This window comes from Pseudomonas sp. A014 (assembly GCF_052378495.1).
GTDB lineage: Bacteria > Pseudomonadota > Gammaproteobacteria > Pseudomonadales > Pseudomonadaceae > Aquipseudomonas > Aquipseudomonas machongensis.
This window is the reverse complement of record NZ_CP199001.1, coordinates 3,450,678-3,506,267: the sequence shown is the minus strand read 5'-3', so window position 1 is coordinate 3,506,267 and position 55,590 is coordinate 3,450,678. Positions and strand designations below refer to the sequence as shown.

The window sequence follows — 55,590 nt, the reverse complement described above, 5'->3', positions numbered from 1 at the left end:
AAGATGAGGGCATCTTTGGGTGCTTTTCCTTTCGACGCATCTGCCCAGTTTTGCTCTGCTACGAAGCGATGGTAGATTGCCCTCATCAACAAGGACTGGTCGGAGATTTCAGGGTGAGGGGACTGGGGAAGGTTTTGCTGATGCTGGGAGTGGTCGTGATCGTCTTCGCATTGTCGATGGACGTATCGATATCTACGGGTGTTGGTAGGGTCAATAATATTGGGCTTATGGCTGAGCGACAGAACTACACGGTTCTGGGCGGAATCATGCTCATAGCCGGGCTTCTGGCGATCATATTTGGCTCCCGTGGTCGATCCGTCGAGACGCCTACAACTGACGCTCGGCCGTGCCCTTTCTGCGCCGAGCCAATAAAATTGGCGGCGATTAAATGCAAGCATTGCGGGTCATCGGTAGACCAGGCGTCCGAGCCTCAACTCAAAGAGGGCTGGGTAGCATCTATCCCGTGCGCAGGCGGGGATGATTCGAGGCGAGCTCAAGAGGCAATTCTTTCTATCGGCTACCGCGCGGTACCTATGGCTGGTGTTGATATGGCGGCAGGGCCGTTCAAGACCAAAGAAGAAGCGAAACTAGCGTCTGACCGGCTATCCGAAGAGTGCAAGTTCTTCAGCAGCGTAACCTACAGGGATTCAGTGACCGGGGACTACCCGCCACTGTGAACACAAGCGATCACCAAACCCGGCTCTGATGCCGGGTTTTTTTATGGCGAAAATTCTATGGCGACCATTGCAGAGCTAGGGATACGGATTGCTTCAGACGAAGCGGGGCAGGCCGCGGACAATCTTGATCGCCTTGTCCAGTCAGGGTCGAGGGCCGAAAAAGCTGCAGATGAAGTAGCGGCGAGCTTCGACAAAGCCGCCGACTCAGCAAAACAGTTGGCATCGGCAGAAAGTGGAGCTGGCGAATCGGCCGCAGAAGCAAAAACAAGACTGCTGGAGATGGCCCGGACCTCCCTAGAGGCGAGCGATTACCACAAGTCGCTAGCCGCGAGCGTGACGAACGCTGGCGTGGCGATGTCTTCCGCGAAAAGTGCTGCTACCGACTGGTCGGCTTATCAGGCGGAAATCAATGCTCGGGGGCGAGCACTTATTGATACCGAGAGTCGCCTCGCCGACTCAACCAGGCAGGCTGCCGTTACTACAGGCCTGCACGCCGACAGTTTGAGGGATCTTCTGGGGCGTATTGATCCGGTATCGGAGAAGCTCAGAAAGCTTGATGAGCAGCAAGATCGACTCGTCCAGTTCAGGAATGTGGGGTTAATTGATGAAGCCACGTTCAACAGGTATTCGGCCAGACTTGGGGAGACGTACGCAGAGCTTGAGAGGTTCCAAGGGGGGCTGAACAGGACTGGCGTATCGGCGAAGCAAACTGCAGCGGCCGTGCGCACACTGCCCGCGCAGTTCAGCGACATTTTTGTAAGTTTGCAAGGCGGACAGGCCCCGCTGACGGTTTTTTTGCAGCAAGGCTCGCAAATTAAAGATTCGTTCGGTGGCATTGGTGAGGCCAGCAAGGCTATGGCTGGGTACTTGGCTGGCTTAGTAAACCCTGCCACGGCTGCCGCCGCTGTGGTGCTTGCTCTGGCTGCCGCAGCAAACTCGGCTACAAGTGAACTGAACGCTTACAACAAAGCTCTAGTGTCCACTGGCGGTGCTTCCGGTCGTTCCGCGGCAGAGCTAGTTGAGCTCCAGGCCCAGTTGGCAAATGGCAAGTATTTCAGCCAAGCCAATGATGCACTGATGACCCTGACACAGTCTGGAAAACTGACAGGCAGCACATTTGCGGCCGTAGCGTCCGCTGCTACGCAGTTGTCAGCAGCGACAGGTGAAAGCGCAGGAAAGATCGCTACCCAATTCTCTGATGCAAAGAGCGATGTATCTGCTTTCGCATTGGAATTCAACGCAAAGTACCACGCGATCACTCTTTCGACCTTTGACCAGATCCAGGCCCTTGAGGACCAAGGCCGCCACATGGATGCCTTGAAGCTGCTGGCGGGCGAAGTTTCGGAAGAGATGACCCGTCGCAACAAGGAGATAAGTGATTCTACTCGGGGAATCGCTAAGCTGTGGGATGACGCAGCCAGTGCTGTGCGTGGGTACTGGAATGAGCTGAAGCAGGGTGTAGCGGCCGATCCGGATCAGTTTCGAATGCAGGTTCTGCAGCAGCAGGTCAAGGATATCGATGAACAGTTCTGGTTCAGTAACACGGCAAGGGATGCGCTGAAGAAGCAGTACACCGATGAAATCAGTCTGATACAGAAGCGTATCGAGGCCAGCTCCAAGGAGCGGCAGGACCGCGCAGACGGCGAAGCAGCAATTCAGCGACAGGCAGAGCTTCAGAAAAAGCTCAACGATCAGCTCGACAACGCAAATCCCGAGAAAAAGAGAGGCAAGGCTCTCCAGGACCTTAAGCAGCAATTCATAGATCTGCGAGATGCCGCAAAGGAGACGGGCAAGCAAAGCCCGTTGTTGGCTGGCGTGTCTTTCGATGGTGACAAAATATCGGGAGGCGCTTATGACAGTCTGGCCAAGAGCATTGCGGATCGGAACAAGGACAAGGTCGGAAAGGCTTCCCTAGTCGACCTATCCGGCTTCAACGACCAGAAGAACGCGCTGAGCGCCATCCTGCCTCGAGCAGGCCCGCGACGTGGCGGGGCAGACGCGAAGCCTCTTCACCAATGCCTTCTCCAATATGGAGGATGGCATTGTTCAGTTCGTGAAGACGGGCAAGTTGTCCTTCAAGGACTTCGCCGACCAGGTGGTTTCGGACCTGATCCGTATCCAAGTGCGGCAGGCAGCTGCTGGCTTCCTGGGCTCAGCTTTGGGTTTCCTTGGGGGCGGCAGCCAGGCGCTTGGCCAGGGCACCATGACCGGCTTCAGTGAGTCGATCCCGCCAGGCACCTTCAGCAGTGGCGGGTATACAGGTGACGGCGGCAAGTACCAGCCAATGGGCGTGGTTCATGGCGGTGAGTTCGTACTGCGCAAGGAAGTGGTAGCCCAGCCTGGCATGCGGCACTACTTGGACCGGCTGAACCAGAACGGCTATGCAGAAGGCGGGTTCGCTACGCCTCTCAAGCCACCTATTGCACCGAGCGGGGCCATGCAGTCCTCAAGCGCCCCAGATGCCCCGAAGATCGAGCAGCATTTCCACTTCCAGGGCAACCCTGACCAGAGCATGGTCCAGCAACTGCGACAGGCCGCTGACGACGGAGCCAACCGTGGCGCCAAGGCGGCCTATGACTTGGTTCTGCGGGACCTCAAGCAGAACGGACCGATTCGCCAGCTCATCGCCCGCAACCGATAGATCAAGGAGAACTGCATGGCACTCGCATGGCCGGCATCGCTGCGCCCGTCTGAAATGACGTGGGGCATAGTCAACAACAGCCGGGCCTTCACTTCCTCGCTGTCCAACGCGCAACAGATCGTCGGCCAGCCTGGCGCCTACTGGCAGTGCACCTTGACCTTCGGCCTGCTCACCAGGGCGCAGGAGCGTCAGCTCTCTGCGTTCCTTGGTGATCTGGATGGGATGTTCGGCACCTTCAACATGCCGGCGATCACTCGTCGGCGGTCGAACAGCGTTGGCAGCCTGACTGTGGTCACCGGCGTGGCGCAGTCGCGGTCGATGCTGGTCGCCGGGGCTGCTGCGGGTGTTCAGGTTTTCGCCCCAGGCGACTACCTGACGGTGGCTGGCGAGATGTTCGAGGTGGTGCGCCCGGTTACCGCGAATGCGCAGGGCCAGGCCGTGGTCCCGCTCAACAAACGGATCAGGCGCACGCTGACCGCAGGCGCTGCGATCGAGTACCTCAACCCCTACTCAGAGATGCGGATGACCCAGGACACCTGGGCCATGACCGTGCGCCAGGTCGTGGCCAGCGGCAGCTACCAGTTCAGGGAGGCTTTCTGATGCCCTCATCGTTTCCATTCAGCCAGAGCGTGGTGGACATCATCGCCACCGGCCGCTTCCTGACGGTGTACGCCTGTCAGTTGGACTTCGAGGATGGCCCGGTGTACGCGCATACGGGCACCGGGGATCTGGTGATCGACGGCATCACCTACCTGGGTGTCGGGCAGTTCGGCGAGGTCGGCCAGTCGCAGGAGAGCGACAACTCGAACTCGCCCATGTCCGTGGAGCTGAGCCTTAACGGTCTGGACAGCTACATCATTACCGAGACGAACATCCGCGGTTGCCGGGGGCGCTCGGGAAATTTGCTGTTCGTGGTGTTCGACGAGGCGGGCAACTACGCCGTCGACATCTTGTTCTCCGGGCGCATGGACGCGGCGAGTTTCTCCTACGCCGGCAATGGCGAGGACGGCAACAAGATCATGGTCCCCATCGTAGATCGCATGGCCGAGTGGAGCCGCACGGGCACCGAGCGCTTCACCGATGAGAACCACCGCGCCCGGCACCAGGGTGACCGCTTCTTCTACGCGGTCGCTCAGCTGTCCGAGTGGCCGATCTACTGGGGCTCCAGCAAGGACGCGCCGACCTTCAACTACGAGAAATAGCGATGCGCAATCGAGACTGGACGATACGTCTGACCGAAGTGATCAAGGCCGCCTCTGAGCGGCCTTTTTCATGGGGCGAATTCGACTGCTGCTTGTTCGCAGCTGACTGCTCGGTAGCGGTGTGCGGGGTTGATCCGGCGGAAGCGTACCGGGGCAAGTACAAGACCGAGGCGGGGGCGAAGAGGGCGCTGAAGAAGAACCACGGCAGCCTCGAGGCGGCCTGGGATGCCTGCTTCACCCGGGTGGCGCCGGCGTTCATCCAGCGTGGCGACATCGCCATGTACGACGGCCCGCAAGGCAAGGCCATCGCCGTGTTCTGGGCGGGTGAGTTCTGGGCAGCGACCGAAGAAGGCGCCGCGCGGGTGGTGTGCGAACCGACAGCAGTGTGGAGAGTTGAATGAGCGGCGGGGTCAGGAAGATTGCACAGATCGCCGTAGGTGCGGTCATCGGCTTCGCTCAGGGCGGCCCGATCGGTGCCGCGATCGGCGCGGGCCTGGCGTTCTACGCCTCGGAGCAGCAGGAGAAGCTGAACACCAAGTCGCCGCTGCGCGATAACGAACCTTCAGCACAGACCGTTCGCTCGTCCAAGGCCCCGGCGCGCTTCATCCTGGGAAAAGTCAGTACCGGCGGGGTTCTGGTGTGGGCGCAAGAGGAGGCCGGTGCCCAGCGTGATGGGGAGTGGCTGCACCTGGTGTACGTGCTCTGTGAGGGCGCCGTCGACGCATTGGAGGAGATCTACCTGGGCGAGGAGGTCATCAACACCTACGGAGCCGACGCCACCTATGAACTGGTGGTGAACCCAACCCAAGTGAATGCGTTCCTCAAGGCCAACTGCCCGGACTGGAAGGACGAGCAGATCGGCCGGGGCCTGTCGTTCGTGCGCCTGTCCCTTCGGTACAACGCCGAGAAGTTTCCCTCGGGCATTCCTGATGCGCGGTTCGTCGTGCGCGGGCGCAATGATCTCTACGACCCCCGCACCGGCATGGCCGGATACAGCGAGAATACCGCGCTGCACATCCTGTGGTTCCTGCGCACCCGTTGCGGCGTGCCGGACGATGAGATCGTGTTCGAGACCTTCGCCAGCGGCGCGAACGTGTGCGATGAGTCGGTGGCCAACCCTGACGGCACTACCAGCCCGCGCTACCGCAGCAGCTGCGTCATCGGCGCCGACGAGCAGCGCACCAACGTTCTGCAGAAGCTCGAGGCGGCGTGCGGTGGCAAGGTCATCCGCGTGGGCGGCCGCTGGATGTTCCAGGCTGGCGCCTACTACGGTCCCTGGGACTTCGAGATCACCGAGGACATGGTGATCGGCACCATCACCGGCAGCACTGAGCCGACGAACGACGCGGCCATCAACACGATCCGTGGCACTTTCACCGACACGACCCAGTCCTGGACGGAGACGGACTACCCCGAAGTCAGCGTGGCAGAGTGGGTGGTCGCGGATGGTGGCGAGGCGGCGGAGACGCTGACCTTTTCCTACGTCACCAACCCGTACCAGGCCCAGCGCCTGGCCAACATTGAGCTACGCCGGCGCCGTGCTGGCGGGGTGATAAACGTGCCGCTCAACCTGCTCGGCTACAACTGCCGTCCGGGCCGCGCGGTGCGCGCGAACCTGCCATCGCTGAACATCCTGGGCGAATTCATCGTCACCGGCTGGTCCATGGGTACGAGCGAGGGCTGCACAGCATCCCTGCAGGTCTACGATCCGGCGATCTTCGACGATGCCGTGGGCAAGCCCTACAACCCGATCGGCTTCATCAGCCTGCCGTCTAACGGCCTGGGCAGTCCTACCGGGTTGGTCTGGACCGTGGACGATACCGCCGAGGTAACTCAGGGCGTGCTGAACTGGTCGGCGCCGGTCGGCATCGTGACGGGCTATGCAGTGACCGTGCGCCAGGCCGGTGTGGCCGTGCAGGCCCAGCAAGTGCCGGAGACCACGCTTCAGGTGCCGCTGGCCGGCCTTGCCTCGGGCAACTACACGATGAGCGTTGCTGCGCTCGGGCCGCAGGCACGGTCGGGCGAGGCGAGCATCACGGTCAACATCGATGGCCCGCCTGTGCCAGAAGGCTGCATCGTGCAGGCCTCGTTGGACACCATAACTCTCACGCCAACCAACGTTCAGCACAAGCTCAATGGCGGGACATACGAGTACTTCTACACCCGCGACGGATCCGCCCCGGTAGGGCAGGCAGAGTATCTCGGGCAGGGCTTGAGCCTGACGCATACTGGCCTGGCGTTCTTCGCCAACTACTTCTACTTCATCCGGGCCCGCAACGCATACGGGATTAGCGGCTACTTGAAGGTGCCGGCTTCAACCTCGAACGACGTGAGCAACATGCTCGATGCTCTCGATGGTCAGATCAGAGAGGGTCATTTATATCCCGAGCTCGCGGAGCGTATCGACCTGATCGACGGGAACGGTCCGGGCTCGGTGAATGAACGCATCGGCGAGCTGCGCGATGAGATTGATGACCTCGTGGACGCGCTGGCCTACGACCCGAACAAGGCCTATGCAGACGGCGACAGCGTGCGCCGAGGGCAGCGCCTGTATCAGGCCATCCAGGCCGTTCCTGCGGCTCCAGGTGGGGAGAACGCGCCGCCGAATCCGACCTACTGGCTCGACATTGGCCAGGTTGTCGAAGCAGCAAACGGTCTCGCAGCACAGGTGGAGCGCAACACGGCGTCGATCGAGGAACAAGATGGGCGCATCACGGTGAATGCCGAGCGCCTGGCTGCGGTACGCAGTGAGCTTGATGATCCTGTCACAGGGCTCAGCGCTACGGCAAACGGCCTCAGCTCAATGAAGAGCGAGGTCGAGACGATCGACGGCAAGCTCAACGCTACCGCAGAGAGGCTGGACGGTGTGTACGTCCAGGTAAACCCGGCGTTGGCGGGCACGACTGATGGCTTTGCAGGTTCTGAGCAAACCCTTGTGGGCGTGTGGTCGGAGCAATCCGCCCGAATTGAGGATGGCGTTGCAACTGCGCGCAGGCTCGACGTTGTGCAAGCGCAGCAAGGGGAAACGAACGCTTCAGTGCAGCGTGTAGACCAAGCGGTGGTCGGTCTCGGCGGCAAAGTCTCGGCGATGTCGTCTTGGAAGACCGAGACAAACGTCAACGGCAAGCAAGTTGCCACAGGCATTGTGCAGGGTAGCGATGGCCAGGTCGGTGAAATCCTGCTATCGGCTGATCGAGTCGCGATCATCAATGGCATCAACGGACCCGAGAGCAATCTGTTTGTCTTCCAAAATGGGCAGTTGTTCCTGAACCAGGCGTTGATCAATACGGCTTTTATTCGGGAAATCATCCTGGGCATGACGCTGCGGTCTCAAGCAGTTGATGCCTTCGGTCGTCCATTGATCGAGCTGAACATGGTGAACGGTACGTTCTCGTTCCGGGGAGCAGATGGTAATGGCTCGTTGCTGATCAACAACGGTGGCATCTATGTCTACGACCTCAACTACATCGAGCGTGCGGCGCTGGGGAAACTAACCTGATGGCAGATATCTACGGGCTCAGGACTCGCGATGAGTCCAATCGGGTCACTCTGGATACGAGCGTTATGCCGATACGCTCGTTGAAAATGCTTACTGTCACTGGCGATGGTAACTACAACCAGTATTTCTCAGTGCCAGATATCAAGGCCAATTCCTTCGTTGTTGTGGATTCCCTACTGTGGGCAGCAGGGGGCAACTGGAGCCCGCAGGCCTTCTGGACAGATGGGCAATTGCACTTGCGAGGGGCGGGGTCTCGACAATGGCAGGTGATGATTTTATCTAATGGCACAGAACCGTTCAGCGCGGTAGGTGAGTACGGGTTCCGTTCAAGGAATAACGGAATCCTGAATCAGGTAGACTCTGCTAATAGAGTGCTAGGTGTTAGGTACAGCGGTTCATTTGAGTTTGGGGTCTATTGGCGTCCGGGAATGCAGGCGCAGATTTCTCCAGGGTTTTATTACGCGTTCCCGGAGCCGGTTACGACGTTTGAAAGACCCTTGGTTTTTCTGAATGCCGAGGACTATATGATGGTGTCCGGGTTCTATGTGACAGGACAACCGGGGAACTGGACGGGCTGGGGGATAAGCCATGCTGGTATTTATTATCAATACCATGGTCTCCAAGTCTCCGACTATATGAAGATGAAATGGTTTCTCGCCAGCTATCAGACTCGAACAAGCTCTGCTGGTTTATACGGCGTGCTGTTGCGAGACGCATCAGGTAATCGGGTTTTTGCGTCAACTGACAATCTTGCACTCCTGAATAGCCAGCCTTCAAATAACTCGTTTTATAATGACGGTGAGCCAATTGAGGCTGGTGCTACCTATCATTCATCTTCACGTATGCCATGGACTAGCAGCTTTAGTGATTATGTTTTAGCCAATGCTCTGTTTTCCCATACAAATATTCAGCAAACGCAGAATCCAATAATTATTAATTGGGGCGGTTTTCTACCGGGCAATCGCGGCATAATCAAGATGTATGCTCAGAATTATGCCAACAGCCCGGCAACAGGTATTAGCGCAAACGGAAGAACGCTGTTCGCAGCAAGGCCGATGCGGAACTTATAACTGGAGTAAACATGGCACAGCAGTTAATCAACCTGGGCACCACCCCGACTGGAGCGGGCGGCGACACGCCACGCAGCGCTTTCACGAAGGTGAACTTCAACTTCACAGACCTTTATGCCTTCCTTGCAACGCTCGGATCGGCCTCAACACGCTTTGTCGGCACGAGCGTCGGAAATGTGATGGAAGTAGGTGCGTTCGGCTTGGGTAGCACCAGTGGCGGCCAAAGCATAGCGCCGAACAGTGCATTCACGTCAGGTTTCTACAAGTACAGCGCCTCCGCAGCGGGTGCTCCGAACGGCAGTCAGGGCTCGCTCATCGTTTCTTCGATGGGTGGCAACTACATTCAGCAGCTTTCAATGTCGCTGCCCGCGTCGCTCTCGAATCCATACCTTGGCTACCGTCACTTCAGCGCCGAGGGTGCCCCTGGGCCATGGTGCAAGATTTATCACACCGGCAACACGACGATCGGCTCCGGTGGCGCCCTGTCGGCGGCATCGCCAGTTGTGCGCATCGCTGATGTCGAGAAGAGCGTGCGCCGTGACCTCCTCGAGCAGGAATTCCAGTCGGCCGGACCGTGGGGGGCAGCAAACGGCGAGGCCAGCGGTGTGACCGTTACACGAGTCGATGCGGGTGTTTATCGGATCGCTGGCGCGCTCGGCCTGGCAGTCGAAGGTTGGCGGATACAGGACCCATGTTCACCTGACGGCGGCCGCACGCTCGGCATCACAGAGAGCGAACAGGACGAGCAGGGCGTCGTGACCGTACGCCTGTTCAAGCAGCGCTGGACACTTGATGAGGAAGGCGAGATGCATCTGGGCAAAGGCGCCCCGCTCGATGTGCCCCTCAACAGCTGGATTGATGTGCGACTCCAGATGCCGGCGATCCTGCCCGCTGAGCCGCCAGAAACACCAGTCGCCTAAATCTACACATCCGGAGGAAGACCGCCGCTGGCGGTATTTTTTTGCCTGGAGAACCCGAATGCCGATCACTGAGCAGCAGCTGCTGCAGATCCTCCCCAATGCCCGCCCAGTTGCGGGCATTTTTGTGCCTGCACTGAACCGAGCGATGCTGCGGTGGAAGATCGATAGCCGCCTGCGCATCGCTGCCTTCCTCGCTCAGATCGGGCACGAGTCCGGCCAGCTGCGCAACCTGGTGGAGACCCTCAACTACAGCGCCGAGGCCCTGGTGCGCACCTGGCCAAGTCGGTTCACTCTGCAAACCGCTGGCGCCTACGCAAGGCAGCCGGAGAAGATTGCGAACCGGGTCTACGGTGGGCGGATCGGGAATGGCCCTGAGTCATCGGGCGACGGCTGGCGGTACCGTGGGCGCGGCCTGATCCAGCTGACCGGTCGCGACAACTACCGAGCCGCTGGCCAGGCACTGGGCCTGCCCCTGCTCGAACAACCTGAACTGCTCGAGCAGCCCGAGCACGCCGCTCAGTCTGCCGCCTGGTGGTGGTCACAGCACGGCCTGAATGAGCTGGCGGACGCCGGACGCATTCAGGATATCGGCAGCATCATCAACACTGGCCAGCCCGGACGAGTGCCGCACGGCGCTACTGAGCGGAAAGCGCTGTATGACCTCGCGGTCAAGGTGCTGGCATGAACGCCTGGCTGCTTCGTCTCGCCGGCGCTGGCCTGCTGATACTGCTCGGCATGGCCTTCGGCACATGGGCCACCACCAGCCACTTCCGGCCGCTGCTCGACCGTCAGCAGGACCAAGTCACCCAGTGCACCGCAGCAAGAGACAACCTCGCCGGCCTGGCTCAGGAGCAGGGCAAGGCCCTGGGCGACCTGACCCATGCAGCGGACGAGCGCAAGGCCAGGGCGGAGCAGGCAGTGTCCGGTGCGCAGACTGGCGCCCAGGAAAAATTCACCGCAGCGAACCGGCTGCAGCAGCTGCGCACCGGCGGCGACCAGTGCGTCGCTGCCACATCGATCATCGACAAGGAGCTGGGGTTATGAGAACTGCAGGTCGAATCCTGCGAGGGGTTGGGGTGCTCGCAGGCATCGCGCTGCTGGCCGCCTGCACGGGGAGGGGAGAGCCCCGGGTCCAGTACGTGCGCGTCGAGGTGCCGGTGCAGGTACCATGCCGCGCGCCTGAAGTCGCCACTCCTGCCTGGGCTACGGCTAGCCTGAGGCAGACAGACGACCTTGAGACCAAGGTGCGAGCCTTACTGGCTGAGCGCTTACAGCGAATCGGGTACGAAGGATTGCTCGTGGCGGCAGTGGAGGCCTGCCGATAAATTCTTTTCAAAGGCTCAGACTGAAGCATTACTACATGACGATGGATCATCCCCGATTGCGCCTTGAGGAGTCAGGGCGCTTGCTCGCCACCAAGCGTAGGAATGTCGAATGATTCGTTTGAGTCGCTGATGACTTTGGATGGCGGATAGGTTAGGTGCCATTTCTCAAACGTCAAAGTGCTGTCCTCTTCCTGAGAATATTTGTCAGTATAGAGGCGCTGCGGCGTACTAAGACTCTGTTCGATGCTGGCGCGTAGCCATACTGCGCAGCATATGACAGTGACTGAAATGAGTACTGCGCTAACGATTATGGAGTAGGGCAACGAGAGCTTGATTTTCATGGCTAACTGGGCGAGTGCTATCCATCCTAAATAGGCCCATAGGACCCCGCTTTGCGTTTGGAGTTCAGTGTGACTACTGCGAGAGCCTCTCGGGTTTTGCAAGGTACGATCCCGAAGAGCGATCCTGGTCAGTGAAGCGTCCTATAATGGCCTGACAAAGCCATCGGGGTAGGTCAGTGAAGCGAACGCTTGAAGGAATGGTCGCTGCAGGTGAAGAGTTGCTTCGACAGGCGCTCGACGCCAATCGACGTCTACAGCAGGCCGTGGCTGATGGAGAGCCCTTCGAGGAGGTCGAGCGGCGCCGAGTATTGGCCGATCGTCTCTACCGTCAGGTGACCGAGAATCAGCTCATCGCTACCGGCAAGGCACCTCATATCATTCACTGATCGCCAGGGAGGCGAGCATGAAGGACAAGCGCGAAGTTGTGATGCCAGACCATCAGGTCTACAAGGATGTCGAGGAGGCTATGAAGCGCCATCTTGAGGCTCAAGAGGCTGGATTGCCTGCGCAGGAAGTGGAGCGCTTGCGGCTGATCTTGGAATCGCAGATCAAGGCGGCCCATCAGTACCACTCAGATGCCATGGGGCGAGCGCCGCTGAATCGTCACTGAGGCGCTATCAGCTCAGGCCCCTGGTTCCGCACGTTCCCTACGGCTGTGCTGACTTTGTACCACTCGAATGCCTCGGCTGGTTCCCCCAGATTCAGCACCATCTGTTCTGCGTGATCGCTTGGCATCCCTGCTGCAATCCACTCTCTCGCCAGCTCCGGCTCAAGCACAACTGGCCGGCGGTCGTGCACGTCCACAAGCCCGCCCTGGGCGTCTGCTGTGATGATGACGAAGCCATCGTGCTCGTTGCCGGTGAACTGTCCGATGCTTGCGCATAGCGCCGGCTGACCGTCCCGCCGCCGGATGTAATACGGCTGCTTCTTCGGCCCACCTTCATCAACCCACTCGTACCAGCCGTCGATAGGCGTAATCGCCCGATGCGGCCAGATGGCCCGAAAGAACGGGCCGTGAGCGACCTTCTCGACGCGCGCGTTGATCGGCGCGGCGCGATCTGTCGCCCAGTGCGGCCGCCATCCCCACCTCACCAGGTCCGCACGCAGACCGTCCTCATCCATGCGCAGCACAGCAACGGGCGTAGTAGGCGCAACGTTGTACCGCTGCAGCGCATGCTCCCCGACGTTGTTTCTCCAGACATCCGGCATGCTGAGCACTTCGACGAAGTCGTGAATGCCCCGGTATTGGGTCAGCCGTCCACACATTTCCCGTCCCTCCTGCTCGAGCACAAAGCATAGTCCGCCAGGCGGTACTGGTGCTGGCGGCGCATGCAATGCTCAAATACTGTATCGATATACAGTATTGGTGTCGTATGTACTTCCTCCTTGTTCGCCGCCGAGTGCGCGGCGTTGCGATCCCCAATGGACAACTGACGAAGATCCAGCCGATTCGCGCTGATGTTCACATCGAGTACGGACACAGTACCGTGCTCGGTCGGCAGTGCCTGGGCGCCTGGGTGTTCAACCCAACCCCAGGGCCCGACGTTATCCCGTCGCTACACGACGCGCGCGTGACCGGGATGGCTCAAGGCGGCATGAACATCACCGGCGTGGAGGAGGTGGACGGCGTCCTCTATGCACAGTCTTGGTGGTGTCGTGCGCAGTAGCGCGGCGGGCATCCCGCAGCCCTGGATGGATGAGCTCAATGACCAGATGGCGATGATCACCGATCCAGACGGGCGCTCTGCAGTGATGGCGGAAATGGCCGTTTCCGCTCACCGCAGACAGGACGTTGATGCTGGGGCGCTGGCCGAGATGCTGGAGCTCGCCGAGGCGGCCAGGCTATGGGCTCATGCTGGGCGTGAAGCGGAGTGAGAGTGACGCCAGCCAGGACGGCTGACGGTGTCGGCAGGACGCCGGAGAAGGGATGGCGGGTTGCGCAAAACCCATGCTGTAAGCCGCGCCATTTCGTTTGCGAAAGGCTTGGAAACGCGATAATTTCACCTAGTGAATTCGATTAAAAACCTTTAAATATCAATAGGTTGTATCTGTTTGGTCCGCTGCATGGGGTGCAAGGGGTCGAGTGTTCGAATCACTCCGTCCCGACCATTATATTGAAACGAAAAAGCCCAGTCAGAGATGACTGGGCTTTTTCGTTATAGCGTCGAAGACGCTGGGCATCTATGCAAAAATTTATACCCGAAGAGAGGAGGTATGAAGGCCTATAGGGGTTCTATCTCTCTCAAATATTTTTCAGTAGATCGTTTCGTATTGCCCCGTCCATCCTGTAGTGAATTTCTCGGTGGCACGTAGGGCATACAGCACCAACGTAGCATGGATGGTCTAGCCCGCTGTCTGAGAGTCTATTTACATGATGCGGCTCCAAGTAGGGCGTGCCATCTTTTTTCACGAAGGGTGCTCGTTCTCCACAGCTCTCGCATTTACCTCTTGCGCGCATCATTACATAGTGCGCGACCTTATGGCTGCGCTGGAAGAGCGTGCGCGGTGCAGATTTTTTCGGGTCCTCAATTGCGGGCTTGCATGCTGCTAGTGCGGCTAGTCGTGCCGTTGATAGTGAGTCTGCAAAATTAACAATACTCTCTTCATTATTCTCGCTTCGGGCAGGACCGACTGGCATCAACCGAAAAACTAGTGCTTTACGATCTTTGCCAGTGACGTCAGGTAAAGTTTTTTCAATTATGTCAGCACAGGAAAATTTACCCTCATATCTGTAGCCTTTACTTTTTCCGAGGGACTCAAAGAGATGCAAAGTACGGCCATCCAGTGCGTGCTCAGCAATAGCTTGATTGCCGCCTTTGAGTACCATATCGTCACGTTGTCCCTGGCCGGTATAAAAATATACGCCGCCATTCCAGCCATCGTCGTAGCCGAACTGCTTACCACTTTCGCCAGAGAATATAAAAATCGTAGCGTGGGAGGCTGATACTGATATTCCGTTTTGCAGGCTGCCGCCGAATGGTCCGTTAATCTCGGTGGGGCGGTCGTAAACAGCACCTATCTTGAACTGCAACGCAGGTGTGCGTCCCTCTGGCAACGATTCGATAATTGGCAAGCGTAGCTTCTGTAGAACCCTGTTAAGTGGATGACCGCCTCGAAGGTCGTTCACGGCAACGCCAGTCGCAAGAGAGATGATTTTCTTTACTGGATACAGTGTGCCGTTCACGTTGATGGCATAACGGTGAGTTGGGCCGTTTTGCCAGTTCATCCACTCGAGTGAGTTTTCCTTGAAGGAAGCGGCTTTTTCTTTGTGTGGCAAATATCAGGGTGAGCCAGGACGGCTGAACTGAATTTTCGGAAGCGTCCGACATACTCACGGGCACTGACTCCGTACGTTGCGAGCTTCACGCATCAGCGCGTTTGCGCAATCGGAACAGGATGTCCCATGAGCTCCCCAGATCTCAGTCAGCTAGGCGCCAAGCCTTCGAGCTACTTTTTACGGCAGCGCATTGAGAGTCTTGTCGATCTTCAGAAATTATACGCCGCAATTGATCGTGATCCGGTGATTGTGGGCGCTGCTGTAGTATATATCGACATTGACTACAATAGACTAACTCTACGTGAGTTCCTTCCACTCTGTAGGACGTCTCCTTTAAAGGTCGTGCTTCAAGAACAGAGTGCTCTCATCACCGCCGAAGCCTACGTCGAACAAACTTACGAGAGCGGGCGGCCATCGGAAGTGTTGACCGAAGCTCTGAACATGGGGGTAGCGTGTTCAACTGTAATCATCAGTGGGTTTGTTTTCATCTTGGGTGGTTCTCTGACCCCCTTCTCTGGCGGAACGTCAATGTTTCTCGCGTCCATTGGAGCCGCTGGGGTCATGGCTAGCACAGGTCAGTGTGGTTTCGGTGTGGCTCGGACCTATTGGGAGGTAACGGAACCGTCGAAGAATGACACCCTTGATGATCAACTTTGGTTTACGCTGCTCGGGCAGTTGCTGGATGTTGTGTCGTTGCTATCCGTTGTGGGCTCGTCATTTAACACGATCAAGACCATTTTGGTCAGAAAAGCCGCTACGGGGGCGTCATGGTATCGGTTGCTTAGCCCGCTTAGCAGGCAGCAGCGACGCTCATTGACTATAGAGATTCTTAAGCTTCGGCATCCATCGTTATCAGCCAAGCAGCTAAAGCTTAAACAAAGGAACGGGCAAGTTCGAAAGCGGTATACACCTCGTGAGCTCAATCAAGCCACTAAAGCCATGTTGCTTGAAACGTTGGGCGGTGTTTTGGGCATAGCAGGGAGCGGGTCGGTTCGGGCGCTCGCGGTCAGTGTAATCCAGGTGGGAGAGGACTAATGTTTCCACAATGGCGATTGACTTATCCACGACGGTACTTGCCCTGCTTTTTGTGTGCGGCTGTCTTTGCGGAGATGGCATATGCGACGGCAGTAGTCCAGCTCGAGGTGCTGATATCTCGTGTGGCTACATTAAATATCGGGGCTGTCGTGGCTGCGATTATGGTGGCTTCAGGACTTTTGGGAGGCCTCATTGTGGGCCTCTCTTATGGACGCATTTCTGCGCTTCGTTATTTGGTCGGTGGCCTAATAATTTGTTTGGCTATCGCTGGTATAACCTTGATGACCAGTCAGCATAGGCTTCCGGATCTGATTGCCTCCTTTCCTGTTCTTATGTCCCTTTACCTAGTTAATACTTATCGGTTTCAAGGGTTTTGTCGGAAAATGGTGGTTTTTCGAATTCATCGTGCACACGAGACTCGTGTGCATTCGATATCGGCGAAGCGAGAGTTACGGCGCAGACGAAATAGCGAGCGACGGTAACTTGAAAGGTGGTGGTGTTTCGTTAGATTCGACTATTCAGGCAAACTCTTTCAGCCTTGTGCAGGTAGAGAAAGAATGATCTTCCTTCGATGGCGAACTACCTATGCACGACGTTATTTACCCTGCTTCGTGGTGGTCTTCGGCTTTACGCAAGTGGCAGGAGGTGTGGCTGTAGTTCAGTTATACCAACTGATTTCTGCGTTGTTGGCCATCAGTGTGCTGACCCTGTATTTCTGGATGATCGCTATATCAATCCTGCTGAGTATTGCGACTTTCGCATTGGCATTTGGGCGTCCAGCCGCCGCTCGCTACTTAGCCACTGCGTTATTGCTATTTTTCGCAATAGGATGTGTTACTAGAGTTCGAGACGGTGGTGCGATGTTCGAGCATGCGTTCATGCTTCCGGCCCTAGGGGCTCTCTGGCTTATGAGTACTCGGCACTACAGGGTTTTTTGTCTGAAATTGGCAGTACTACGGCGTCGGCGGATTCAGTACCGGATCACTTCGTTAGGCCACAAGATTAAACGCAAAGCTTCATCGCAACGCATGCGAAAGCACGAACGGCAGTGACTCGAAGGACGGACGCCTTTCGTTAAGGATTCTCCGGTTGAGTCTCAGCATCGGCCGGTCTGACCTGTGCTCAAATAGCCCTCTGTTCAGCTAGCTCAACAAGCCTTGCCCGTGAGTAAGATGAGCTTTTCCCATTTCGAGTACGCCGGTAAGCGCAAGCAAACGCGCTTGGGTTTGCGCTTCATCTTCTCTTAGTCCTTTTTTAGCGCGGTGACCGTGATCCGCATCATGCCGCCGCTCAAGTAGTGCCGCTCGCTTGACGACCACCACGCACGCCTTTAATGTCCCGGCGCGCCCATCCGGATTAACCTCAAAAGGAGTTGTAATGAACACGATGTCACTGTGCACCGGTGCCTTGCTCGGGCTTTTCATGGTCGGTTGCGCGGTGCAGGACAAGCTCGACACCAGTCGCCTGACCCGTTTCGATGAGTACCACGCCAACCTTGAGGCCAATGGTGCGCGCTATACCCTCGATGCCTACATCATTCCGTTCTACCAGCCGTTTTTCATCACCGTCGAACGTGACGATGGCAAGCCGATGGAGCTCGCCGAAGCGGCTGCGGTCGCCCAGCCGTACATCGTACCGCGCGGCTGTACCCAGCCTGCCGTGCGGCGCCCTGATCTGGACCGCAGCAATGCGGCCAAGACCCAATGGATCGTTGGCATCGAATGCTAACGCCAGTGGCAGCGCCACTTCCGAAGCGGCGCAACAAATGGTCAAAGCCTTGCTGATACTAGGGGGCTCCAGGCTTTCATCCAGCGATCCAGATTTCGGGTAGCTATGTTTACGACTGTCCGCGTTGCTGTGCCTGAGGATGCGAGCCTCTTACTCTCAATCGAGCGTTCTGCCGCGCAAGCCTTTCGTGCACTTGAAGGGTTAAGCTGGCTCGCTGATTCTCCTCCTATGCCCGTTGAACGGCATCTTGAGCTCATCGAGCGCTCGACGTGCTGGGTGGCCATCGATGCTGAAAATCGCCCGCAAGGATTTCTCAGTGCCGATATCTACGGTAGAGACCTTCATATCTATGAACTTTCCGTTCGACACACGCTGCAAGGGCAGGGCATAGGGCGACAACTCGTTCAAGCGGCGCAGGCTTATGTTGAGATCAGTGGGCTGCATGCGCTGACTCTCACAACCTTCAAACACGTACCGTGGAATGCTCCATTCTACTCTCGTCTCGGTTTTCAGATTGAATCCGACCAATACGTCGATGAAAGGCTGTCAACACTGTTGAATGAAGAGTATGAACACGGATTTCCCGTGGGAAGCAGGTGTGCGATGGTCTGGAGAGCGGGCGAACGGTGATGCCTCGAAGGCTCAGTCCACCCACCGCCACAACGGCTCATCCAGCAACCCGACCCCGCGCAACTGCGTCTGTCCCTGATCCTTCTCAAGCTCCAGCACATTGCACCCTTCACACGCCGTCAGCGCGTCGATCAGCGGCCTGCTGTGCGACACCACCCACACCTGGCTACGCTGCGACGCGCGGATGATCAAGCGCGCCAGCGCTGGCAGCAGGTCGGCATGCAGGCTGGTTTCCGGTTCGTTAAGCACCATCAGTGACGGTGGTCGGGGCGTCAGCAGGGCGGCCATCAGCAACAGATAACGCAAGGTGCCGTCCGAAAGCTCCGTCCCGCCCAGGGGCCGCAGCAGCCCGTGCTGATAAAGCCTTACGCTGAACAGCCCGCCGGGTGGTGCATCGATCTCCAGGCGGCTGCCGGGAAATGCGTCATCCAGCGCGGCAACCAGATCTTCGACGTCGCCAATTTCGATGATGGTCTGCAGTGCCGAGGCGAGGTTGCGGCCGTCGTGGTGCAGTACGGGCGAGCGGGTGCCGAGCTGCGGCTGGCGGCAGGGGGCGTCGCGATCGATGCGGAAGTGATCGTAGAAACGCCAGCTGTTGATGAACGCGCGCAGCTCGCCGATCTCCGGGGCCTGGCGGGGGCGGCCGACGATGTTGAAGAAGCTTTCGCTGCTGTCGGCATGCTGGTCGAGTACGGACCAGCTGGTGCCTTCGCGGGCACGTACCAGGGCGTTCTTGCGCTCGACCAGCAGGGAGGAGGGGCGGTAGGCGCCGGCGCCCCAGATCGCTTCGCACTTGATCTCGGGGTCGAGCATGAATGCGCTCGGGTAGGGCAACGGGATGGGCAGGCCGAGGGAGATGGCGAAGCCGAAGTCTTCGGTGGCGAAGCCCAGGCGCAGGCGTCTGACGTCGGTCGGGTGCTGGCCTTGGATGGGCACTTCACCGCGCTTCATGCGGGCGCTGGTTTCCGGGCCGGCCCACCAGGTCGAGTCCAGGCCGCCTTCGCGGGCGAGGGCTTCGATCACGCCGCCTTGGGCGGTTTCAGCCAGTAGGCGCAGGGCTTTGTACAGGTTGGATTTGCCGCTGCCGTTTGCGCCGGTCACCAGGTTGAGCTGGCCTAGCGGCATGACGAGGTGCTTGATCGAGCGGTAGTTGCCGATGGCGAGGGTGGTGAGCACGCGGGGCGTCCTGGCTTGGGCATGTGGGGCGATTGTCAACGATGCTGGGTGGGGTTGCCAGCCGCCGGGTGCTCGGGGTTGGTTGGTGATGTGAGTCCGTCTGTATCGGTGATGGGGATGGCACCGGCTTTGCCGGTGATCGCGGGACGAGCCCGCTCCTACAGACATCGTGCATCTGAGGGAGCGGGCAACGCCTGTGCCATTCGTCTCAAGCGCCTGGTTCGTGCGCCAGACGTTTGAGCAACGCGTGCGCCGCCGCCTCGGACGACGCCGGATTCTGGCCGGTAATCAGGTTGCCATCCTCGACCACGTAGCTCGCCCAATCGGCTGCCTTGGAGTACTCACCGCCGTTGACCTTGAGCATGTCCTCCACCAGAAACGGCACCACATCGGTCAACCTGACAGCCTCTTCCTCACTGTTTGTGAAACCGGTGACGCGCTTGCCTTTCACAACCGGCTGGCCATCGGCTGCCTTTACGTGCTTGAACACCCCCGGTGCATGGCAAACCGCACCAATGGGTTTGTTCGAGGCGTACAGGGATTCGAGCAGGGTGATCGAATCCTTGTCCTCGGCCAGGTCCCACAACGGCCCATGACCACCTGGATAGAACACGGCGTCGAAGTTGTAAGGGTCGATCTCTCCCAACGGAATCGTGTCGGCCAGGGCCGTCTGTGCCTTGGTGTCTTGCTGGAAGCGGCGCGTGGCGTCGGTCTGGGCGTCGGGTTCGTCGCTCTTCGGGTCCAGCGGTGGCTGGCCGCCTTTGGGGGAGGCGAGGGTGATCTGGGCGCCGGCGTCGCTGAACACGTAGTAAGGGGCGGCAAACTCTTCCAGCCAGAAGCCGGTTTTCTTGCCGGTGTCACCGAGCTGGTCGTGGGATGTCAGCACCATCAGGATCTTTTTCATACAGGACAAGCCTCCGGATCTTCATGGGCAGCGCGCCTTTCGCCCTGCGTTAGTGTGGGAGGCCCAAGACCGACAGATGTTCCATTGGATGATTTTCACAACGTTTCACAGGCGCGATCCGCCCAATGATCACGGGCGTGCAGCTGCGAAAAGCGGCTGATCGCCAGCACGGCTGTCATCGTTCAGTCATCTCGCTGCTTTTCCCTGCACTCACACACTTCGGGCCCGCCAACCCGGCAGCCACCTTCAGGGAGAACGCGCATGTCAGCTCCGGTCACCAACGCCCCCGATATCAAGACGCTCACCAAAAAGGACGCCAGTGCCGAGTGGGGCGATGCGGTCGATCGTGCCAAGGCCAAGGACGCCGGCATCGAATGGCAGCGCCCGAAGGACGACAACCGTTCGGCCCAGGAAATCATCGACGACAGTCCGCTGTTGAAGAACCTTGGCAACCAGAGTGGGGTGAAGGACAAGCTGCGCGAGCGGGTCGGAGATTTCGAGCACGACGCCGATGCGGCCTACCGCGCCACCCAGGTACTGGACCACATCGAGCGCTTCGACGAGGGCGGCTCGCGGCTGGTCGGAGGTGATATCGACAACGGCAAGGTCGATGGTTTCACCAAGGGCGGTGATGCCAAGCACGGCACCGAGGCCGGGCGCCTGCAGGACTTTGGCAAGTACGGTTGGGAAAACCTCAAGGGTGAGCTCAAGCACATCGAGGCGGCCAACGACGACCCCGAGGCACGCAGCAAGGCCGAGGCGGCGGGTATCCGTTGGGAGCGCCCCGAAGGCGACGAGCGTTCGGCGCAGCAGGTCATCGACGACAGCCCACTGCTCAAGAACCTGGGTAACCAGAGCGGGGTCAAGGACATGCTCAAGGAGCAGGTCGGCGACTTCGAGCACGATGCCGATGCGGCCTACCGCGCGACCCAGGTGCTGGACCACGTGGTGCGCTACGACGAGAACGGCGAGCGCCTGGCCGGCAAGGATGTCGACAACACCAGCATCGACGGTTTCACCAAGGGCGGCGATGCCAGGCATGGCACCGAAGCCGGGCGCCTGCAGGATTTTGGCAAGTACGGGTTCGAAAGCCTCAAGGGCGAGCTGCAGCATGTCGACGACGTCGGCAAGGATGACAAGCGTCGCGAGGCGGCGGAAAAGGCCGGTATCGTCTGGGAGCTGCCCGAGGACGACAAGCGTTCGGCGCAGGACATCATCGATGACAACCCGCTGCTCAAGAATCTTGGCAACCAGAGCGGGGTGAAGTATGCGCTGAAGGAGCAGGTCGGCGATTTCGACAAGGATCCCAACGCCGCCTTCCGGGCCAGCCAGGTGCTCGACCGAGTGGTGGGCTATGACGGGGACGGCAAGGCGCTCACCGGCAAGGATGTGGCCAACAGCAGTGTCGATGGCTTCACCAAGAGCGGCGAGGCGCGTCACGGCACCGAGGCCGGGCGCCTGCAGGACTTCGGCAAGTTCGGCTTCGAGTCGCTGGCCAAGCCGCCGGCCAACGATGAGATCGGCAGCTACAAGGAGTTCCTCAAGACCAACCCGGACGCTGACGCGGGCTCCAGGCAGATCGCCCAATATGGCGCGATCTTCGATGCCAAGTACGACTCGATCCGCGGCAAGACTGGCGCCGACGGTGCGGTCACCGCAGACAACATCAAGGACTACCTCAAGCAGAATCCGCAACTGAGCAAGCAGGAGCAAGAAGCGCTGAACTTCTTCGCCCAGCCAGGTGCGTTCCGCAAGGTCGATACCGCCAGCAACAATATCGGCGACAAGCCCGATGGCAAGGTCAGCCGCGAGGACGTGCAGACCTGGCTGAAGAACTCTGCACCCACCGATGCCCAGGGGCTGGCGAGCCTGGTTACCGATGTGGCTGCCGGCAATGTCACCGGCAAGGTCGACACCAGCAAGCTGGGCGAGGATGTCTTCGTGCATCCGGAAAACTACAGCGCCGAAGAAAAGGCCGCCGTGCTGCTGGATCTGCAGGAGGCGCAGAAACTGGTGGTCGATGGCGCCAATGCCGGGGTGTGGAACAGCGACTACGGCAAGGTCGCCATCGCCAACCGTTCCGGTGCGATCTGGGAGCCGCAAAAGCTGCTGGAAGACATCAACGATCATATGGCCATCCTGCAGAACGACAAGGAAACCGCCGACTATCTCAAGAGCGCGGGCGATGAGGCGGTGAAGACGCTGTTCGAGGAAAACCCTGGGCTCAAGGACGCCGTCAGCAAGACCTACGAAGACGAGGTCAAGTCTGGCAAGGCGCTGGACGTTGCCTGGGACGCCAACACCAAGGATGGCAAGACCGACCAGCACACTGCGCTGGCCAGCTTCTATGCCACCGCCACCAGCCTGCAGTCGATCCTCGGTATCGACGACGCCAAGGCGATCCAGGGCGCGGTCGGCAAGTCGTCGCACAATGAAGATTTCAAGACCTTCTACAAGGATCAGTTGGCCACTGGCGAACGCATGCGCGAACTGCTCAAGGACAACTCGCCCGAGCAGGCCGCCTCGGAGTTCAGCCTTGAGGTGGCGCTCTACAACTCGGCACTCGACCCGCAGTTCACCGCCGAGTATGACAAGCAGCTCAACGACAACTTCTCGACCATCACCCAGGAGAATTTGTTCAAGGACGCCAGCTTCGACGACCTCAAGACTGCGTTCGGCAAGGACGGTGGCGAAGAGCTGGACGAGGACAAGGTGCGCAAGCTGATCGACCAGATGCGCGACGAAAGCCCCGAGCTGTTGCTCAACCAGGACGGCACCGTGGCCACCACCGACCAGGTGCTGGCGGGCTTCCGTGGCAATTGGGACCTGTTCCGCCAGGGCACCAAGGCTCTGGACAAGATGGGCAAGCTGTCGGACTTCGACCCCAACGGCAACGCCAAGGGTGCTTACGGCAGCGGCGTACTGCACGGGGTGAGCGGGCTGTTCCTGGCCGGCGTCACCATCGCCCGTGGCGCGCAGAGCGGCGGCAAGCTCACCGATCGCAACATCGTCGATATCACCACCGGGTCGGTGCAGACCACCACGGTGCTGATTGAGGGCGGTTCCAAGGGTTATCAGGAGCACTTGACCAAGGCGATCAAGAACGGTGAGCAGACGCTGACCGACATGAAAGATGGCAAGGTGATGCTCGATCTGCTCGATGAGGTCAAGGCCAACGTCAAGGATGGCAAGCACGCCAAGGTGGTGGCGAAGAACTTCGAGGAAGCTGCCAAAGGCATCGGCGGGCTGGCCGGTATCGTGGCCGGGGCCTATGGCATCTTCGATGGTGTGAACGCGCTGCGTCGTGGCGACAAGCTGGCCGGTGGCTTCGGCATCACTGCCGGCTCGCTGGGCGTGCTGGCGGGCAGTGCCTCGGCGGTGGAGGGCGGCCTCGGCCTGCTCGGCGCCAACCTGCCACGCTTCCTTCCGGGCCTGGCGGCCACGGCCGGGGTGCTGGGTTTCCTCGGCGCGGGCGTGGCGGTGCTGGCGGCGATCATCCCGGGCCTGGTCAAGGAAGGGCAGGAGCAGGTCAAGTCAGACAAGTTCGGCTCGTTGCTGGGCGATTCGATCGAGCGCTACGGCATCGACGGGATCAAGGATGGCACCTTGGCCGATATCCCCACCGAAGACTGGCCGGGTGGTGAGGAGTGGACTTCCTGATGACGCGCCGTGGTCGGCACATGCCTGCGGGTTGCGACCGACCTAGGGGCTATTTCGCGAACCTTCCTAATACGTCGTAGGGCATTTCCGGGGATACCATTTCCCCGGGTTTTGCCGTTGTGTGGCGCCGTCCGCGCTTCTACTCTCCCGGGGCCGGTCGCACATCGTCACCGCGTTTTCAGCCGACGGGCAGAGACACACGCCAGGTTCGCGTGGGTCGGGCTGGAACACGGGCGAGGGTGTGCGACGGGCGCTTTTCAACCAACGCTGGGGGAGCCATGGACAACGACGACCAATCGAATGAGCGCGGGAGCCTGAAACTGGTCAGCGCACCCGCACGTATCCGCCGCGAGCCACGCATGGCCTGGGTCCAGGCAATACCCGGGCTGCCGCCGAAGGAAACGCTGATGGAAATTTCCACGCTGCTCGGCTGCGTGACCGAACTCACCCGACGAGCCATCGACAAACCACAGGATGCCGAACCGCTCATGCGCGCCACCCATTACCTGTGCGGCATGAGCAAGGCGATGATCGACGGCCAACTGACCATCGTACGCGGTGAGGCGCCGGTCGAGGAGGGGTCCTAGCGATACCGCAAGCCCTTGATGCAGGACGCATCGGCAAGCAGACACCGGGATTCACGCGGGCAAGCGTGATAGATTCCCGGGCCTCGTAGTTGCAGACCATGGACAGGCCTCGAAATGAGCAGGACCTCGCAATCCGCTACACCCCGGGTGCGCCGCGTGCGCCCGACCTTCGCCCAGGTGTTTCGCAAGAACCTCAAGCGGGTGCTGACGCACTGGACGCCGTTCACCGTGACGCTGGTGTTCCTCGGGACCTTCCTCGGCAGCGTGAGCCTGTACATCTACACCCGGGCCATCGGTCGCGCCGACCTGTTCATGTCGGCGCTGGATTCCAAGTCGTCACTCGCCGCCTGGATGTTCGTGGTCGTCGCGGTGATGTTCTCGCACCTGATCATCCTGATGGGCTCGTCGTGGCTCTACGGCACGGCGGTATCGCTGTTCGGCAGGGTGCGCTGGCTCACCCGCCATGTCGCGCTGTGGCTGGTGATTCCGTTGGCGGTGGGCTACGCCGCCTTCATCGTCCTGGGCTTCTTCTACCACCGAATGCTCAGCCCCGGCGTTGCCATGCTGTTGATCTCGGCAGCCACCTTGCTGGCGTTTGCCGCGTTGTTCTTCTCCCGGTCGTTCAGGTCGTTGTTCGTTCTCGCGGCGCCGAAGAACAAGGGCAAGGCCGATCGCTGGTTTCTTGGGATATTCCTGTCGTTCACCCTGGTGTTCGCCGTCATCGCCAGCTCGTTGTCGATGCTGTTGATCATCGACACTTACGTCGGGCGGGATAACGAGGCGGCGGTATCGTTCGTGGCAGGCTTTTCACTGTTCACGCTGCTGATGAGCCTGCTGCCTTCGATGTTGTACTTCGTGTTCAAAGGCGATATCTACCGCAAAGTCGCCGCGGGCATCGGCGGCGCCTTGCTGTTCTTCGTGATCTTCCTCACCACCGCCAAGGGCGCGATGTCGAGCATCACCTATTCGGTGGCCGGCAGCCTGGAAGTGCGCCAGGGCTTCTCCCAGCGCTACGTGTTCGATCGCCAGGTGACACTGGCCGATATCGATCCGCTGCTCTGGCACAGCCGTCTGCGTCACGATGGCAAGGTGCAGGTCAGGGCCTACCAGTTGTTCGCGTTCGGCGACCTGCTGCTGTTGTGCCCACACAGCCTGCTCGGGGCCAAGCTCCACCAACTGCCTGACTACACCCGCCTGTGCATCTTCACCCGCAGCAGCCAGGTGGAGCGCTTGCCGCCGCTGCTGTTGCCAATCGTGCAGCGCGAGCCGCAACGGGCGCAATGGCAAGAGGCGGCGGACCGGCAAATGGGCTGGGAGCAAATACGTGGGCAAATGTTGCAGGACAAGCGCTAGGCATGCGGCCTTTATCGGCCTGTCGCCTGTTCACCCGTTGCCTCGCCAATGCCCTGAGTCATCACCTCCATCTGCGCAGGCGGTTTGGCGACGTTGCGGTTCGCCACCCCGAACGGCACATGCACCATCGGCAGGTTGCCCGCCGCCGAGCTCAGGTGGCTGCGCTGGTCATCGAAGAACATGTGTGGCTTGAGAATGGACAACACTCGGTCCTTCTCCATCCCACCCAGAAAGAACGATTCATCCGGCGAAACGCCCCAGTCTTTCAAGGTGGTCACCACGCGCTCATGGGATGGTGCGTTGCGCGCTGTGACGATGGCAATGCGCAGGATGCGCTTGTAGTCAGGGTCTTGCGCAAGCTTCTGGTCTTCGAGGGTGCGGATGTGCGAGAGCTTGCGGTACAGGTCCGCCAGCGGCCCCGGCTGATGCGGGATGGCTTTGCGCGCGAACTCGTGGGCCTGGAAGTCGTGGAGGTTGTTGTGCTGCTTGTAGACCGTCTCGGCTTCGTCGTCGGCGATCACGCCGTCGAAGTCGAAGGCCACGCGCAGCTCGGTGTCGATCTCGTCGTCGTAGATGCGTGTGGGCAGCACCAGGCCGGCGGGATAGTCGGCGTCGATGGCGCGCTGCACGTCTTCTTCGTTGGCGCTGAGGAACAGCGAAGCATTGAAGGCCGGGATGTATTCGTAGGGCGAGCGGCCAGACATGAAGGCCGCGCGGGTGATGTCCAGGCCGTAATGCGTGATAGAGCGAAACACCCGCAGCCCGGTTTCCGGCGAGTTGCGCGACAGCAGCACCACTTCAACTGGCAGTTGCCCCGGGAAGGCCTTGTTGATGCTCAGGAAGCGGCGGATGAACGGAAAGGCCACGCCCCTGGGGAACGGATTGTCGAGGTTCGCTTCATGATGCTGGCGATAGGCTTCGACGCCTTCACTTTGATAGATGTCGTCGGATTCAGCGAGGTCGAACAGCGCACTGGAGGCAACGCCGACGACAAGTTTCTGTTCGATGGGGTAGGGCATTGAGAAGTCCTGAACCGATAGGCATCACCGAGACTTGGCGCGGTGCGGCCATGATTGTACTGCCATAAAAGGATAGCTGTGATGCTCAAGGTGTTCGTCAGCGCAAAGCGCTGGAAATCCCCCGGCGGGCTAGTGCAAGTTCGCCACCCAAAGGTGCACGCGTGCATCAAAATGAGATATAAAGCCCACAATTTTTCACCCTGATCAATAATTTATGTGCGTGTTGCACATTGATGGATATCGTTAAAGCCCAATTCCCAGTCTGAACATCGTCTACCCTGGATCCGGCCCACTTATTGCTCCGCCAGCGCCAACCCCCAACACTGGAACACTATAAAAATGAGCTCACCCGGCGAATTTCCCCTGACCGAAGCCCCCCGGCACGCCCGCAAGGGCCTGCTGCCGATTGCCATGGTCCTGTTCAGCTTCACCTTTTTCACCGGCACCATGTTCGCTGGCGGCAAGCTGGGCATGGCCTTCAACTTCGTCGACATGCTGTGGATCGCCACCATTGGCAACACCTTGCTGGCGATCTATGCGGCAACGCTCGCGTTCATCGCCTCGCGCAGTGGCCTGAACACGGTGCTGATGGGGCGTTTCTGTTTTGGTGAGTCGGGCAGTCGGCTCTCCGATTTTCTGCTGGGTTTCGCTGAGCTGGGCTGGTACGCCTGGGGCACGGCGACAGTGGCGATCGTGCTGGTCAAGCTGCTGGGGCTGGCCGAGGGCCTGACCATTCCGCTGATGGTGTTGTTCGGATTGGGCTTCAGCATCACCGCGATCATTGGCTTCAAGGGGCTGGATTGGCTGTCGCGGCTGTCGGTGCCCCTGATGTTCGTGCTGCTGGTGATTTCGATGGTCATCGCCACCCGGCACGTGGGTGGTTTCGAAGGGCTGATGGCCGTGGTGCCGCACGAGGCGATGAGCTTCTCGGCAGCGGTGACCATGGTCTTCGGCACCTTCGCCAGCGGCGCGACCCAGGCCACCAACTGGACACGCCTGTCGCGCAGTGGCCGGGTGGCGGTCACGGCCAGCGTCGTGGCGTTCCTGGTGGGCAACGGCCTGATGGTGGTGGCAGGCGCCTGGTGCGCGATGGTCTACCAGCAAGCCGACATTGTTGAAGTAATGATGCTGCAGGGCCTGTCGTTCGCCGCCGTGGTGATGCTGTGCCTGAACCTCTGGACCATTCAGGGCCCGACCATCTACAACGTCGCCGCGGCGACCTGCCACCTGGTGCGCAGCGAGCGTCGTCGTACCGCGACGCTGGTGGCGGCCGGCGTGGGTATCGTGCTGGCGATCGGTGGCATGTATGAATGGCTGATTCCATTCCTGGTGCTGCTGGGTTCGATCATTCCGCCGGTCGGCGGAGTGATCATGGCCGACTTCTGGTACCGCCACCGTGGCAAGTATCCGACCCTGGCTTCGGTCAGCCTGCCGCGCTACAACCGCGCCGGCCTGTTCGCCTACGCAGTGGGGGCGGTGCTGGCCTACAGCTCGCCGTGGGTCGCCCCGCTGGTGGGTATCGGTGCTTCGGCGCTGTGCTACATCGTCCTGCTTGAAGTCGGTGCGCGCGTGCGCCCCGTGGCACAGGCCAAGCCGTGAGCCTGGCACTCGATGAGCTGCTGGGGCTGCCCGGTCTCGAAGAGATGACCGTGCGGGCCGGTGCACGCAACCTGCAGCGGCGGGTGCGCTGGCCTTACGTGGCGGAGAACGAAGGCATTGCCGAATGGGTGATGGGCGGCGAACTGGTATTCGTCACCGGTATCAACCATCCGCGTGGCGAGGCCAACCTGCTGAGCCTGGTGGAGGATGGCGATGCTGTCGGTATTGCCGGCATGGTGATCCTCACCGGCGGCACCTTCATCCAGCACATCCCGGCGGCGGTGGTCGAGCGTGCCGAACAGTTGGGGCTGCCGCTGATCGAGCAGCCCTACGCCTTGAAGATGGTGGTGGTCACCCACCTGATCGGCACGGCGCTGGTGCAGATGGGCCAGGTGCGGCGCTCGCGTGACGACATTCTCGGCCAGCTGTTGACCGGCGACTACCCAAGCCTGGCCATTGCCCGCCAGCGCGCTGCACACCTGCAGTTGGCGCTGGACGAGCCCCGCCGTGTGGTCGCGCTGCGGCTGTCGGCGGTTGATGGCCTGTTCGAGCGGCATCGACCGGAGCAGGCCGAACGCCTGTGGCAGAACACCCGCCAGGCGCTCGAAGAGCAACTGGAGACCTGGTGCCGTACGGTTGCGGGGGCGGTCATGGCGCAATTGCCGGGTGACCTCTTCGTGCTGCTGCTGGCCGACGCACCGGACTTGCGCCCGGCGCTCGCAGCCTTGTATCGGCAACTGGCCGAGGTGACCGGCGAGATGGCGTTGTTCATGGGCCTGTCGTGCCTGGCCGAAGACTGCGCCCACTACCGTCAGGCCCTGTGCGAGGCGCGCCAGGCTCTCGAAGTGGCACAGAACATGCGCCCGGCTACTGGCCTGTGCGATTTCAGCGAGCTGGGTGTGTTGCGCCTGCTGCAGGGGATTGCCGACCGTTCGCTGATCGACAACTTCGTCGCCCAGACCCTCGGCCCGCTGATCGAAGCCGGGCGCAAGCATCCCTACGCCCTGGTGCACACCCTCGATGTACTGCTCAAGGAAAACGGCAACGGCGCCCAGGCGGCGCAACGCCTGGGCGTACACCGCAACACCATCATCCAGCGTATTCAACGCATCGAGCAGTTGAGCGGACAGTCGCTCGATGACTCGCTTTTCCGCATGAACGCTTCCGTCGCGCTGCTGATCTGGCGCATGAGCGAAAGCCAAGGCAAGGAGTAACCCCATGAATATCATCAACGCCCGCCTGCGCGGCAAGACCGGCCTGTTCCGGATCGAGCTCGATGGCGATCGCATTGCCGCCATCGAACCCCAGGACGCGGCGGTTGCACTGAGCAACGCTGCGGACATCGACGCTGCGCAGAACCTGGTGATCCCGCCCTTCATCGAGCCGCACATCCACCTCGACGCCACCCTGACCGCCGGCGAGCCGCGCTGGAACATGAGCGGCACGCTGTTCGAGGGCATCGAGTGCTGGGCCGAGCGCAAGGCCATCACCACCCACGAAGACATCAAGGCCCGTGCCAAGAAGACCATCGGCGCATTGGTCGACCACGGCATCCAGCACGTGCGCACCCACGTCGATGTCACCGACCCGACCCTGGTCGCCCTCAAGGCGATGGTCGAGGTGCGCGAAGAGGTCCGCCACCTGGTCGACCTGCAGATCGTCGCCTTCCCCCAGGAGGGGATCGAGTCGTACGCCAACGGTCGCGAACTGATGACCGAAGCGGTCGCCCTGGGCGCCGATGTGGTCGGCGGCATTCCGCACTTCGAAAACACCCGTGACCAGGGCGTTTCGTCGGTGAAGTTCCTGATGGACCTGGCCGAGCGCACCGGTTGCCTGGTGGATGTGCACTGCGACGAAACCGATGACCCGCAGTCGCGCTTTCTCGAAGTACTCGCCGAAGAGGCGCGGGTGCGCAACATGGGCGAGCGCGTCACTGCCAGCCATACCGTGGCCATGGGTTCCTACGACAATGCCTACTGCTACAAGCTGTTCCGCCTGCTGAAGATGTCTGGCATCAACTTCGTATCCTGCCCGACCGAGAGCATTCACCTGCAAGGGCGTTTCGACAACTTCCCGAAACGCCGCGGCGTGACTCGGGTGGCTGAGCTCGACCGCGCCGGCATGAACGTGTGCTTCGGTCAGGATTCGATCGTCGATCCGTGGTACCCGCTGGGTAACGGCAACATCCTGCGCATCCTCGAAGCGGGCCTGCATATCTGCCACATGCTCGGCTATGAAGACCTGCAGCGCGCGCTGGACCTGATCACCGACAACAGTGCGCGCACCCTGAACCTGGGCGAGCGCTACGGCATTGAAGTGGGGCGCCCGGCGAACCTGCTGGTGCTGTCGGCGCCGGATGACTACGAGATGATCCGTAGCCAGGGATATGCGCTGGTCTCGGTGCGTGGCGGCAAGGTGCTGATGCGCCGTACCCCGGCGCAGGTCGAGCGCTTCGCCTGAGGCGCTGTGTGGGGGCAACTGCGTGCCCCCACACATCACTGTTCACCCACCGCCTGCGGCAGGTGCCCGAGCGGCAATCCCGTCTGTTCCTTCACCGTGGTAATCGCAAAATTGCTGCGGATGTCCGTCACCCCCGGCACCTTGAGCAGCGCCTCCATCAGGAACCGCTCATAGGCCCGCAGGTCCGGCACCACCACCTGCAGCAGAAAATCCGACTCGCCCGACACCAGGTGGCATGAGACCACTTCGCTCAACGCCGAGACCGCCTGGCGAAAGGCGGCGGACGATGCCTCGGTGTGCCGCTCCACCTTCACCCCAACGAATACCGTCAACCCCAGCCCCACGCCATCGCGGTCGATCTGTGCCTGATAGCCACGGATGATTCCAGCCTCTTCCAGCAGGCGTACGCGGCGCAGACAAGGGGAGGGTGACAGGCCTACTTCCTCGGCCAGTTGCACATTGGTCAGGCGTGCGTCGCGCTGCAGCGCCGCGAGAATCCGGCGGTCAAGGTTGTCGAGTTTCATTTTTGGCATTTATCCGTTTCTTTGAAATCGTGATTGGCACGATATGCCAATAATCCTCTCGCGTGTAGTGAACTACGCAACGCACGCGGGCGCGCTGCTCGTTAAGCTTTCAAGCCAGTGATCCCTTGCAGGCAGGAGAGGCGAAGATGGCGAATCTGGAGCTGTTCATAGGTGCGCTGGTCGCGGTATGCCTGGTCCCGGGGGCGGACATGGTGCTGGTGCTGCACACCTCGAGTACCCAGGGCCGCGCTTATGCAGTAGCGACCGCAGTAGGCCTTGCGATTGCGCGAGCGGTACACGTGACTCTGGCTGCATTGGGGCTGGCGGTACTGCTCAAGACGGTCGGTTGGGCCTTCGAGCTGGTGCGCGTGGTGGGCGTGGTGTACCTGATTTGGCTGGGTCTGCGCATCGCTCGTGCGCCCAGCCTGGTGCCTGATCTCAACGATGCAGACATGCCAGTGGCCCGACGCGCCTACGGCACGGCGGTGTGGCGTGGGCTGCTGACCAATATCAGCAATCCCAAGGCGTTGTTGTTCTGTTCGGTCCTGCTACCGCAGTTCATCGATGCCAGTGTCGGCGAGGTCGGTGGGCAGTTCTTGCTGCTGGGTGTGGTGCTGGTGATCGTCGGGCTGTTGTTCGACCTGTTCTACGCCATGATCGGCGCTGCGTTGGGCTACTGGATGGCGCGCAATCCGAAGGTCGAGGTGGTGCAGCGCTGGACCTTCGCCAGCCTGTTGATCGGCTTTGGCCTGCGCCTGGCGTTGATCGGCCGCCCGCAGTGAGTGCAGCTTGGTCTAGAATGCCGCTTTCCTTCGCTCGACGGACTGGCCATGGACCCGCTCTACCTCATCGCTCTGGGCGCTTGTGTCGCCGGTTTCGTCCAGGGGCTTTCCGGTTTTGCCTTCGGCATGGTCGCCATGTCGTTCTGGGCTTGGGGCCTGGAGCCACGCCTGGCGGCGTCGCTCACGGTGTTCGGCAGCCTCACCGGGCAGTTGATTGCGGTGTTCACCGTTCGCCGCGGTTTCAGTTGGCGGTTGCTATGGCCCTTTGTGTTGGGTGGGCTTGCGGGTATCCCGCTGGGTGTGTGGGTGCTGCCCTACCTGGACATGCTCTGGTTCAAGGCAGTGTTCGGCACCCTGCTGGTGCTGTGGTGCCCACTGATGCTGCTGGCGCCGCGCCTGCCCAGGGTGCCGGGCAATCGCCTGGCGGACGGTGCGGTGGGTATGGTTGGCGGTGTGCTCGGTGGCATCGGTGGTTTCACCGGCACCGTACCGACCTTGTGGTGCACGGTGCGCGGCTTTGACCGCGACACCCAGCGCGCGGTCATTCAGAACTTCAACCTGTCGATGCTGGCGGTGACCATGCTCACTTACCTGGGCACCGGTGTGGTGACTTCGGCGATGCTGCCCTGGTTCGGCGTGGTGGCCCTGGCCATGCTGATCCCTACGGTACTGGGCACACGGGTCTACCTGGGCATCAGCGAAGCGGCGTTTCGCCGGCTGGTGCTCGGGCTGCTGACCTTGTCGGGGATAGCCATGCTGGTGGCGTCGGTGCCGGTGTTGCTGGGGCGCTGAACGCTTGCCTATGGGCGGTTTACTTGGCACGCTTGGCCCCGGTCTGCAAACGCACATGCCGCGATACAAGGAACCGCCAAGGTGAGCTGGGAAAAAGTCGGGAAAGCCCTCGCGGGCCTGCTGGTCATCGTCGTCGCCGGCGCCGCGCTTTATGCGTCGCTCAAGGACGATCGTGGCCTGAAGGCCTATGTCGCCTACGAGGCCCTGACCTACCCCAGCCAGTTCAACGAGCGCATCGGCCAGGCCCGCGAGCAACTCAAGTACGAGCGGCTGTTCGCAGGTGTCGAGGCGCTGGCCAAGGGTGCATTGAGCCGCGATCAGGTCGAGGCCCTGGTGGCCCAGGCGCAGACGCCCTACATGCAACTATTCGCCAAGCCCTTCGAGGCGGGGCTGGTGGACCATCGCACCGGGTTGTTCATCACCTTGCGCAATACGCGTGACGAACCACTCAAACAAGTGCACATCCGCCTGCCAGCCAAGGGCCTGGTGCAGGTGCGCGATGACGCCGGGGACGACAGCATTCCCGAGAACGCCACCAACATCATCGAGATCCCATCCATCGAGGCCGGCGGGGTGTGTCGGGTGTGGGTGTACTTCGATGCCGACATCTCGCAGATCACCCAGGGTGGTATCAGCATCGTGCATGCCGAGGGGCCGGCAGATATCCAGGTGATACGCCAGGTCAGCGGTTTCCAGGCGCTGATGGCCCGTTATGGCCAGGTGCTGATCGGCCTGGTGGTGGCGCTGGGCTCTCTGGTGCTGGGGCTGACCTGGGTCATGCTGCGTCAGCGCCATCGCTTGCGGCAGCTGCGCAACTGCTGACGACGGGGCAACCTTCATTTGCCCCTGGTGGGGCTGGCCATGGCTGATGTCTCAATCGGGGAGTGCCTCGTCTACCAGTTCGATCCAGTGCCGCACCGGTGTTCGCCCGGCACTGGCCAAGTGGTTCTGGCAACCGATGTTGGCGGTGACGATCACCTCGGGATTGCCGCTTTCCAGGGCGCTCAGGCGGTTATCGCGCAGTTGCTGCGCCAGTACAGGTTGGGTCAGTGAATAGGTGCCCGCCGAGCCGCAGCACAGATGGCCGTCGGGCACGGGTGTCAGGTTGAAGCCCAGGCGCTCGAGCACAGCCTCCACGACACCCCCCAGCTTCTGTGCATGCTGCAACGTGCAGGGGCAATGGAAGGCCAGACGCTGGTCGGCTCGAATACCCAGGCGCTCCAGCGGCGCATCGCGCAATACCTCCACCAGGTCCCGGGCCAGTGCGCTGACCCGCGCGGCCTTGGCGGCGTAGGCCAGGTCCGCCGCCAGCAGGTGCCCGTAGTCGCGCACGAAGGCGCCGCAGCCACTGGCGGTCTGCACGATGGCTTCGGCACCGGCTTCGATGGCTGGCCACCAGGCGTCGATGTTGCGTCGAGCGCGATCAAGGCCGGCGGCCTGCGCGTCGAGATGATAGTCCACAGCGCCGCAACAACCGGCCTCACGGGCCGCTATCACCGAGATTCCCAAACGATCCAGCACCCGCGCTGCCGCCGCGTTGGTGTTGGGCGACAGCGCCGGTTGCACGCATCCTTCGAGCATCAGCACCCGACGCGCGTGCTGGACCTTGGGACGCGGCTTGAGTGCAGGCTCATGGCGCGGCAGCTTGGCCTGCATCGGCTTCGGCAGCAGTGGCCGAAAGGCCCTGGCTGTGCGGGTCAGGGCCTTGAACAACGCAGGCCTGGGGACGAACAGGCGCAATCCGTGGCGTAGCAGGCGCTCGCCCAGCGGCCGCGGCACCTGCGCGTCGACCACGGCACGACCGATGTCCAGCAGGTTGTGATACTCCACCCCGGACGGGCAGGTGGTCTCGCAGTTGCGACAGTTCAGGCAGCGGTCCAGGTGAGTCTGGATGCTGGCGGTGGCCGGTTGCCCTTCGAGTAGCAGCTTGATCAGGTAGATGCGCCCACGCGGCCCATCCAGCTCATCGCCCAGCAGTTGATAGGTCGGACAGGTGGCGGTGCAGAAGCCACAGTGCACGCAACTGCGCAGGATACGCTCGGCCTCGTCGGCCCGTGGCAGGCGCTTGGCCTGTTCGCTCAGGTTGGTCTGCATGGCTGGCCCTCATATGTCTGCATACAGGCGGCCGGGGTTGAAGATGCCGCGAGGATCGAGTTGTCGCTTGAGGTTGCGCTGGTAACGCAGCAATGGCTCGGGCAGCGGATGGAACCCGGCGCTGTGGCAGGCATGCAGCGTGGCATGGCCGCCAAGACCTGCGACCGCTTCGCAGATGACGCTGGGCGAGGCGGCGGATTTCAGCCAGCGTTGGGCGCCACCCCAGTCGAGTAACTGCCGGCCGGGCAGGCTGAGCGGCGGGCTGTTATGCGGCAGTGACAGGCGCCACAGGGGCTCGTCAGCGGCGAAGAAGGCCAGGCGTTGTTCACGCAGGTCATGCCAATAGCGGTTGTCCAGCAGCGCGCCGCCCAGGCGCTCGGCGGCAGAGGCCACCGAGCCTTCCCCGCCTTCCAGGCGCAGGTACAGGGCGTCGCCGTCATGGCAGGCGGCTGTGATCGGCAGCGCTTGCTGACCCCAGGCTGCCAGCTCGCCCAGGGCTTGCCGAAGATCCATCGACAGGCGCAGGCTCTGGCAAATGCGCGGTCGCGGCAGCACCTTCAGCGATACCTCGGTCAATACCCCCAGGCAGCCGAAACTGCCGGCCAACAGGCGCGACAGGTCGTAGCCCGCGACGTTCTTCATCACCTCGCCACCGAAGCGCAACAGCTTGCCGTGCCCGGTGATGACTCGGGTGCCGAGCACATGGTCGCGTACCGAGCCTGCCCAGGGCCGACGTGGCCCTGCCAGCCCGGCCGCGACCATCCCGCCCAGCGTGGCGCCGTCGCCCAGGTGTGGTGGTTCGAACGGCAGCATCTGCCCGGCCTCGTACAGCACAGCCTCGATCTCGCGCAGCGGCGTCCCGGCGCGTGCCGTGAGCACCAGCTCGGTGGGGTCGTAGCTGACGATGCCGCGATGGCTGCGGGTGTCGAGGGTCTGGCCGTCGACCGGACGACCGAGCATGGCTTTGCTGTCGCTGCCCTGGATACGCAATGGCGTACGCTGCTCGAGGGCCTGGCGCACCTGCTCCAGCAGGTCGGCGCTGGCATCGTGATCCTGATCCATCAGAAACGCTCCAGGTCGGGGAAGGGTAACTGGCCGTGGTGCACGTGCATCGCGCCGAATTCGGCGCAGCGCTGCAGGGTCGGGATGTTCTTGCCAGGGTTGAGCAAGCCCAGCGGGTCGAAGGCGTGCTTGACCGCATGGAACAGCGTCAGCTCGTCGGCGTTGAATTGCGCGCACATCTGGTTGATCTTCTCGCGTCCCACGCCGTGCTCGCCGGTGATGCTGCCGCCCACCGCCACGCACAGTTCCAGGATCTTGCCGCCGAGGACCTCGGCACGCTCCAGCTCGCCGGGCTGGTTGGCGTCGAACAGGATCAAGGGGTGCATGTTGCCGTCGCCGGCATGGAACACGTTGGCCACGCGCAGGCCGTGCTCGCGCGACAGCTCGCCGATGCCGTGCAGCACCCCCGGCAGTGCCCGGCGCGGGATGGTGCCGTCCATGCAGTAGTAGTCGGGGGAAATGCGCCCTACCGCCGGAAAAGCGTTCTTGCGGCCTGCCCAGAAGCGCACGCGCTCAGCCTCGTCACGCGCCAGGCGTACCTCGCTGGCGCCGGCTGTCTTGAGCACGGCCTCGACGCGCAGGCAGTCGTCCTTCACGTCTGCGTCCACGCCGTCGAGCTCGCACAGCAGGATGGCGGCGGCCTCGGCCGGATAGCCTGCATGGATGAAGTCTTCGGCGGCCCGTAGCGACAGGTTGTCCATCATCTCAAGGCCTGCGGGAATGATGCCTGCGCCGATGATGTCGGCCACCGCACGAGCGGCCTTTTCCACGCTGTCGAAACTGGCCAGCAACACCCGCGCCACCTGTGGCTTGGGCAGCAGCTTGACGGTGACTTCGGTGACGATGCCCAGCAAGCCTTCGGAGCCGGTGAACAGCGCCAGCAGGTCGAAGCCTGGGGCGTCCAGGGCATCGCTGCCCAGCGTCAGGTATTCGCCCTCGATGGTGAGGACTTCGACCTTGAGCAGGTTGTGCACGGTCAGGCCGTACTTCAGGCAATGCACACCCCCGGCGTTCTCCGCGACATTGCCGCCGATCGAGCAGGCGATCTGTGACGAGGGATCGGGCGCGTAGTAAAGACCGTGTGGCGCCGCTGCCTGGGAGATCGCGAGGTTGCGTACGCCCGGCTGGACACGGGCGAAGCGACCTGCTGGATTGATCTCAAGGATGCGATTGAACCGCGCCATCACCAGCAGAATCCCCTGCGCCAGCGGCAGAGCTCCGCCCGACAGGCCGGTACCGGCTCCGCGGGCCACCACCGGCACCTGGTGCGCGTGGCAGATCTTCAGCAGCGCCTGAACCTGTTCCAGGTGTTGTGGCAGCACCACCAGCAATGGCACCACGCGGTAGGCGCTGAGGCCGTCGCATTCGTAGGGGCGCAGGTCTTGCTCGGTGTGCAGGATGTCGAGGTCGGGCAGGGCGCTGCGCAGGGTGTCCAGCAGCGCGGCCTTGTCGACCGTGGGCAGTGCGCCGTCCAGGCGCTCGTCGTACAGGATGTTCATGGGGCGGACTACCAGGCACTTGTCGTTGTTGTGCGGGGAAGGATAGCTACCCTTCGGCCTGGTGCACCCTTCAGTGGGCGTTCTGGGTGAGGCGAATGATCTGCCGGGCCAGATACGCACCGGTCAGGATCACCCCGAACAGGCGCAGCGTCTGCATCGCCAGGACCATGCCGACATCGGCGTGGGTTTCCACCGCGATGATCGCCATCGCATCCAGGCCGCCGGGGCTGGTGGCCAGGTACATGGACAGGAAGTCGGTGCCGGCGAGCCGTGCCAGCAGCCAGGCACAGCCTGCGCAGAGCAGGATCAGCACCACGGCGCCGGCGATCATGGTCGGCAGGCGCTTCCACACATAGCGCACGGTCTGGCGGTCGAAGCGCAGGCCGATGTAGCAGCCGATGGCGCCGTAGGCGATGGCCAGCACTTCGCTGGGCAGACTGACGTGCAACACCCCTGTGAGTTGCAGCACTGCGCCAAGCATCAACGGCATCAGCAGGGCGCCGGCGGGCATCTTCGAACCGGCGGCAACGCCCACCAGCACCACGCCAAGACCAAGCAGCAGGTTGCCCAGTTGCATGCTGTCGGCGACCACCGCGGCCTGGGCCGCGTCGCCAGCAACGCTGGTGGCGCCCAGTAGGTGACTGACCAGCGAGCCGATCATCACCACACACACCACACGCACATACTGCATGGTGGCCACCACGCGTCCGTCGGCGCCGTTGTCTTCGGCCATCGATACCATCGCCGAGGCTGCGCCCGGCGCAGTACCCCAGGCAGCGGTGCTGCCGGGAATGCCGCCGAAGCGCACGGTACCGAGGCCGACCAGGGCGCTGAGCACCACTGTGACGAAGGTGGCGAACAGCATCAGCGGCCAGGCGTCGGCCAGCGAGGCGAGCACCGACCAGGTCACCGAGTGCGCAACCAGCAGCCCGACACAGCCCTGGCCGAAGCGGAACACTTGGCGATGCAGGCGCAGTTGCGCGCCGGATACACCGAAGACGATGGCCATCAGCATGGGGCCGAGAAACAGCCCGGCCGGCACGGCGAGGGCGTGGAGGATCTGCCCGGCGGCGCCAGCACAGAGGATCAGCGCGAGCCATCGCAAAATCAGGGTGGGGGACGCGTTCTTTGCTGCTTGGGGGGGTAGGGCGGTGGGCAAGTCGATCTCCCTGTACGGCGAGAGCCAGAGGTGGCTGACAGAGAAAATTATCGACCTGTGAATTGATCAAGTCTATTTTCTACTTTCTATGAATCCATAACTGAAATTCATCGATCATGGACCTACGTGACCTGACTTACTTCGCCACCATTGCCGAACTCGGCCACCTGGGGCGCGCCGCACAGCAACTCAACCGCAGCCAACCGGCGCTGAGCAAAAGCATCCAGCGCCTGGAAGAGTCGTTGGGCGCGCGGCTGTTCCAGCGTGATGGCCGGCGTATCAAATTGACCGATGCTGGCGCGTTGTTGCTGGCGCGCGGCAAGCAGTTGCAGGTGAGCATCGCCGAGACCGAGCGTGAAGTGCGCGACTTTGCCAGCGGTTTGGTGGGCAACATCCGTTTGGGCTGTGCCGCGAGCATGGCCGAGCACCTGCTGCCGCAACTGACCGCTTCGCTGCTGGAGCGAGCGCCGCAACTGACCTTGAAGTTGTCGATCGGCCAGGACGACATGCTCAAGGACTCGCTGCGCTCAGGGCGGCTGGACGCGATCATCTGCGGCTTGATCGTCGATGACCCGCAGTTTCGCTCCTATCCGATCCTGCAGGACGAAGCGGTGGTGGTGGCCAGCGCCGATCACCCGGTGTTCTCGGGTGATGTGCAGTTGAAGGACCTGTGCAACTACCGTTGGGTGCTGGCAGCTCCCACGGTGACGGCGCGACGCTGGATCGACAATGTGTTCAGCAGCCACCAGTTGCCGCTGCCCGAGGTGCAGATCGAGACCAACTCGATCTCGCTGCTGCCCCGGTTGATCGCCAAGACCCGTCTGCTGAGCTTTGCCGCACGCGAGACGCTGGAGCATGGCCTGGGCATGTCGTGGCTGCGCGAAGTGCCGCTGGAGGCCACTACCATGCGCCGCACGGTCGGGGTGACGGTACGCGCCGAAGGCTACCTGCCGCCAGCGGCGGGGGCGATGGTGGAGTTGTTGAGAAATGCCGGGGATGGGTTCTTTCGCGGGGATTGATGGCGCCGCAGCTTGAGGCTTGTGGCCGCTTGCGCAGGAACGGGCCCGATGGGCCGCGCGGCGGCCCTGGCGATCTCAGCCTTGAACTTGCTGCTCCAGTCCCTCAAGCAAGGATTCGACCAGCGCTTTGCAGGCATCGAGCCCGTGATCGTTGTTCAGCAGCAGGTCCCGACAGGTGCCGGTGGCCAGTTCCATGGCGGTCTGGTTTGCTGCTGAAGCGCCCTTGAGCAGAGTGGACAAGTGCACCAGCGCGTCTTCGGCGGCGATACCGGCACAGACGGCAAACAGTGCACGATGACTACCGTCGCAGCTACCGAAATGCGCGGGTGCGGTGGTGGAGGTTGGAGGGTCGGGCAGGCCTTTCGTCATTGTGTCGCTCCTTGATTCAATGGAGTCGCCACCGTTCGCTACCAAACGAAAGGGTGGCGGCTGTACGCAGGTTGGTAGACCGGGAATCAAGGAAACCGGCGCGCACGAAGGCGCCCTGCGCACAGCCGCCGTCGAACGCAACAGCAGGTACAAAAACCAACTGAAGCGTAGAGCGGGCGCTTGTGCGCCTTGATTGATCGCGGGCTACCAAACCCGACTGCTGGACTTACAGCAGCGCGCAGAGGTTACCGGTCCGAGGGAAGCGTTTCAAGGCGGCGCCACCTCCAGATACATTTCAGGGCGCTCACTCACATGGGCAGCAACCGATCCTGGATCACTTCCTTCATCACCAATGTCGAGCTCAGCCGTTTCACATTGGGAATGCTCGTCAGGATTTCGTCATACAGCTTCTGGAACGCCGGCAGGTCCTTGGCCACCACATGCAGCAGGTAATCCGGGTCGCCGAACAAGCGCTGCGCCTCGACGATCTGCGGCACCTCGGTCACCGCCGCTTCGAAGTCGGCCACTGGCTGGCGGGTCACCTCGCGCAGGGTGACGAACACCAGCGCCGCAAAGTTCAGGCCCACCGCCGAAGGCGCCAGGCGTGCGTGGTAACCGAGGATCGCCCCGGACGCTTCCAGCGCCTTGAGCCGACGATGGCAGGGCGAGAGGCTCAGGCCAACGCGGTCGGCCAACTCGGTGACCGACAGGCGACCGTCCTTTTGCAGTTCGGCAAGGATTTTTCGATCAGTGCGATCCATGGGGGAGAATCTTCCAAGGTGTTCAAGGTTGTCGGCAATATACGAAAGATAATCCCCGCGCGGAATCCGTAATCTTCCTTTCAACCAGACCTCTGAAAGGAACACCCGAAATGACCCTCAGTGTATTGGCCGCGTTCTGGGCCGTGTCGTTGCTGTTCGTCATCACCCCCGGCGCCGACTGGGCTTACGCGATCTCGGCCGGGATGCGCGGCCGTTGGGTGATGCCGGCAGTGGCCGGGATGTTGTCTGGGCATTTCATGGCCACCCTGGTGGTGGCGGCCGGGGTCGGTAGCCTGATCGCAGGGCACCCGCTGGCACTGACGCTGCTGACCCTTGCCGGTTGTCTTTACCTGCTGTGGCTGGGGGGCAACCTGTTGCTCAAGCCGGCGGCGCCGCAGGCGGGAGTGGTTCAGGCGGGGGAGACCGGTTCGCGCTGGGCGCTGCGCGGATTTTGTGTCAGCGGGCTCAACCCGAAGGTGTTCCTGCTGTTCCTGGCCTTGTTGCCGCAATTCACCGACCCCACCTCCAACTGGCCGCTGCCGCTGCAGATCCTGCTGCTGGGGCTGGTGCACCTGTGCAGTTCGCTGGTGATCTACCTGATGGTCGGCTACGGCGCCAAGGCCGTGCTGCGCACCCGGCCACAGGCGGCGCAGATCGTCGGGCGGGTGTCGGGCGCGGTGATGATCACGATCGCGCTGGGGCTGATAGTCGGGCAGTTCGGTTGAATGCCTGGATTTGCAGGGGCAGCCGTTCCACGATGGCCTCGACACCGGATACACTTCGCGCTTCCCTCGCACGCCAAGGATGCGCCCGATGCCTGAGTTCTCCCACCTGCTGGCTTTTGCCCTGATCGCACTGGGCATGGTCCTGACCCCCGGCCCGAACATGGTCTACCTGATCTCCCGCTCGATCTGCCAGGGGCGGGTTGCCGGGTTGATCTCGCTGGGCGGCGTGGCCATGGGCTTCGTCTTCTACATGCTCTGCGCCGCGCTGGGCATCACCGCACTGGTGATGGCCGTGCCCTACGCCTATGACGCACTGCGCATCGGTGGCGCGCTGTACCTGCTGTACCTGGCCTGGCAGGCACTCAAGCCAGGCGGGCGTTCGCCGTTCCAGGTCCGCGACCTGCCAGCCGACAGCCCGCGGCGGCTGTTCATGATGGGTTTTCTGACCAACCTGCTGAACCCCAAGATCGCGGTGATGTACCTGTCGCTGATGCCGCAGTTCATCGAGCCGGGCCATGGCAGCGTACTGCTGCAATCGCTGGTGCTGGGCTCCACGCAGATCGTCATCAGCGTCACGGTCAATGCGATGATCGCCCTGATGGCCGGCTCCATTGCCGTTTTTCTCGCGGGTCGGCCGCTGTGGCAGCAGGCTCAGCGCTGGTTGATGGGGACGGTATTGGCCGCGCTGGCGGTGCGCATGCTGGCTGAAGGGCGTCGCTGAACGCGCTGATGCGAAGACGGATGGAACGTCTGCGCTGTGCTGATTTCATATCCTCAGATACTCAATACAGTGCCCGGAAACACTGATGGTCTGCATGACATGAAATCACTACAGGACGGTGATACCGAACACGCTCGGCCCCCGGCGCCCGCTTTTCTGATCAACGGCGGCACGGTCGGCTCGCTGTTGCAGAGCCTGGAATGGACCGAGTCGCCGCTTGGCGCCCCAGGCACATGGTCATTCAGCCTGCAGACGCTCATGGCGACTATCCTCCCGGCCAAGGCCCAGATCGTGCTGTTCTGGGGGCCGGAGTACGTGGCGCTCTACAACGATGCCTACGCCCCGACCATCGGTGCCAAGCATCCGCGTGCGCTCGGGCGGCCTGCCCGCGAGCACTGGAGCGAGTTGTGGGACGATCTCGAACCGTTGCTACGGAATGTGCGTGACACCGGCGAGACTTTTTCGGCGCGCGACCGTCCGTTCTATATCGAGCGCCGGGGCCTGGGCGAGACAGCCTATTTCGATGTCTCCTATTCGGCGGTACGCGAGGCCGATGGCAGCGTGGGTGGGGTGCTGTGCATCGTCACCGAAACCACTGAGCGCGTTCAGTTCGAGCGGCGCCAGGCGTTCCTGCTGGCGTTGGGCCGGGCGCTTCCGGAGATGGACGAACCCGAGGCGATCGAGACCTTTGCCACGCGCCTGCTCGGTGAGGAGCTGGGCGCCTCCCGGGTGTGCTTTGCCGAGGATCTGGGCGATGACGAGCGCTATGTCGTCGCCCGTGACTGGGTCGATGGGGTGCCGTCGCAAACGGGGGAGCACTTGTGGCGCGGACATGACGGGTTGTTGCGCGAGCAACTTCAGGCGGGGCATGGGGTGCATGACGACTATCCGGCTGGCGCCTCCAGAGACCTGTGCGCCAGCCTGAAGGTGCCGCTGCTGCGCAGCGGTGTGCTCGATGCCATGCTGTGTGTCTACTTCAATCGCCCTCATGCGTTCGTCGACGATGAATGTCAGCTGGTGGAAGAGACGGCCAAGCTGGCCTGGTCTGCGATCATCCATGCCCGCTCGGAGCGAGCGTTGCGCGCCAGCTCCGCGCACCTGGAGGCAACGCTGGCCGAGCTGATGACGCTCAACGCCACGCTGGAGGAGCGGGTTGCCAGCATGCTGGCCGAGCGTGAGTCCGACCTCATGCAGTTGCATGAGGCACGCAAGATGGAGGCCGTCGGCCAACTGACCGGCGGCATTGCCCATGACTTCAACAATATGCTCACCCCGATCATTGCCTCACTGGAGCTGATCGCCCGGCGGCCGGACGACGCGGCGCGTTCGACGCGTCTGATCGAAGGCGCCCTGCAGGCGGCGGAGCGGGCACGCAGCCTGGTCGGCCGTCTGCTCAGCTTTGCCCGGCGCCAGACCCTCAAGCCTGAGCCCGTCTGCCTGGCTGCACGGATCGGTGACATGCACGAATTGATCATGCGCTCGCTGGGGCCGACCATCGAGGTACAGGTCGATGTCGACCCGGCGCTGCCGGCAGCAGTGGTGGACCCGCATCAACTGGAGCTTGCGCTGATCAACCTGGTACTCAACGCGCGCGATGCGATGCCAGGCGGTGGCAGGTTGAGGATTCGTGCGGGGCTGGACGCCGCACGGGCGGATCGGCCTGCAGGGCCTGGGCAAGGGGCGATGGTATGGCTGGAGGTGGCCGATAGCGGCTGCGGTATGAGCGATGAGGTGCTGGCGCGCTGCTGCGAGCCATTCTATTCCACCAAGGGCGCGGGCAAGGGCACCGGGCTTGGCCTGCCGATGGTGCAGGGACTTGCACTGCAGTCTGGCGGCGGGTTTGCCATTCGTTCGCAGCCGGGGCAGGGGTCGACAGCGACATTGTGGCTGCCGACCACTGACGCCGAAACCCTGTGTCGCGATGACCCGGTGGACGAAGTGTCCAGGCCGACGCGTCCGGTCAGGGTATTACTGGTGGATGACGAAGCCATCGTGCTCCATGCCACGGCAATGCAGCTGCGTGACTTGGGGTATGAAGTGAAAGCGGTCTTGAGTGCGGCCGAAGCCGAGCAGGTGCTGGAGCAGGGATTCGCCGTGGAAGTGCTGGTGACCGACCAGATGATGCCCGAGCGGACCGGCGCCGAGTTCGCCCAGGCGCTGCGGCGGCGTATGCCGGCGCTGCCGGTGTTGATCATTACCGGCTATGCCAACCTCACGCCGCGTGAGCTCTGTGGCTTCGAGGTATTGCGCAAGCCGTTCCGCCGTGCGGAGTTGGCGCAGAGCCTGGCGCGCTTGCTGCCGCTGGTTTACGCGCAATCCGAGGGCTGACGTCGTTTCTTGTGGGGGCGGACCCTGCAGACTCCAGTTGCAAAGACCCTGCGCCCACTGATCCCATCGCACAAATAATGTGCAAGGCCGTTGCAGCTATTGCGTGAGCACCTGGTCCAGCAACTGGCATACCTGCTCGGCCGAATACGGCTTGGCCAGGAAGGCGAAGCCCTGGTGCCCCCCTTCGGCAATGGCATCGCTGTAGCCGGAGGTGAGGATCACCGGCAGTTGCGGCCTGGTGCGGCGCAGTTCCCGGGCCAGAGCCAGGCCGCCCATACCGGGCATTACCACGTCGGAGAACACCACATCGAAGCCCTGCGGTGTCATGTGCAACTGCGCCAGTGCATCCTCGGCACTGGTCGCCCAGCTGATCTGGTAGCCATGATCCTTGAGTATCTGCGCGGTAAAGCTGCCGACGTCGCGGTTATCCTCCACCACCAGGATGCGCCGCGGCCGGCTGTCGACCGGGGCATTTGCAGCGCTGGCGAGGCTCTGTTCGGTTTCCGGGGGCGAGACCTGAGGCAGGTACAGGGTGAAGGTAGTGCCCTGGCCCGGCACGCTGGTGACCTGCACGTCGCCGCCGGACTGCTTGACGAAGCCGAACACCTGCGACAGGCCCAGGCCGGTGCCGTGGCCCGAGGCCTTGGTGGTGAAGAACGGGTCGAAGATGCGCTCCAGCAATTCATGGGCAATCCCGACGCCACTGTCGATCACCGAGATCGCGGCGAACACTCCAGGCTGCCCCGCTTGTCCACGTTGCGCCGGCATCAGCTGATCTGGCTGCAGGTGCAGGCGCAGCGTGCCTTCGCCATTCATGGCGTCGCGGCCGTTGATCATCAGATTGATCACCGCCGTTTCCAGCTGGCCCAGGTCGGCGCGGATATGGCAGGGCGTCTCGGGCAGATCCAGTTTGACCTGGATCCGTGCGCCGGTAGCGGTGTCGAGCATGTCGGCCATGGCTTCCAGTCGCGGGCCCACTTCGAACACCTGGGGGCTCAGGGCCTGGCGGCGGGCGAAAGCGAGCAGTTGGCCGGTGAGCTTGGCGCCCCGATCGACAGTGTCTGACACGGTCTTGAGGTAGCGCTGGCGGCGACTGTCATCCAGTTCCGGGCGCTGCAGGAAATGCAGCGACGAGCGGATGATGGTCAGCAGGTTGTTGAAGTCGTGGGCGACACCACCGGTGAGCTGGCCGATGGCTTCGAGCTTCTGGGTCTGGCGCAGTACGGCCTCGGTGTGCAGCAACTGTGCGGTACGTTCTTCGACACGCTGCTCAAGGGTGGCGTTGAGCGATTCGAGCGCCTGCATCGCTTCGCGTACTTCGGCATGTGCCTGAACCCGCTGGATGTGCGCCCAGCTACGCTCGGTGACTTCGCTGATCAGCGCCCGCTCGTAGCCGGTCCAGGCACGCGGCTGCTTGTCATGGATGGCCATCAGCGCCGTCAGGCGCCCATCCTTGATCAGCGGCATGCAGATGGTCGCAGTGATGCCGATGGCCTGGAAGGTCGCGGCCTCCTGCGGTTCGAGCTCGCTGAGGTTGTCGTTGATCACCAGCGCCCTGCCTGCGCGCAGGCGCTGTACGGCCAGGCGGCCGAAGGCGGCGAGACGATATTGGCCGAGCAGGCGCGGCGAGCCGGGCGTGACCCAGTCTCCGCAGATGGTGAAACCGTCCTGATCGGGCTCCATCACTGCGTAGGCGCAGCTCGACAGGCGCAGGTGCTCGCCCAGCTTTCGGGTGGTGATGGCCAGGATCCGGTCCGGCTCGGTGGCGTTGGCCACGGCGCGGCCGAGGTCGTCGAGGAAGTTGAGGCGGCGGTTGGCGACCACGCTGGCGGTGGTTTCGGTGACAGTGTCGAGCATACCGACGATCTGGCCGTCCTGGTCGCGGATCGGGCTGTAGCAGAAGGTGAAATAGGCACGTTCCGGCCCGTTGTGGCGGTCGATGATCAGCGGGAAGTCTTCGATGTACACCGCCTCGCCGTCCAGGGCGCGGCGGGTCATGGCACCGATATCGTTCCAGGCTTCATGCCAGACGTGGCTGAAGGGGCGACCCAGGGCCGGAGGCTTGTCGCCGAGGATTTCGCTGAAGGCGTCGTTGTGCAGGGTGATCAGGTCATCGCCCCACAGCACCGCCTGCGGGAAGCGCGAGGCCAGGCACAAGGCCACGGTGGTCTTGAGCACGTCGGGCCAGGCATCAATTGCGCCCAGGGGCGTTTTCGCCCAGTCGTGATTGCGGATGCGTTCGGCCATTAGCCCGCCGCCATCCAGCCATTTCGCCATGAGGTTTGCCGTTTCGTTTGCGTGGAGGGGATAGGGTGCACCGAGAATGTCGGGCTGGCGAGCGATTTGTGAGACAGGGTCGGCCGTGTTGAGGGACGGGCGCTATTCAGCGCATGAAATGCACCTTGCCGGTGTCGTCATTGCCCATGTAGATGCCATACACCCCGGCCTGGCGTTCGAGGATGTAGCGCTCGAGGATCTGGCGGATCGCGGGGTAGTAGATCGCGTCCCAGGGAATGTCCTCGGGCGCGAAGAAGCGGTAGTCGAGGGTCTCGGGGCCGAACTGGCCGGTCTCCTGGGTGGCGATGGCGCGGAAGATGATGTACACCTCGCTGATCTTCGGCACGCTGAAGATCGAATACGGCGAGACGATGTCAGCGCGCACGCCGGTTTCTTCCCAGACCTCGCGCAGCGCCGCCTGCTCGGTGGTTTCGCCGGTCTCCATGAAGCCTGCGGGCAGGGTCCAGGTACCAGGACGTGGCGGGATGGCGCGCTGGCACAGCAGGTACTTGCCGTCGCGTTCGATGATGCAGCCGGCGATGATCTTCGGGTTGATGTAGTGGATGTAGCCGCAGGCGGGGCAGTGCAGGCGCTCGTGGGTGTCGCCGGTGGGAACGCCCCGGTCCAGTGCCGTGGTGCATTGCGGGCAGTAGCGCGGGGCGTTGGGCATGATCGGTGGCCTGTGGGGGGTTAAATGCGTGGATCCTTCAGCGCCAGGGGCTCGACCATGTCGCGGACCTTGGCATTGTCGTCCTGCTTCTGGCGCAGGTAGTCCAGTGCCACCTTGGCGGCGGCGCGTACATGGTCGACCGAGGCCTGGTGAGCGGCCAGCGGGTCGCCGCTCTTGATCGCCTCGACCATCTTCTCCATTTCACGGTTGCTGGCGCCGCGGCGGTTTTCCTGCGAGACCGAGGTGGCGCGCAGGTAGCTGATACGTGCCTGCAACTGGCGCAGCTGGGTAGCGGCGACATGGTTGCCGGAGCCTTCGAGCAGCACGTCGTAGAAGCCCTGTACCGAATCGAGCACCTGCTGCAGCTCGCCTTCCTCCAGCGCCTCGCGGTTCACGTCCAGGGCGCGCTCCAGGGCGCGGATGTCCTTGGCTTTGGCGTTGAGGGTGAACAGTTGGACGATCAGGCCTTCGAGCACGCAGCGCAGCTCGTAGATGTCGCGGGCGTCTTCCAGGGTGATGATGGCCACGCGCGGGCCCTTGGCATCGGCGAACTCCACCAGGCCCTCGGACTCGAGGTGGCGCAGGGCTTCACGCACCGAGGTACGGCTGACGCCGAGACGATCGCACAGGTCGCGCTCGACCAGACGGTCGCCCGGCAGCAGGTGGAAGTTCATGATCGCCCCGCGCAGCTTGTCGAGCACGATTTCGCGGAGCGTGACGGGGTTGCGGTTGACCTTGAAGCTGTCGTCGAGTGGCTGGCGTTTCATCAGGTGCGCTCTTTATGAGGCTGTTGCGCCAACGTCGGAGTGCCCCGAACCCAGGCGCTCCTTGCAGTGGTTCGAACAGCCCGCTGTTAACGGGTTGGCTCCGCATCGGCTTCGGCGAACGCTTCGCGGGCCAGGCGGAAGCTGTCCACCGCCGCGGGCACGCCGCAATAAATGCCGACCTGGAGCAGGATTTCGCGAATCTGTTCACGGCTCAGGCCGTTGCGCAAGGCGCCGCGGATATGCAGCTTGAGCTCGTGGGGCCGGTTGAGGGCGGAAATCATCGCCAAGTTTATCATGCTGCGCTCTTTGAGCGATAAGCCGTCGCGGCCCCAGACATGACCCCAGCAATACTCGGTGACCAGCTCCTGGAGCGGCTTGGTAAAGTCGTCGGCGTTCTGGATGGAGCGGTTGACGTAGTCCTCGCCCAGCACCTGGGTGCGGATCTGCAGGCCCTTCTCGTACTTTTCATTGCTCATTGCAGTGCTCCGAATGAAAACAGGGGCCGCAACCGAGGGTGAGACGATCAGCGCGGCCCCCAAAAAACAGGGGCATCGGCGTGGGCTTTTTCGCGGGTGAACCCGCTCCCACAGGGATCGCACAGATACAGAGGCCTGTGGAGTACCTGTGGGAGCGGGTTCACCCGCGAAGAAGCCAACACCGATCATGGGTTGTATCAGCCCAAGGGGGGCAGGGCGCCAAGCTTGCCCTTGTGATAGACCATCGGTGTCACCGGCTCGGCCGGCAGCACCAGGTTTTTCACCGCCCCGACGATGATCGCGTGATCGCCGCCGTCGTACTCGCGCCACAACTCGCACTCGATGATCGCCGTGGCCTTGGCCAGCAGCGGGTTGCCCAGCTCGCTCAGGTGCCAGTCGATGCCTTTGGCCTTGTCCTTGCCTTTACCCGCAAAGGCATAGGCCTCGGCGGTCTGGTCGGCCGACAGCAGGTGAATGGCGAACTGCTTGCTGTCGCGCAGGATCGGGTAGGTGTCGGAGGCGTAGTTGGGGCAGAACAGCACCAGCGCCGGCTCGATCGACAGCGCGCTGAAGGCGCTGGCGGTAATGCCGACGATGCCGCCATCGCCATCGAGCGTGGTGACCACGGTCACGCCGGACGGGAAGGAGCCCATCACGTCTTTATAGATGCCAGGTTCGATCATCTCGTGCTCCTTCTCAACGCATCACAAACGGATCGGGCATTGGCGCGGTGGACAGGTTGATCCACACGGTCTTCAGCTCGGTATAGGCCAGCACCGAATCGATGCCGCTCTCGCGGCCGTAGCCGCTGTTCTTGAAGCCGCCGATCGGCGCCATGGCCGAGACTGCGCGGTAAGTGTTGACCCAGATGATTCCCGAGCGCACGTCGCGCGCCAGGCGATGGGCGCGGCCCAGGTCGCGAGTCCAGATGCCGGCGGCAAGGCCGAACTGCGAGTCGTTGGCCATGGCCAGCGCCTCTTCCTCGGTCTTGAAGCGGATCACTGCGGCGACCGGGCCGAACACCTCTTCCTGCATGATGGTCATCGTGTTGCTGTCGCACTCGAACAGGGTCGGCTCGTAGAACCAGCCGTCGCCCTCGACTTCGGCGCGCTTGCCACCCAGGCGCAGCTTGGCGCCCTCGGCCTTGGCCGCAGCGACCAGACCTTCGACCACGGCCAGTTGCTGGGCGGTGGCCATCGGGCCCATTTCGCTGGCGTCGTCCTGCGGGTTACCGATGCGGATGCGCTTGGCCCGCTCGATCAGGCGCTCGACGAATTCGTCGAAGATCTCGTCCTGCACCAGCAGGCGCGAACCGGCCACGCAGCTTTGCCCGGAGGCGGCGTAGATACCGGCCACCGCGCCGTTGATGGCGCTGTCCAGGTCGGCGTCGGCGAAGATGATGTTCGGCGACTTGCCGCCCAGCTCCAGCGACAGCTTGGCGAAGTTCTCGGCGCTGCTGCGCACCACATGGCGGGCAGTGGCGGCGCCGCCGGTGAAGGCGATCTTGCGCACCAGTGGATGACGGGTGAGCGCCGCGCCGGTGCTTGGGCCGTAACCGGTGACGACGTTGACCACGCCGGCCGGGAAACCGGCTTCCAGCGCCAGGCGGGCCAGCTCCAGGATAGTGGCCGACGCATGCTCCGAGGGTTTGAGCACGATGGTGTTGCCAGCGGCCAGGGCCGGGGCGAGCTTGATCGCGGTCAGGTACAGCGGGCTGTTCCACGGAATGATGCCAGCCACCACACCGATGGGCTCGTGCACGGTGTAGGCGAACAGGTCGGGCTTGTCCAGCGGCAGGGTGCCGCCTTCGAGCTTGTCGGCAAGGCCTGCGGTGTAGTGGAAGAATTCCGGCAGGTAGCCGACCTGGCCGCGGGTCTCGCGGATCAGCTTGCCGTTGTCGCGGCTTTCGAGCTGGGCCAGGTGCTCCTTGTTCTCGGCGATCAGGTCACCCAGGCGGCGCAGCAGCTTGCCCCGTGCGGTGGCGGTGAGCCCGCGCCAGGCCTTGCTGTCGAAGGCGCGCTGGGCGGCCTGTACCGCCAGCTCGACGTCCTGCTCGCCGGCATCGGGCAGTTGCGCCCAGGCCTGGGCGGTGGCCGGGTCGAGGCTGTCGAAGGTCTTGCCGCTCTGGGCATCGCGCCATTGGCCGTCGATGCACATCTGGAAACGAACGAGGGTCATGCAACTATCCCCTTGGCGGATTCGGTGAGGGTGCGGGCTTGGCTCAGGAAGTCCAGCAGCATGCGATTGACTTCGCGCGGAGCCTCAACGGGCATCATATGCCGTTGTTCGGCCAGGACCACGCTGCGGGCGCCGGGAATGCGCGCGGCGAGCTGGCGGGTCATGGCCGGGGTGGAGCCGGAATCGAGTTCGCCGGTGGCGATCAGCGTTGGCACCTGGATGCTGCCCAGGTCCGCTTCGCGGTACATGTCCTGGGTGGCGAACAGCGAATAGGTGGTGTGGTAACCCTGGGGGTCGTTGCTGGCCAGCACCTGGCGGATGGCCGCGACCTGGGCCGGGTTGGCCGCTTTGTACTCGCGGCTGAACCAGCGGTCCAGCGCCGCGTCGACGTTGGCGTCCGGGCCAAGCTCGGCAGCCTGCGCGGCGCGGGCGATGACACCGGCGCTCTGCTCGGGGCTGCGGTTGAACACGCTGTTGAGCACGACCAGGGCCGACAGCCGCTGCGGGTAGTGCAGGGCGAAGGCGCGGGCGACCAGGCCGCCCATGGAGAAGCCGATGACGGTGGCCTGGGGGATCTGCAGGTGGTCGAGCAGTTCGGCGAGCTGGGTGGCGTAGCCTTGCAGGTCGGTGTCCGGCGCGGGCAGCGCGCTCTGGCCATGGCCGAGCATGTCGTAGGCAATGACCCGGTAGTCGGTGGACAGGCCGACGAACTGGCCACCCCACATTTCCTTGTTCAGGCCCACGCCGTGGATCAGCACCACGGGTTGGCCCTGGCCGAGGCTCAGGTAGCTGGTCCCGGCAGGTGTACGTTCAGCGACAGGCTGAATCATGGATGGCGCTCCTTGAAAGGCCGGTGCCGTGACGCTTGGCTCCGGCCCGTCTGCTTATTGTTATTGAGCGTTGGCTTTCTCGGCAGCCAGTTCTTCCAGGTCGATGTAGCGGTTGCCGATACGCGGGTGCAGGCGGCCGCCGTCGGAGGCGCCCAGGACCACGACGATCTCGTCGGCGCGCGGGGCGTCTTCGATCTGCATTTCCAGGGTGATGTAGTGCGAGCGCAGGCCTTCGTCGTCCTTCTGCATCATCGGGATCTGGATCGAGGTGCCCGGGCCGCCGCGCTTGTTGGTGAAGCTCAGGTAGCTCTTGGCCTGGACCGCTTCACGGTAGTGGTTGCCAAAGCGCAGGGTGTGGATCACCGCCGACGCGTGCTCGATCTCACCCTCGGCACCGACCACCGCTGCCTTGCCGTATGCCTCGATCTTGTCGGCACCGCCGATGGCGGCGGTCAGGCGCTCGACCATCAGCGCACCCAGTTCGGAGCAGTTGGCGCGGATTTCCGGCTTGAGGTCTTCGACAAAACCACGGCCAGCCCATGGGTTCTTGATCACCACGGCCAGGCCGACCATGGTCACTGGTTTGTCGGTGGCCTTGCCGCCTTCGATGCGGGTTTCTTCGGAGTAGGTGACGATCTTGCGGATTTCGAAACTCATGGAGGGCTCCTGGTGAGGGTTATCAGTTCTTGTTGTCTGATGGTATACCATAATATTTGATGTGCAAGAGGGGACGGGAAATTTCTCCTGCGGGGGGACGAAAGGTGCGCTGTACCGGGGTTTTCTCGGGTGTCTGTATTGATTTTCTGGTGGGTAGGCGCAGGCAAACTGCAGCCAAAAAAATGCCCGCTCTCACAGGTCATGAAAGCGGGCAGGTGCAGCGGGCTACCGATCAGGCAAACGCTGGCACCACTTCCTTGATGAACAGTTCCAGCGATTTGCGTTTTTCTGCGTGCGGCAGGCTGTTGTCACACCAGAAGCTGAATTCGTCGACGCCAAGTTCCTGGTAGTACTTGATGCGCGCAATGATTTCTTCGGGGGTGCCGATCATGGTGTTCTTGCGGATGTTTTCCAGCGCGAAGGCCGGTACCTCGGCGAACTTGGACTCGGGGCTGGGCTCCAGGAAGCCATTGACCGGGGTGGTCTTGTTGCCGAACCAGGCATCGAAGGTGCGATAGAAGCGCGAGATCGCCTGGGCGCCGATCTTCCAGCCATCGGGCTCGGCCGGGCTGTGCACGTGGGTGTGGCGCAACACCATCAGTTGCGGGCGCGGCACTTCAGGGTTGTTGTCCAACGCGGCCTGGAACTTGTTCTTCAGGTCCAGCACCTCTTCGTCACCCTTCATCAGTGGGGTGACCATGACATTGCAGCCATGCTTGACCGCAAAGTTGTGCGAGTCCGGGTCGCGGGCGGCGATCCACATCGGTGGCATACCGTGCTGCACAGGCTTGGGTACGCTGGTGGAGGTGGGGAAGTTGTACACCTCGCCTTCGTGGGCGTAGTCGCCCTGCCACAGGGCGCGGACCGCCGGGACCATCTCGCGCAGGGCCTTGCCGCCGTCGGTGGCGGGCATGCCACCGGCCATGCGGTCGAACTCGAACTGGTAGGCGCCGCGGGCCAGGCCCACTTCCATGCGGCCGTTGCTGATCACATCGAGCAGGGCGCATTCGCCAGCTACGCGGATCGGATTCCAGAACGGCGCGATGATAGTGCCGGCGCCCAGGCGGATGGTCTCGGTACGGGCAGCCAGGTAGGCCAGCAGCGGCATGGGGCTAGGCGAGATGGTGTATTCCATGGCGTGGTGTTCGCCGATCCATACGGTGCTGAAACCGCCGTGCTCGGCCATCAGGGTCAGTTCGGTCAGGTCTTCGAACAGCTGGCGGTGGCTGACCTGGTCATCCCAACGTTCCATGTGTACGAACAGCGAAAACTTCATGGGGCTTTCCTCGGAGCTTGTTGTGGTCGATGTGGGGACGGCGCGGCACAGGGAAACAAGCCGCGTCCTGAATGACACCGGCAGGGCCGGTGATCGCGGGACGAGCCCGCTCCCACAGAGTCTTGCGTCGAACTGCAGGTATCAGGCGAAGGCGGGCAGGCTGGCCATTTTGCCGCGGCAGTAGACCATCGGTCGTGGGGCGTCCTCAGGCACGATCAGGTTGTGTACCTTGCCGACCATGATGGCGTGATCGCCACCTTCGTACTCGCGCCACAGCTCGCACTCGATGATCGCCGTGGCACCGGCCAGCAGCGGGTTGCCCAGCTCGCTCAGGGTCCACTCGATACCGCTGGCCTTGTCCTTGCCTTTTTTGGCGAATGCATAGGCTTCGGCCTGCTGCTCGCCGGACAGCAAGTGGATGGCGAAGCGCTTCTGCTTGATCAGTACAGGATAGGAGTCGGAGCTGTAGTTGGGGCAGAACAGCACCAGCGGCGGGTCCATGGACAGGGAAGAAAAGGCGCTGGCAGTGAGGCCGACGACCGAGCCGTCGTCGTCCAGGGTGGTGATGACCGTGACGCCGGACGGGAAGGAGCCCAGGACGTGCTTGTAGACGGTTGCGTCGATCATGGCGTGTACCTCTAAGGGGCGTGCGGTGGTCCGCGTTTTTTATCGTTGATGTGTCTGATGGTATACCGTAATACCTATATTGCAAGCAGAATTTTCCGCGCACCGGAACACACGATGAACGGTAAAAGCCCCGTATTCATTGGTCTTGATTACTGGAGCCCTGCGCCACAGTGGCGCACAAGGCAGATCAGATGCGCTGAAAAAGCACAGCGCAGTGTTGTCAAAAGTTTGGAATACCATAATATGGTCTTCAGCTGAGAGGCCGCCCCGAGCGGTTTCCATACAAAGATAAAAATGATCCTTTCGAGCTGAAATCCTATGTCCCAACCGTCGTCGCAACACCAGTTTGTCGAGAATCACACGGTCGATCATGTTCCCCCCTCCGAGCGCCACGGGAAGGCGCGCGACCTCTTCACCCTCTGGTTCAGTACCAATATCGCGCCACTGCCGATCGTCACCGGCGCGATGGTGGTCCAGGTGTTCCACCTGAACCTGCTGTGGGGCCTGGTCGCCATCGTGATGGGGCATCTGCTGGGCGGGATCGTCATCGCCCTGGCCTCTGCGCAGGGACCGCAGCTGGGCATTCCGCAGATGGTGCAGAGCCGCGGCCAGTTCGGGCGCTACGGCGCCTTGCTGATCGTGTTCTTCACCGCGCTGATCTATGTCGGCTTCTTCATTTCCAACATCGTCCTGGCGGGCAAGTCGATCCACGGCATCGCTCCGAGCGTGCCGATGCCCACGGCCATCGTCATCGGTGCCCTGAGCGCCACGGCCATTGGCGTGATCGGCTATCGCTTCATCCATAGCCTGAACCGCATCGGTACCTGGGTGATGGGCTCGGCGCTGCTGGCCGGCTTCATCATGATGTTCGCCCAGGAGCTGCCAGCCGACTTC

At 62.1% G+C, this 55,590-nt stretch carries 53 protein-coding genes and 1 pseudogene (1 of these 54 cut by a window edge); 32 read left to right on the top strand and 22 right to left on the bottom strand.

Features of this window, described 5'->3' with window-relative positions; genetic code table 11:
• Positions 1 to 734: 734 nt before the first annotated feature.
• From ACTYOL_RS15890 to ACTYOL_RS15830, 13 genes and pseudogenes are all read left to right on the top strand, one after another.
• A pseudogene (locus tag ACTYOL_RS15890) lies at positions 735 to 1,949 on the top strand (phage tail length tape measure family protein); the annotation flags it as partial.
• 757 nt (positions 1,950 to 2,706) lie between these two features.
• Complete coding sequence (locus ACTYOL_RS15885; protein WP_444756558.1) at positions 2,707 to 3,318, top strand: phage tail tape measure C-terminal domain-containing protein; 612 nt, start codon at positions 2,707 to 2,709, stop codon at positions 3,316 to 3,318.
• 15 nt (positions 3,319 to 3,333) lie between these two features.
• A complete protein-coding gene (locus ACTYOL_RS15880; RefSeq protein WP_444756557.1) occupies positions 3,334 to 3,918 on the top strand; it encodes a hypothetical protein in 585 nt (194 codons plus the stop codon).
• Positions 3,918 to 4,520, top strand: coding sequence for a hypothetical protein (locus ACTYOL_RS15875; RefSeq protein WP_444756556.1), 603 nt, complete (start codon positions 3,918 to 3,920; stop codon positions 4,518 to 4,520). The genes ACTYOL_RS15880 and ACTYOL_RS15875 overlap by 1 nt, the downstream gene beginning before the upstream one ends.
• A gap of 2 nt (positions 4,521 to 4,522) precedes the next feature.
• On the top strand, positions 4,523 to 4,921 hold the full coding sequence (locus ACTYOL_RS15870; RefSeq protein ID WP_151924362.1) for a DUF6950 family protein: 399 nt from the start codon (positions 4,523 to 4,525) through the stop codon (positions 4,919 to 4,921).
• Positions 4,918 to 8,019, top strand: a complete 3,102-nt coding sequence (locus tag ACTYOL_RS15865) for a phage tail tip fiber protein (RefSeq protein ID WP_444756555.1) — start codon at positions 4,918 to 4,920, stop codon at positions 8,017 to 8,019. Before ACTYOL_RS15870 ends, ACTYOL_RS15865 begins: the two co-directional genes overlap by 4 nt.
• Positions 8,019 to 9,089 carry a hypothetical protein gene (locus tag ACTYOL_RS15860; protein WP_444756554.1) on the top strand — a complete coding sequence of 357 codons (1,071 nt, stop codon included), beginning with the start codon at positions 8,019 to 8,021 and terminating at the stop codon, positions 9,087 to 9,089. Before ACTYOL_RS15865 ends, ACTYOL_RS15860 begins: the two co-directional genes overlap by 1 nt.
• 11 nt (positions 9,090 to 9,100) lie before the next feature.
• A complete protein-coding gene (locus tag ACTYOL_RS15855; RefSeq protein ID WP_444756553.1) occupies positions 9,101 to 10,009 on the top strand; it encodes a phage tail fiber protein in 909 nt (302 codons plus the stop codon).
• Between the two features lie 58 nt (positions 10,010 to 10,067).
• Positions 10,068 to 10,694 (top strand): glycoside hydrolase family 19 protein, encoded by a 627-nt coding sequence (locus tag ACTYOL_RS15850; protein ID WP_444756552.1) that lies wholly within the window; start codon positions 10,068 to 10,070, stop codon positions 10,692 to 10,694.
• The gene (locus ACTYOL_RS15845; RefSeq protein ID WP_125929566.1) at positions 10,691 to 11,053 is read left to right on the top strand and encodes a hypothetical protein; all 363 of its coding nucleotides are present in this window, start codon (positions 10,691 to 10,693) and stop codon (positions 11,051 to 11,053) included. The genes ACTYOL_RS15850 and ACTYOL_RS15845 overlap by 4 nt, the downstream gene beginning before the upstream one ends.
• Entirely contained in the window at positions 11,050 to 11,334 is a 285-nt protein-coding gene (locus tag ACTYOL_RS15840) for a hypothetical protein (RefSeq protein WP_444756551.1), read from the top strand. Before ACTYOL_RS15845 ends, ACTYOL_RS15840 begins: the two co-directional genes overlap by 4 nt.
• Positions 11,335 to 11,851: 517 nt before the next feature.
• On the top strand, positions 11,852 to 12,061 hold the full coding sequence (locus ACTYOL_RS15835) for a hypothetical protein (protein ID WP_125929568.1): 210 nt from the start codon (positions 11,852 to 11,854) through the stop codon (positions 12,059 to 12,061).
• Between the two features lie 17 nt (positions 12,062 to 12,078).
• Positions 12,079 to 12,285, top strand: a complete 207-nt coding sequence (locus ACTYOL_RS15830; RefSeq protein ID WP_125929569.1) for a hypothetical protein — start codon at positions 12,079 to 12,081, stop codon at positions 12,283 to 12,285.
• Here the strand turns inward: ACTYOL_RS15830 and ACTYOL_RS15825 are convergent.
• Entirely contained in the window at positions 12,279 to 12,941 is a 663-nt protein-coding gene (locus ACTYOL_RS15825) for an SOS response-associated peptidase (protein ID WP_444756550.1), read from the bottom strand. The two genes, ACTYOL_RS15830 and ACTYOL_RS15825, sit on opposite strands and share 7 nt — an antisense overlap.
• Positions 12,942 to 13,048: 107 nt before the next feature.
• On the opposite strand from ACTYOL_RS15825, the gene ACTYOL_RS15820 reads away from it, so the two are divergent.
• Both ACTYOL_RS15820 and ACTYOL_RS15815 read left to right on the top strand, forming a co-directional pair.
• On the top strand, positions 13,049 to 13,342 hold the full coding sequence (locus ACTYOL_RS15820) for a hypothetical protein (RefSeq protein WP_411382793.1): 294 nt from the start codon (positions 13,049 to 13,051) through the stop codon (positions 13,340 to 13,342).
• On the top strand, positions 13,311 to 13,550 hold the full coding sequence (locus ACTYOL_RS15815; RefSeq protein WP_444756549.1) for a hypothetical protein: 240 nt from the start codon (positions 13,311 to 13,313) through the stop codon (positions 13,548 to 13,550). Before ACTYOL_RS15820 ends, ACTYOL_RS15815 begins: the two co-directional genes overlap by 32 nt.
• A 367-nt stretch (positions 13,551 to 13,917) precedes the next feature.
• Here ACTYOL_RS15815 and ACTYOL_RS15810 read toward each other — a convergent pair whose 3' ends face one another.
• Positions 13,918 to 14,901: an HNH endonuclease gene (locus tag ACTYOL_RS15810; RefSeq protein WP_444756548.1), complete on the bottom strand. Its 984-nt coding sequence runs from the start codon at positions 14,899 to 14,901 to the stop codon at positions 13,918 to 13,920.
• A gap of 177 nt (positions 14,902 to 15,078) precedes the next feature.
• Between ACTYOL_RS15810 and ACTYOL_RS15805 the strand changes: the two genes are divergently transcribed.
• The 3 genes from ACTYOL_RS15805 (at position 15,079) to ACTYOL_RS15795 (ending at position 18,345) form a co-directional block, all read left to right on the top strand.
• A complete protein-coding gene (locus ACTYOL_RS15805) occupies positions 15,079 to 15,987 on the top strand; it encodes an NAD synthetase (protein WP_200603894.1) in 909 nt (302 codons plus the stop codon).
• Positions 15,988 to 17,364: 1,377 nt separating this feature from the next.
• Complete coding sequence (locus tag ACTYOL_RS15800; RefSeq protein ID WP_200603893.1) at positions 17,365 to 17,715, top strand: hypothetical protein; 351 nt, start codon at positions 17,365 to 17,367, stop codon at positions 17,713 to 17,715.
• A 105-nt stretch (positions 17,716 to 17,820) separates the two neighbouring features.
• Complete coding sequence (locus tag ACTYOL_RS15795; protein ID WP_197891303.1) at positions 17,821 to 18,345, top strand: GNAT family N-acetyltransferase; 525 nt, start codon at positions 17,821 to 17,823, stop codon at positions 18,343 to 18,345.
• A gap of 12 nt (positions 18,346 to 18,357) precedes the next feature.
• Here the strand turns inward: ACTYOL_RS15795 and ACTYOL_RS15790 are convergent, their stop codons facing one another.
• A complete protein-coding gene (locus ACTYOL_RS15790; RefSeq protein ID WP_200603892.1) occupies positions 18,358 to 19,521 on the bottom strand; it encodes an AAA family ATPase in 1,164 nt (387 codons plus the stop codon).
• Positions 19,522 to 19,729: 208 nt separating this feature from the next.
• Complete coding sequence (locus ACTYOL_RS15785; protein ID WP_200603891.1) at positions 19,730 to 20,425, bottom strand: type 1 glutamine amidotransferase domain-containing protein; 696 nt, start codon at positions 20,423 to 20,425, stop codon at positions 19,730 to 19,732.
• Positions 20,426 to 20,686: 261 nt separating this feature from the next.
• Here ACTYOL_RS15785 and ACTYOL_RS15780 point away from each other — a divergent pair, with 261 nt between their 5' ends.
• From ACTYOL_RS15780 to ACTYOL_RS15770, 3 genes are all read left to right on the top strand, one after another.
• Complete coding sequence (locus tag ACTYOL_RS15780) at positions 20,687 to 24,085, top strand: type III effector HrpK domain-containing protein (RefSeq protein ID WP_444756547.1); 3,399 nt, start codon at positions 20,687 to 20,689, stop codon at positions 24,083 to 24,085.
• Positions 24,086 to 24,363: 278 nt separating this feature from the next.
• Positions 24,364 to 24,672 (top strand): DUF3077 domain-containing protein, encoded by a 309-nt coding sequence (locus ACTYOL_RS15775; RefSeq protein WP_153772772.1) that lies wholly within the window; start codon positions 24,364 to 24,366, stop codon positions 24,670 to 24,672.
• A gap of 114 nt (positions 24,673 to 24,786) precedes the next feature.
• On the top strand, positions 24,787 to 26,025 hold the full coding sequence (locus ACTYOL_RS15770; RefSeq protein WP_153772771.1) for a hypothetical protein: 1,239 nt from the start codon (positions 24,787 to 24,789) through the stop codon (positions 26,023 to 26,025).
• Positions 26,026 to 26,036: 11 nt separating this feature from the next.
• On the opposite strand, the gene ACTYOL_RS15765 is transcribed toward ACTYOL_RS15770, so the two are convergent.
• The gene (locus ACTYOL_RS15765; RefSeq protein ID WP_153772770.1) at positions 26,037 to 27,044 is read right to left on the bottom strand and encodes a 5'-nucleotidase; all 1,008 of its coding nucleotides are present in this window, start codon (positions 27,042 to 27,044) and stop codon (positions 26,037 to 26,039) included.
• 339 nt (positions 27,045 to 27,383) lie between these two features.
• Between ACTYOL_RS15765 and codB the strand changes: the two genes are divergently transcribed.
• Genes codB through codA form a run of 3 tightly spaced genes read left to right on the top strand, consistent with a single transcriptional unit; the run spans position 27,384 to position 31,103 of the window.
• Positions 27,384 to 28,643 (top strand): cytosine permease, encoded by a 1,260-nt coding sequence (gene codB / locus ACTYOL_RS15760; protein ID WP_151924968.1) that lies wholly within the window; start codon positions 27,384 to 27,386, stop codon positions 28,641 to 28,643.
• Entirely contained in the window at positions 28,640 to 29,857 is a 1,218-nt protein-coding gene (locus tag ACTYOL_RS15755; RefSeq protein WP_200603887.1) for a PucR family transcriptional regulator, read from the top strand. The genes codB and ACTYOL_RS15755 overlap by 4 nt, the downstream gene beginning before the upstream one ends.
• Before the next feature lie 4 nt (positions 29,858 to 29,861).
• Entirely contained in the window at positions 29,862 to 31,103 is a 1,242-nt protein-coding gene (gene codA / locus ACTYOL_RS15750) for a cytosine deaminase (RefSeq protein WP_054892036.1), read from the top strand.
• Positions 31,104 to 31,138: 35 nt separating this feature from the next.
• On the opposite strand, the gene ACTYOL_RS15745 is transcribed toward codA, so the two are convergent.
• On the bottom strand, positions 31,139 to 31,627 hold the full coding sequence (locus ACTYOL_RS15745; protein WP_063545292.1) for an Lrp/AsnC family transcriptional regulator: 489 nt from the start codon (positions 31,625 to 31,627) through the stop codon (positions 31,139 to 31,141).
• Between the two features lie 146 nt (positions 31,628 to 31,773).
• Here ACTYOL_RS15745 and ACTYOL_RS15740 point away from each other — a divergent pair, with 146 nt between their 5' ends.
• From ACTYOL_RS15740 to ACTYOL_RS15730, 3 genes are all read left to right on the top strand, one after another.
• Positions 31,774 to 32,409, top strand: a complete 636-nt coding sequence (locus ACTYOL_RS15740) for a LysE family translocator (RefSeq protein ID WP_444756546.1) — start codon at positions 31,774 to 31,776, stop codon at positions 32,407 to 32,409.
• A gap of 48 nt (positions 32,410 to 32,457) precedes the next feature.
• Positions 32,458 to 33,201, top strand: a complete 744-nt coding sequence (locus ACTYOL_RS15735; protein ID WP_054892033.1) for a sulfite exporter TauE/SafE family protein — start codon at positions 32,458 to 32,460, stop codon at positions 33,199 to 33,201.
• An 81-nt stretch (positions 33,202 to 33,282) separates the two neighbouring features.
• Entirely contained in the window at positions 33,283 to 34,023 is a 741-nt protein-coding gene (locus tag ACTYOL_RS15730; RefSeq protein WP_153772765.1) for a hypothetical protein, read from the top strand.
• 51 nt (positions 34,024 to 34,074) lie between these two features.
• On the opposite strand, the gene glcF is transcribed toward ACTYOL_RS15730, so the two are convergent.
• From glcF to ACTYOL_RS15710, 4 genes are all read right to left on the bottom strand, one after another.
• Positions 34,075 to 35,295, bottom strand: coding sequence for a glycolate oxidase subunit GlcF (gene glcF, locus ACTYOL_RS15725; protein WP_444756545.1), 1,221 nt, complete (start codon positions 35,293 to 35,295; stop codon positions 34,075 to 34,077).
• A 9-nt stretch (positions 35,296 to 35,304) separates the two neighbouring features.
• Entirely contained in the window at positions 35,305 to 36,357 is a 1,053-nt protein-coding gene (glcE, locus tag ACTYOL_RS15720; protein ID WP_444756544.1) for a glycolate oxidase subunit GlcE, read from the bottom strand.
• Positions 36,357 to 37,856, bottom strand: a complete 1,500-nt coding sequence (gene glcD / locus ACTYOL_RS15715; RefSeq protein ID WP_197891323.1) for a glycolate oxidase subunit GlcD — start codon at positions 37,854 to 37,856, stop codon at positions 36,357 to 36,359. Before glcD ends, glcE begins: the two co-directional genes overlap by 1 nt.
• Positions 37,857 to 37,926: 70 nt before the next feature.
• Positions 37,927 to 39,015, bottom strand: a complete 1,089-nt coding sequence (locus tag ACTYOL_RS15710; RefSeq protein WP_414155667.1) for an AbrB family transcriptional regulator — start codon at positions 39,013 to 39,015, stop codon at positions 37,927 to 37,929.
• Positions 39,016 to 39,131: 116 nt separating this feature from the next.
• Here ACTYOL_RS15710 and ACTYOL_RS15705 point away from each other — a divergent pair, with 116 nt between their 5' ends.
• Complete coding sequence (locus ACTYOL_RS15705) at positions 39,132 to 40,034, top strand: LysR family transcriptional regulator (protein ID WP_054892028.1); 903 nt, start codon at positions 39,132 to 39,134, stop codon at positions 40,032 to 40,034.
• Between the two features lie 75 nt (positions 40,035 to 40,109).
• Here the strand turns inward: ACTYOL_RS15705 and ACTYOL_RS15700 are convergent, their stop codons facing one another.
• Positions 40,110 to 40,403 (bottom strand): hypothetical protein, encoded by a 294-nt coding sequence (locus ACTYOL_RS15700; protein ID WP_232233428.1) that lies wholly within the window; start codon positions 40,401 to 40,403, stop codon positions 40,110 to 40,112.
• Positions 40,404 to 40,711: 308 nt separating this feature from the next.
• A complete protein-coding gene (locus ACTYOL_RS15695; RefSeq protein ID WP_054892027.1) occupies positions 40,712 to 41,164 on the bottom strand; it encodes an Lrp/AsnC family transcriptional regulator in 453 nt (150 codons plus the stop codon).
• A 110-nt stretch (positions 41,165 to 41,274) separates the two neighbouring features.
• Here ACTYOL_RS15695 and ACTYOL_RS15690 point away from each other — a divergent pair, with 110 nt between their 5' ends.
• The 3 genes from ACTYOL_RS15690 (at position 41,275) to ACTYOL_RS15680 (ending at position 44,938) form a co-directional block, all read left to right on the top strand.
• The gene (locus ACTYOL_RS15690) at positions 41,275 to 41,889 is read left to right on the top strand and encodes a LysE family translocator (RefSeq protein WP_197891327.1); all 615 of its coding nucleotides are present in this window, start codon (positions 41,275 to 41,277) and stop codon (positions 41,887 to 41,889) included.
• Between the two features lie 88 nt (positions 41,890 to 41,977).
• Positions 41,978 to 42,610: a LysE family translocator gene (locus ACTYOL_RS15685; protein ID WP_197891329.1), complete on the top strand. Its 633-nt coding sequence runs from the start codon at positions 41,978 to 41,980 to the stop codon at positions 42,608 to 42,610.
• A 99-nt stretch (positions 42,611 to 42,709) separates the two neighbouring features.
• Positions 42,710 to 44,938 carry an ATP-binding protein gene (locus ACTYOL_RS15680; protein WP_444756543.1) on the top strand — a complete coding sequence of 743 codons (2,229 nt, stop codon included), beginning with the start codon at positions 42,710 to 42,712 and terminating at the stop codon, positions 44,936 to 44,938.
• A gap of 96 nt (positions 44,939 to 45,034) precedes the next feature.
• Here the strand turns inward: ACTYOL_RS15680 and ACTYOL_RS15675 are convergent, their stop codons facing one another.
• The 10 genes from ACTYOL_RS15675 to ACTYOL_RS15630 all read right to left on the bottom strand — a co-directional run bounded on the left by ACTYOL_RS15675 (position 45,035) and on the right by ACTYOL_RS15630 (position 54,696).
• Positions 45,035 to 47,215, bottom strand: coding sequence for an ATP-binding protein (locus ACTYOL_RS15675; RefSeq protein ID WP_153772757.1), 2,181 nt, complete (start codon positions 47,213 to 47,215; stop codon positions 45,035 to 45,037).
• 106 nt (positions 47,216 to 47,321) lie between these two features.
• A complete protein-coding gene (locus tag ACTYOL_RS15670) occupies positions 47,322 to 47,885 on the bottom strand; it encodes an NUDIX hydrolase (RefSeq protein ID WP_444756542.1) in 564 nt (187 codons plus the stop codon).
• Between the two features lie 20 nt (positions 47,886 to 47,905).
• The gene (locus ACTYOL_RS15665) at positions 47,906 to 48,652 is read right to left on the bottom strand and encodes a GntR family transcriptional regulator (protein WP_054892021.1); all 747 of its coding nucleotides are present in this window, start codon (positions 48,650 to 48,652) and stop codon (positions 47,906 to 47,908) included.
• An 86-nt stretch (positions 48,653 to 48,738) separates the two neighbouring features.
• Positions 48,739 to 49,128 carry a carboxymuconolactone decarboxylase family protein gene (locus ACTYOL_RS15660; protein WP_054892020.1) on the bottom strand — a complete coding sequence of 130 codons (390 nt, stop codon included), beginning with the start codon at positions 49,126 to 49,128 and terminating at the stop codon, positions 48,739 to 48,741.
• A gap of 197 nt (positions 49,129 to 49,325) precedes the next feature.
• On the bottom strand, positions 49,326 to 49,811 hold the full coding sequence (locus ACTYOL_RS15655; RefSeq protein ID WP_197891333.1) for a flavin reductase family protein: 486 nt from the start codon (positions 49,809 to 49,811) through the stop codon (positions 49,326 to 49,328).
• Positions 49,812 to 49,824: 13 nt separating this feature from the next.
• Entirely contained in the window at positions 49,825 to 51,306 is a 1,482-nt protein-coding gene (locus ACTYOL_RS15650) for an aldehyde dehydrogenase (RefSeq protein WP_200603424.1), read from the bottom strand.
• A complete protein-coding gene (locus tag ACTYOL_RS15645) occupies positions 51,303 to 52,136 on the bottom strand; it encodes an alpha/beta fold hydrolase (protein ID WP_054892017.1) in 834 nt (277 codons plus the stop codon). Before ACTYOL_RS15645 ends, ACTYOL_RS15650 begins: the two co-directional genes overlap by 4 nt.
• A gap of 60 nt (positions 52,137 to 52,196) precedes the next feature.
• Positions 52,197 to 52,793, bottom strand: coding sequence for an amino acid synthesis family protein (locus ACTYOL_RS15640; protein WP_054892016.1), 597 nt, complete (start codon positions 52,791 to 52,793; stop codon positions 52,197 to 52,199).
• Positions 52,794 to 53,025: 232 nt separating this feature from the next.
• The gene (locus tag ACTYOL_RS15635) at positions 53,026 to 54,069 is read right to left on the bottom strand and encodes an LLM class flavin-dependent oxidoreductase (protein WP_153772753.1); all 1,044 of its coding nucleotides are present in this window, start codon (positions 54,067 to 54,069) and stop codon (positions 53,026 to 53,028) included.
• Positions 54,070 to 54,210: 141 nt separating this feature from the next.
• Complete coding sequence (locus ACTYOL_RS15630; protein ID WP_063545279.1) at positions 54,211 to 54,696, bottom strand: flavin reductase family protein; 486 nt, start codon at positions 54,694 to 54,696, stop codon at positions 54,211 to 54,213.
• Positions 54,697 to 55,014: 318 nt separating this feature from the next.
• Between ACTYOL_RS15630 and ACTYOL_RS15625 the strand changes: the two genes are divergently transcribed.
• Positions 55,015 to 55,590, top strand: the 5' end (the start) of a protein-coding gene (locus tag ACTYOL_RS15625) for a purine-cytosine permease family protein (protein ID WP_444756541.1). 828 nt of this gene lie beyond the right edge of the window; only the first 576 of its 1,404 coding nucleotides appear in the window; it begins with the start codon at positions 55,015 to 55,017; its stop codon lies beyond the right edge, outside the window.

Coding starts and splice junctions, on each gene's coding strand:
- ACTYOL_RS15810 (WP_444756548.1), bottom strand. CDS start 14,901: ATGAACTGGCAAAACGGCCCAACTCACCGTTATGCCATCAACGTGAAC.
- ACTYOL_RS15660 (WP_054892020.1), bottom strand. CDS start 49,128: ATGAGCAATGAAAAGTACGAGAAGGGCCTGCAGATCCGCACCCAGGTG.
- ACTYOL_RS15815 (WP_444756549.1), top strand. CDS start 13,311: ATGCACAGTCTTGGTGGTGTCGTGCGCAGTAGCGCGGCGGGCATCCCG.
- ACTYOL_RS15860 (WP_444756554.1), top strand. CDS start 8,019: ATGGCAGATATCTACGGGCTCAGGACTCGCGATGAGTCCAATCGGGTC.
- ACTYOL_RS15675 (WP_153772757.1), bottom strand. CDS start 47,215: ATGGCGAAATGGCTGGATGGCGGCGGGCTAATGGCCGAACGCATCCGC.
- ACTYOL_RS15630 (WP_063545279.1), bottom strand. CDS start 54,696: ATGATCGACGCAACCGTCTACAAGCACGTCCTGGGCTCCTTCCCGTCC.
- ACTYOL_RS15735 (WP_054892033.1), top strand. CDS start 32,458: ATGGACCCGCTCTACCTCATCGCTCTGGGCGCTTGTGTCGCCGGTTTC.
- ACTYOL_RS15650 (WP_200603424.1), bottom strand. CDS start 51,306: ATGACCCTCGTTCGTTTCCAGATGTGCATCGACGGCCAATGGCGCGAT.
- ACTYOL_RS15800 (WP_200603893.1), top strand. CDS start 17,365: ATGAACACGATGTCACTGTGCACCGGTGCCTTGCTCGGGCTTTTCATG.
- ACTYOL_RS15780 (WP_444756547.1), top strand. CDS start 20,687: ATGTCAGCTCCGGTCACCAACGCCCCCGATATCAAGACGCTCACCAAA.
- ACTYOL_RS15640 (WP_054892016.1), bottom strand. CDS start 52,793: ATGAGTTTCGAAATCCGCAAGATCGTCACCTACTCCGAAGAAACCCGC.
- ACTYOL_RS15885 (WP_444756558.1), top strand. CDS start 2,707: ATGGAGGATGGCATTGTTCAGTTCGTGAAGACGGGCAAGTTGTCCTTC.
- ACTYOL_RS15645 (WP_054892017.1), bottom strand. CDS start 52,136: ATGATTCAGCCTGTCGCTGAACGTACACCTGCCGGGACCAGCTACCTG.
- ACTYOL_RS15820 (WP_411382793.1), top strand. CDS start 13,049: ATGTACTTCCTCCTTGTTCGCCGCCGAGTGCGCGGCGTTGCGATCCCC.
- ACTYOL_RS15690 (WP_197891327.1), top strand. CDS start 41,275: ATGACCCTCAGTGTATTGGCCGCGTTCTGGGCCGTGTCGTTGCTGTTC.
- ACTYOL_RS15635 (WP_153772753.1), bottom strand. CDS start 54,069: ATGAAGTTTTCGCTGTTCGTACACATGGAACGTTGGGATGACCAGGTC.
- ACTYOL_RS15680 (WP_444756543.1), top strand. CDS start 42,710: ATGAAATCACTACAGGACGGTGATACCGAACACGCTCGGCCCCCGGCG.
- ACTYOL_RS15830 (WP_125929569.1), top strand. CDS start 12,079: ATGAAGGACAAGCGCGAAGTTGTGATGCCAGACCATCAGGTCTACAAG.
- ACTYOL_RS15845 (WP_125929566.1), top strand. CDS start 10,691: ATGAACGCCTGGCTGCTTCGTCTCGCCGGCGCTGGCCTGCTGATACTG.
- ACTYOL_RS15805 (WP_200603894.1), top strand. CDS start 15,079: ATGAGCTCCCCAGATCTCAGTCAGCTAGGCGCCAAGCCTTCGAGCTAC.
- ACTYOL_RS15670 (WP_444756542.1), bottom strand. CDS start 47,885: ATGCCCAACGCCCCGCGCTACTGCCCGCAATGCACCACGGCACTGGAC.
- ACTYOL_RS15825 (WP_444756550.1), bottom strand. CDS start 12,941: ATGTGTGGACGGCTGACCCAATACCGGGGCATTCACGACTTCGTCGAA.
- ACTYOL_RS15775 (WP_153772772.1), top strand. CDS start 24,364: ATGGACAACGACGACCAATCGAATGAGCGCGGGAGCCTGAAACTGGTC.
- ACTYOL_RS15700 (WP_232233428.1), bottom strand. CDS start 40,403: ATGACGAAAGGCCTGCCCGACCCTCCAACCTCCACCACCGCACCCGCG.
- ACTYOL_RS15765 (WP_153772770.1), bottom strand. CDS start 27,044: ATGCCCTACCCCATCGAACAGAAACTTGTCGTCGGCGTTGCCTCCAGT.
- ACTYOL_RS15655 (WP_197891333.1), bottom strand. CDS start 49,811: ATGATCGAACCTGGCATCTATAAAGACGTGATGGGCTCCTTCCCGTCC.
- ACTYOL_RS15665 (WP_054892021.1), bottom strand. CDS start 48,652: ATGAAACGCCAGCCACTCGACGACAGCTTCAAGGTCAACCGCAACCCC.
- ACTYOL_RS15740 (WP_444756546.1), top strand. CDS start 31,774: ATGGCGAATCTGGAGCTGTTCATAGGTGCGCTGGTCGCGGTATGCCTG.
- glcF (WP_444756545.1), bottom strand. CDS start 35,295: ATGCAGACCAACCTGAGCGAACAGGCCAAGCGCCTGCCACGGGCCGAC.
- codA (WP_054892036.1), top strand. CDS start 29,862: ATGAATATCATCAACGCCCGCCTGCGCGGCAAGACCGGCCTGTTCCGG.
- ACTYOL_RS15795 (WP_197891303.1), top strand. CDS start 17,821: ATGTTTACGACTGTCCGCGTTGCTGTGCCTGAGGATGCGAGCCTCTTA.
- ACTYOL_RS15865 (WP_444756555.1), top strand. CDS start 4,918: ATGAGCGGCGGGGTCAGGAAGATTGCACAGATCGCCGTAGGTGCGGTC.
- ACTYOL_RS15770 (WP_153772771.1), top strand. CDS start 24,787: ATGAGCAGGACCTCGCAATCCGCTACACCCCGGGTGCGCCGCGTGCGC.
- glcE (WP_444756544.1), bottom strand. CDS start 36,357: ATGGATCAGGATCACGATGCCAGCGCCGACCTGCTGGAGCAGGTGCGC.
- glcD (WP_197891323.1), bottom strand. CDS start 37,856: ATGAACATCCTGTACGACGAGCGCCTGGACGGCGCACTGCCCACGGTC.
- ACTYOL_RS15695 (WP_054892027.1), bottom strand. CDS start 41,164: ATGGATCGCACTGATCGAAAAATCCTTGCCGAACTGCAAAAGGACGGT.
- ACTYOL_RS15685 (WP_197891329.1), top strand. CDS start 41,978: ATGCCTGAGTTCTCCCACCTGCTGGCTTTTGCCCTGATCGCACTGGGC.
- ACTYOL_RS15745 (WP_063545292.1), bottom strand. CDS start 31,627: ATGAAACTCGACAACCTTGACCGCCGGATTCTCGCGGCGCTGCAGCGC.
- ACTYOL_RS15705 (WP_054892028.1), top strand. CDS start 39,132: ATGGACCTACGTGACCTGACTTACTTCGCCACCATTGCCGAACTCGGC.
- ACTYOL_RS15850 (WP_444756552.1), top strand. CDS start 10,068: ATGCCGATCACTGAGCAGCAGCTGCTGCAGATCCTCCCCAATGCCCGC.
- ACTYOL_RS15855 (WP_444756553.1), top strand. CDS start 9,101: ATGGCACAGCAGTTAATCAACCTGGGCACCACCCCGACTGGAGCGGGC.
- ACTYOL_RS15785 (WP_200603891.1), bottom strand. CDS start 20,425: ATGAAAAAGATCCTGATGGTGCTGACATCCCACGACCAGCTCGGTGAC.
- codB (WP_151924968.1), top strand. CDS start 27,384: ATGAGCTCACCCGGCGAATTTCCCCTGACCGAAGCCCCCCGGCACGCC.
- ACTYOL_RS15840 (WP_444756551.1), top strand. CDS start 11,050: ATGAGAACTGCAGGTCGAATCCTGCGAGGGGTTGGGGTGCTCGCAGGC.
- ACTYOL_RS15880 (WP_444756557.1), top strand. CDS start 3,334: ATGGCACTCGCATGGCCGGCATCGCTGCGCCCGTCTGAAATGACGTGG.
- ACTYOL_RS15870 (WP_151924362.1), top strand. CDS start 4,523: ATGCGCAATCGAGACTGGACGATACGTCTGACCGAAGTGATCAAGGCC.
- ACTYOL_RS15875 (WP_444756556.1), top strand. CDS start 3,918: ATGCCCTCATCGTTTCCATTCAGCCAGAGCGTGGTGGACATCATCGCC.